Origin of the sequence: Paenibacillus mucilaginosus 3016 (genome assembly GCF_000250655.1) — a bacterium.
Classification (GTDB): domain Bacteria; phylum Bacillota; class Bacilli; order Paenibacillales; family NBRC-103111; genus Paenibacillus_G; species Paenibacillus_G mucilaginosus.
On the sequence record NC_016935.1, the window covers coordinates 5181283 to 5238808 of the forward strand.

Genomic DNA, 57526 nt, shown 5'->3' on the forward strand with positions numbered 1-57526 from the left:
GCAGCGACAGCGGGTGGCGCTGATCCGCTATGGGCCTCAGGTGGCCGTGGCCCGCGACCTGCAGCTCGAGCCGGAAGGTCTGCGTTACTCCTCCGGCGGCTGCGATCCGCGATCTGCAGCTCGAGCCGGAAGGTCTGCGTTACTCCTCCGGCGGCCGTGACCCGCGACCTGCAGCTCGAGCCGGAAGGTCTGCGGTTCCGACTCCGCCGATCGTTTCGGCGGCTTCGAGCGATCGCTTTAGAATAGCGGAACTCAGGTATCTTATTGAGGGTTTTCCCGGCATTTCCCGAAGAGTAGCGGAACTCAGATGCCTTATAAGGGGAAAACGGCCCGGAAACTGCGCCCATCCCGACCATAGCGCATCTGAGTTCCCTTGTTTCTGGCGGGTACCTTCCAAAAGTGGAAATAACGCACCGCACTTCCTCTATTTTTATAGACAGCTTGCGCGCCAGCAGATTCGAGCTCCGAAATTTCGGAACTTTGATAATGTAAAGAAAACCCGCTCCCAGCAGGGCACGGGCCTTCTCCGCTGCGCACCTCCTGCCGGCTCACTTCAGTCCGGTCAGCGAGATGCCGCGGATGATCTGCTTTTGGAACAGGAAAAACAGAAGAATCAGCGGAAGCACCGACACCGCCGCCCCGGTCATGATCATGACCCAGCCGCTGTTGTCCTTGAGCTCGCTCGAGAAGAACGCCGTACCGACGGGAATGGTGAAGTTCGCCTCCGTCTGGGTGATGATCAGCGGCCAGATGAAGGCGTTCCAGCTTCCCAGGAAGGAGAGAATGAACAAGGTCGCGAGCGCCGGGCGGACCAGCGGTACGGCGATCTTGAACAGGATGCCCCACTCGCTCATCCCGTCGATCCGCGCGGCATCGAGCAACTCCGAAGGTACGGACTCCATGAACTGCTTCATGAGGAAGATGCCGAAGGCCGAGATCAGGCCGGGAAACAGCAGCCCGGCGAACGTATCGACCCAGCCCAGCTTCACCGACAGCAGGTACCAGGGGATGATGAGCATCTCGGTCGGTACCATCAGGGTGCTGAGGATCGCGACGAAGATGACCTGCTTGCCGTAGAAGGAGAACTTGGCGAGCACATACCCAGTGATCGTGTCGAAGAAGATGACACTGGCCGTGGTGACCAGAGCGACGATGAAGCTGTTCGAGATCCACTTCGGGAACGAAGAGTCTCTGAACAATTCGGCGTAATTGGCCAAGGTAGCCTGCTGCGGAATCAGGCTGAGAGAGAACACTTCGCCGGGCGGCTTCAGCGAGGTGGCCACCATCCACAGGAACGGGAACACCATCGCGAGCACCCCGGCCGTAAGCAGAACATAGCTCGCAGCGCCGGTAAGGGAACGCGAGGCGGCGGCTCTCCGGGGGGCGGCAGCGGCAGACAGTGCGGTCAGACGGCGCATACCCTTTTCCCTCCTCTAGTCATCGGCCCTCTTGTTCAGCACCTTGAGCTGAAGCAGGGACAGCGCCAGGATCATCGCAAACAGCACGACGGTGGCCGCCGCCGCCTCGCCCATCTTAAAGTGCTTGAAGGCTAGATTGTAAATGTGCAGCACCAGCGACACGGTTGAATTCAGCGGCCCGCCCCCCGTCATGTTCAGCACCTCGGAGAACGACTGAAGGAAGCCGATGCTTCCGATGACGACCGAGAAGACCATCACGGGGTTGAGCAGCGGAAGCGTGATATGCAGGAACCGGCGCCACGAGCCGGCCCCGTCGATCGAAGCGGCATCGTAATACATGCGGGGAATGTTCTCGAGCCCCGTGAGGAAGATCAGCATCTGGAAGCCGACGCCCTGCCAGATCATCGCCGCAATGACAAGATAGATCGCCTGCGACGGGGAGCCGAGGAACAGCTGGGGCTCGAGGCCCAGTCCCAGCAGGATGCCGTTCGCGATGCCGTTCTTCATCAGAATCCAGCGGAACACCCAGCCGGCCGCCACGACGCTCGTCACATAAGGGATAAAGTAGACCGTACGGTACAAGCCCTTGAAACGGCCTATCCGGTGCAGCAGCAGCGCCACGATGAGCCCCGCGAGCAGCTGGCCGGGCACGCCGACGGCCACGTAGATCAGCGTATTGCGGAGCGACTGCAGGAAGATCGTGTCCTGCAGCAGGGCGGCGTAGTTGCCGAGCCCGACGAAGGGCTTCACCTCCGAGAGCAGGTCCCACTCCCGGAACGAGACATGGAACGAATACAGAATCGGCAGGATCCTTACACTCGCAAAGAACAGCAGGGGCAGCAGCAGGCAGCTGTAGATGAAGAGGTACCGCTGCCCCTTCACGCTCAGACCTCTCCTCAGCGGTGTCTGCCTGCCCCGGGCCTGCAGCTTGTCGGCAAGTTCCATAACGTCACATCCTTTCTTTCCGCCGGTTCCGTCTTATTTCTTGTCCTGCTTCGCCCAGTAGTCGTCATACAGCTTCTGCGTTTTCTTCACGAGCTCTTCGTACGCCTTCTCATACGGCACCGCATTTAGCACCACCTCATCCACCGCTTCGGTAAAATAATCCTTCTCGAGCTTCTCGTCCACGAAGAAATGCGCATTCGCATAGTCCAGCTGCCCGATGAACGGGCCAAGCTTCTCATCCTTCGTGTATTTGTCCTGCAGGGCCACTTCCTTCTTGGCCGGCAGCTCGCCGACCTTCTCGACCCACTGCTCCTGCACTTCCCTGCTTGTAAGGAACTTCAGGAACTCGGCGGCCGCTTCCAGCTTCTTGCCCTGCACATTCTTCGTGATCCCGTTCGCCCAGAACGACACCTGCGTAGCCTTCTCCTTGTAGGAAGGCAGCGGGGCGATCGCATAGTTCAGGTTCGGCGCATCCTTTTTGAGTCCGCCGAGCTGGAAGCTCCCGTCGATATTCATCGCCGCATGGCCTGTTTTGAACGCCGTAATGTCATCGGTATAGAAGTCCTTGGTGCCGATCTTATGTACGAGCGACAGATCGATCAGGTACTTGAACGCAACAAGTCCCGCCGGCGATTCCGCCCAGAGAATCCGGCGCCGGTCATCGCTGATATCCTTGCCCCCCGCTTGATATACCAGCGCATCCCGGTACCAGTGGTGCAGCTGCGCACCCGGCTGCCATGCGATCCCCTCGATGACGAACTGCCCCTTCGCATCCTTCTCGGTCAGCTTCTTGCCGGTTTCCACGAGTTCCGTCCAGGTAGCCGGCGGCTTCGAAGGGTCAAGCCCCGCCTTCTTGAACAGGTCCTTGTTGTAAAATAAGGCGAGCGTCCGTACGGCCGTAGGAATCGCGTAGTATTTGCCGTTAAACTTCGCGGTCTCGACGAACGGGAAGAACTCCTTCTTGACCGACTCCTCCGAGAAAACCGGCTCCGGCAGGGGCTGCAGATACCCCGAGGACACATATTTGGGCAGCCAGCCGTAATACAGGTTGATGATATCCGGTCCCTTGCCGGCCGGAACCAGCGTAGCCACCTTCTCGTTGTATTGGTCATACGGAAAATTCGTCTGCTTGACGGTGATATTCGGATGGAGCTTCTCGAAATCCGCGATCAGCTTCGTGATCAGCTCCACCTTGGCCGGGTATTGATACTGCCAATATTCGAGGGTGATCTTCTCCTCCCCGGCGGCGGCTGCACTCTCCCCCGCCTTGGGCTGACCGGAAGCTGCAGGTGCGGAGCCCTCAGACCCACCGCAGCCGGCCAGCAGCAGGGCGATGCTCAGTGCCGCAGCGCCTGCCGTCCGGCGGTTAAACCGAAGAACTTTGTGTTTGTGCATATGACGTACTCCCCTTCTCTGTAGTTGATATATTCAAGAGCCTTCTGGCGTTGTCCCCAAAGATGTTCTCGATGTCCTCTTCACGCATCCGCAGCTCCCGGCAGGAACGCACCTGATCCTGAAGATACCGGTAGACGAACCCCCGGGGGAACGCGCTGGAATCCGTGCCGAACAGCAGCCTCTCGGGGCCGATCAGCTCATAGCATTTGCGGAACAGGAGATCCAGGTTCAGCTCGTACGGCACCCAGCGCATCCACTGGTTCGAGCCCGACGTGTCGATGTACACATTCGGGCAGCTCCAGCAGAGATGGAGCAGCTCCTGGAAGTACCCGGCGCCAAAATGCGGCACGATGATCGGGATATCCGGATATTCGCGGGCCACATTGAAAATCGACAGCGGGTTGATGTTGAGGTGCGAGGCGATGCCGCCCGTATGGCCGAGGAGGCCAAAATGGATGAGCACCGGCAGCCGCCTCTCCGCGAGGAACTCCCAGACGGGCGTCAGCGACGGATCATGGAACGGCCGCTCCACCAGGGGGCCGAACAGCTTGTAGCCCCGCAGGCCGAGCTCGTCGACGGCTCTCTTCAGCTCGGCCGCCGCCCCCGGTTCCTCGATCCCCGTGATGGGCGAAGCCGGTGAACCGGCCGGGGTACCGGCCGATCTGCTCGGCCAGATCGTCGTTGCTCCAGGCCGTAAGGAAGTTGATGCCGCCGAGCCCGTAGCGCTCGAGCTCTTCCACCCACCGGTCGATGACCGGACGGGTGTCCTCCTCCACCTCGTTCCGGGAGGGCGGCGGCGGGAAATCCCATGTGAGCCGCATCCGCTGTCCCCGGAGCGCATTGGCGTCGGAGAAGACCGGATGGCGGGACATGAAGGGCACGGGATAGGGCAGATGGGCATGAAGATCAAATACCCGAAAATCAGGATTCGCGAAGAGCACTGGGGATCACCTTCCGTCTGGGATTTGTGGGGAAAGCCCGGATGCTAAGATAAACGGCTCGCTTTCTGATATATCGAAAAAGGAGATGAACGGTCTCTTCCCCAAAGGAAGAGCGATTCATCTCCGGCGGTCCGGTTCATGAGGAGTTAAGATTGATTCTGGGGGACGCCCCACCGGGCGATCGTGGTATCCACGTACTGCCGGGCGGTGCGGATGGCCTCCCGCCTCTCCTGCAGCCAAGCTTCGTCGCTCTCCTGCCGGAAGCGCTGATGCTGGAGCGCCCGCAGCACTTCCTCCGGGTTCGGGCCGCCGTGCAGCCTGCGGATCGCAACGAACCAGGACGGATCCAGCGATCGGCGGAGCTCCTCTTCATCCAAGGCCAGGTCCCGGCCGATGATCTCCCCCGCGGCCCGGTTCAGCGCCTCAAGCTCCAGCCCGGAAGCGGACAAGCCCCGGCTCACCGCCTCCTTCACCACCCGGGAGACGATCGTATGCGCGGTCCGGAAGGAGAGGCTTTCGGTGCGCACCAGCGTATCCGCCAGCTCGGTCACCGTGGCGAAGCTCGCCTCCGCCCTGGCACGCAGCCCTTCCTTGTTGATCTCCAGCGTCCCGATCACGCAGCCGAGCAGGCGGTAGACCGACTCCAGCGTGCGCAGGCTCTTCCAGGCGTAGGGCTGCAGATCGTCCTCCGTATCCACGATATCCCCGAAGGGCGTATTGTGGATCATCGTCAGCACGGTCTGCGCGTCTCCTGCGCAGCTCGAGAGAAGCGAACGCATATGCTCTATCGATACGGGGTTGCGCTTCTGCGGCATGATCGAGGAGATCTGCACATACGGCGGAGCCACGTGAAGCACGGCAAACTCCTGTGTCGACCACAGGAGCAGCTCCTGCACGAAGCGGCCCAGATTGATCGCCGCCAGCTGCACCGCCGCCGCAATCTCGCCGACATAGTCGGCTCCGCTGACCGCGTCATACGCGTTGTCAATGAGGCCGTCGAAGGCGAGCAGCTCGGCCATCCGCTCGCGCGAGACGGCAAAGCCGGAGGTTGTCAGGGCGGCGGCGCCCATGCTGCTGCGGTTGCAGTTCGCAAAGGCGGCCTTCAGCCGGCGGAGGTCACGCCCGAGCGAGTCGGAGACGGCGGCGATGTAGTGTGCCATCGTCGTGGGCTGCGCCTGCTGCGTGTGCGTATAGCCGAGCATGACCGTCTCCGTATGCTCCCCTGCAAAGGAGAGCAGCCGCTCATGCAGCAGGAGCGCGGAGCCGATGGTCTCCAGCAGCTTCTCCCGCAGGACGAGCCGGTAGATGGCGATGCCCATATCGTTGCGGCTGCGTGCCAGATGCAGATTGCCTGCGGCATCCCCCGCGTGCTCGAGCAGCCCGTGCTCCACCTGGAAGAACAAATCCTCGAACTGTCCGGTATACGCGCTCTGCTGCAGGGCGGCCAGATCCAGGGATTCCAGGGCGGCGGCGATGCGCTCCGCGTCCGAATCCGAGACCAGTCCCTGCTCCCGGAGCATAATCAGGTGCGCTCTGTTCACCGTCATCATGGGGAGCAGCAGCTCCGCCTTCGCTTGGTCGAATGCCGGAGCCAGAACCACCTCGGCATACGTGCGTCCGGGGAAAACGGCTCCTTCCTCCTTCAGCCAGTCCTGCTTCCCGATCGGCAAGAGAATCCCCCCCTGGTATCATTTTACTTTAATACCGATAAATCCTGTATGATTAATTAGATTACACCCAACCCTCCTATCCGTCAATACCAAAAAAGGTACATCCTTCCTGCATAGGGGTGTATAACAGAAAAAGCCGCTGTTAAGGCGGCTTTTTCTAACCAGGAGAATGGCTCCGCAGCAGGCTGTTCAGCCCCCATTGGATTTGACCGGCTCCTTCCGGTAAAAAGACATGAGCATCCCATCCTCCTTGGAGCAGCGAGTCCTTCGGCCGGTTCCCGCCCGCTTCCCGATCGTTCTGCCGGCTTGCGGATGAACCGCTGTTGTATGATGTCCGCAGCCCCCGGCTCAGTCTCCGCCCTCATACCACAGCTCGAGCGGCAGGCCGACCAGCGCTTTGCCGATCCACTCCCGGGCGATGTTGTTCGACGGCCCCATAACGACACCCGCGCGCGTGTCGCGGAACAGGCGCTCGAAGATGCCCTTCTTGTAGCCGTAGCCTCCGGTGACATCCAGCGCCGCCTTCGCCGCCTTGGCGGCTACCTCCGCCGCATGGATCTTGAACTCGACGAGCGGCAGCAGCAGCTCCACCTGCGGGCGTCCTGCCGCCTGCAGCTCATCGAGCTGCTTCGCAAGCGACACCTGCCAGGGCTTCAGGCTTTCGATCAGCACCTTCACTTCGGCAAGCTGCTGGCGGATGATCTGGTAATCCGAGAGCCGCTTGTTGAAGTCGCGGTGAATGGTGCCCTTGACGTAGTCCACGGCCGCTTCGAGCGCAGCCTGTGCGGCGCCGAGCCACGTGGAGCCGAGTCCGATCAGGTAGACCGGCGAGACGCCGCTCTCCAGAATCTCCCGGCCCTGCCCGTCGGTGCCGAGCTTATCCCGCGCTTCCACACGGACGCCTTCATAGGTGATCGGCCCGCTGTGGTTGCCCCGGACGCCGAGCGCGTCCCAGACGCCCGGCTTGATCCCGGGCAGGCCGCCGTCCACGATGAAGAAGCTGACGTCCGTCGGCGTCTGCGCCCCCGGTGTGCGCGTCTGGAACACATAGAAGTCGGCCTGGCCGGAGGAGGTCGTGAACGATTTTTCGGCGTTCAGGATATAATCTTCGCCATCCCGCGAGGCTTCGCTGAAGTTGAACCACCAGTGCCCGCCCGAGGCCTTCTCGCTGGTGGAATACGTGCCGATCGAACCGGCACTGACCGGTCTCAGCCACCGCTCCTTCTGGTCTTCATTGCCGTAGAGCGCTATCGTCTGCACCGCGCCTACGTGCATGACATAGACCAGTGACGTGGACGGGCATCCCCGGCCCACCTCCTCTGCGGCGATGGCAAACGCCACATGATCAAGTCCCCGTCCGCCGTAGCGCTCCGGGATCAGAACGCCGTTCCAGCCGGTCTCCGCCAGCACCTGCAGGTTCTCCCGCGGGAACCGTCCCTCACGGTCGGTCGTTTCGGCGTTCGGCCGGATGACCTCATCGACAATGCGGCGCACTTCGGCACGCAGGCTTTCATAGTCAGGCACGGCATTCGCTTTTTCCAGTTCCACACTCATCTTCATCGCTCCTTCGGAATGGTAGTTGCTGTGAATCGGATTAATTCGCGGGTACCGCGTTCAGCAGGGCTTCCTTCTCGCGCACCAGCGGGATCACCTTGTCGCCGAAAGCCTTGATCTCTTCATCGTAATGAAGGAAGCCGGTGAGAATGAGGTCGACGCCGATCTTCTTCAGCTCGATGATGCGGTCCGCGACCTGCTCCGGCGTACCGATGAGGCCCGTCTTGAAGCCGTCGTTGTACTGCACGAGATCCTCGAAATTCGAGTCCGCCCACATGCCCTCCCTCTCGGGCGACGCCTTGCCCGCGAACTGCACCTGACTGCGGAAGCCCTCAACGGCCTCCGGGTCGGCATGGCTGATGATCTCCCTCAGCACCTGACGCGCTTCTTCTTCCGTATCGCGGACGATCACGAACGCATTGACGCCGAAGCTCAAGCTGCGTCCCTCGACTGCCGCCAATGCTTTGACCTCCTCGATCTGCGCCCGGAAGCCCTCCAGGGTATTGCCGTTCATGAAATACCAGTCGGAGACGCGGGCGGCCATCGCCCGGGCTGCGGCGGAATTGCCGCCCTGGAACACGGGAGGCTGGACAAGGGGCTTCGGCTTGTGGGGAGCCTCGTTGATCCGGTAGAAGTCTCCGCGGAACGTGGTCGCCTCCTGGTTCCAAAGCTCTTTCAGGACGCGGATGAACTCCTCCGACCGGCGGTAGCGCTCGTTATGGTCCAGCCAGGGCTCGCCGAAGCCGTAGAACTCCCCCTTGAACCACCCGCTCACGATATTGACGGCCGCCCGGCCTCCGCTGATCTGATCGATTGTCGTGATCGCCTTCGCAATGGTTCCCGGGTGCCAGAGGCCGGGCAGGACGGCTGCGATCAGCTTGAGCTTCGTCGTTACGGCCGCCAGAGCGGACGCGAGGGAGATCGCTTCGAGCTGGTTCTCGGCGCCGTAGCTTGCGATGAAGCGGGTCTGCAGCAGTGCGAACTCGAACCCCGCCTCCTCCGCCAGCTTCGCATAGGCCGCGTTGTCCTCGAACGACCAGCCCGTTTTTTGCGGAATCTTCGAAATGACAAGGCCTCCGCTGACATTCGGCACCCAGTAAGCAAACTTCAATGACATGCTCATCACCTCTATCTTGGTTATAGGAATAGAACAAGGGAGACCCCTTGGGCTATACGAAAGAATCAAGAATGCTGGAATGCTGGAATGGTATAAAAAAAGGCACCCGCATCGGCGATCTTCAAGATCTGCAGGAGCCTTTAGTGAACTAATCGGCATGGGCTTAAATTTGAAATTGGGATGGTGCGGGAAGGAACGGAACAAGGAAATTCCATACGGCCTTAAGGGTCATTACGGATAGGTTACTGCGGCACCCGGCCCCTGCTCGTTTCCTTGAGCAGCTTCCATACCGGATCCGTCAGGGTGCTCTTGTCAAAAGAAAGATACTGGTTCGCCAGCCCCCGGACCGGATCGCCGGCATAGAAGCGCTCGTAGAGCTCATGTCTTGCCCCGAGCGGGCTGCCGATGAGATCCCAGGCGAGCTTCAGCAGCTGCACCTTCTTCTCCGCCGACACGCCGGCCCCCTCGTAGTACAGGTGCATGAGGCCAGAGATCGGGCCGTAGAAGTCCTCTACGCCGGAGGGCGCCTGGACGAAGCCGCCGCCCCCCACCTGCTGCAGAATCTCCACCGCCCTAGGGTACAGCTTCGTCCCGACGTTCCGGGCGGTCTCGATGAAGCCGAGATCGGGCACGAGCACACCGGACTCGTCCGGCATGGCCTTCGCTTCGGAGGCGATGACCAGCGCCCGGATCACCTGGATCTGCGTCAGCAGTTCCCCGAGCTTCTCCTGAATGTGCAGGAAGCCTGTCGTGCCGATGGATTCCGCCATCGCAAAAGCGACCCCCGTGATGAATTCCAGCTTGGCCACATAGCGCACGACGTTCTGGTGGAATGCGAGCCCGTTCGCCGTCCGGTTCGCCCGCAGCTTCAGGACATCCTCCGGACTGCCGTACAGCAGCACTCTCTCCCACGGCACCAGCACGTCGTCGAAGAAGAGAACCGCATCCATCTCGTCATACTGCGCGCTGAGCGGATGATTCTGCTCCTGGGCGCTGGCGAAGGACTCCCGGCACACGATATGCAGCCCCGGGGAATTCGCCGGCACAAGAAGCACATGGGCGTGCCTCCGGTCTTCGGAGCGGAAGGGCAGGAAGGACGAGATAATGAAATCATGCGTATAAGGCGCTCCGGTTGCGATCATCTTGGCCCCGCGGAGCACCAGTCCCTCCCCGGTTTCCCGCACGACATGCAGGAAACGCTCGGAGATCCGCTCATCGTCCAGGCCGCTGGAGCGGTCAATCTGCGGATCGATGATCGCCGTTGTCAGGAACAGGTCGTTATCCCGCGCCGCCTCGTAATAGGCGGTGATCTTGTCCCCGAACCCGGGGTCGAGCCCCGACAGCTGGTCCCGGGCGGCATACCAGCCGGTAACAAGGGAGCGGGCGTAATCCGACAGGCGGCTCATCATCCCGTGCGTGCTCTTGGACCAGACCGAGAACGACCTGCTCCTCTGCGCAAGCTGCTCCTGGGTGCAGGGCACAAGAAACGAGCTGTGGGCATACCGTCCGCCCGGAACAACGGGATACCCCACCTCGTCCTGCAGAGCCGGATCGTCCAGCATGTTGAAGAGCCTGGTAATGGTGGTCAGTGTGCCCTTGAAAGCCGGATGCTCCGGCAGGCCGCTGACGGCCGTTCCCCCGAGCCACACCGTGCGTCCGTCATTCAAGGACTCGAGAAAGCGTTCGCCCCGCAAGAAGAATCCTCCTTTCTGTCCGGAATAGGCAACCGGAATCTTTATTTCTTAAATTCCGATTGATTTGCTTTGTTATATCTACTATCATATCGGTAATCCCAGGATTTGCAAGACTCATTTTCGCTCCCGTTGACGCTTAAACAACAGCGATCGGGAATCTGTGGGGGAAGAAGAACATAAGCCACAGGAGCGGCAAAAGTGGCGGTCCGATGCCGCAGGGGATTCGCTTGGATTGCCGGGGACTGCCGGTTAGAACTGCAGCCTTTCTGTTGCTTTTCCAACACTTCATTCCATACCGTCGTTAAAAAAGGAGGAAGATCCTCATGCCGGTTACACGGCCACCCGACAGGCGGATTCAGCGCACAAGGCAGATGATTGCCGATGCTTTCCTCTCCCTGCTGCACCGCCGCCCCTACGAAGACATCAGCGTCCTGGATATCAGCGTGCAGGCGAATATTAACCGGTCGACCTTCTATGCCCACTATACGGACAAGGAGGATCTGCTCACGCGGATGCTCACCGAGCATCTCGGCAGGCTGGAGGAGCTGCTTGCCGGCGAACGATGCCGGCTGCCGTCCCCGCCCACGTTCCACGAGCCTGATCCGCTGTTCCTGGCCCTCTTCGAGCATCTCTCGGAGCACCAGCTCTTCTACGGGGCCATGCTTGCGTGCGACACCCCTGCGAATATCCAGGACCGGATGCAGAAGCTCCTGAGGGAGATCTTCTACCGGCGGCTCTCCGGCATCGGCATGGATCAGAAGGTCCAGGTTCCCCTCGATCTGCTGCTCGACTATGCCTCCTGCGCCGTGCAGGGCACGATTGCCAAATGGTTCGCCGACAACCGCGTCTACTCTCCGCATCATATGGCCCTGCAGCTTACCCGCCTCTCCCTGCTCGGGACTTATGAGGCGATGGGACTCCGGTAGCTTCCTATGCGCTCACATTCCCCTTCTTTTGCTCAGTCGAGAGCCCCGCTCTTCAGCCGCACCACAAACAGCCGCCGGCCCGTCAGGGCTCAGCGGCTGTTTCTTTATTGGAGGAATCATCCTGCTTGTTTGACTGCTTTCGTCGATGCCGAACGCGATTATGATATCGTGCCGCCGCCTGCTCATCCCTTGAGCGAGCCGGCCGTCATGCCGGCGACAAAGAACCGCTGCAGAAAAATAAAGAGCAGCGCCATCGGCAGCGAAGTGACCACAACACCGGTCAGCAGCATCGGATAATCGGTGACGTACTCTCCTCTGAACTGCAGCATGGCAAGCGGAAGGGTCAGCTTGCTTTTGCCGTTCAGCAGGAGCATCGGCAGCAGCAGGTCGTTCCATACCATAACGAACAGGAAGGCGGCCGCAGCGGCCAGCGAAGGCGCCGACAAGGGAAGGGCAAAACGCGTATACAGCGTCCATTCCCCCGCCCCGTCGATGCTGGCGGCTTCAAGAATTTCTTTGCTGAGCAGGCCCATGAAGCCGGTCAGCAGGAAGACGGTCAGGGGCAGCAGAAGGGCCGCTGTCACCAGGATCAGTCCCCCATGCTCGTCGGTCCATCCAAGACGGTGGACCAGCGCGTAGATCGGCAGCATGTTGACCTGCGAAGGCACGATGAGGCCGGCCAGGTACAGCAGGAACAGGCCCTTTCCAAGCTTGCCGCCGAGGCGGGCGATCGCATACGCGATCATGCTGCCGAGCAGCAGCTCCAGGAGCACCGTACCGAGCGTCACGCCTGCACTGTTCGCAAAGTAGCGCCACATCGGCTGGCTCTGGAACATGGTGGTGAAGTTTTCCACTGTGAAGGGCGACGGCCAGGATAACGGCTTCGCGAAGAACGTCCCCGGCGTCTTGAAGGCCGATACGAGAACGATATAGAGCGGTATGATAATGACGGCCGCATACAGGAGAAGCAGGGTACGGCGCAGGCTGTTGATCAGCATAGGGTTCACACCCTCTTCCATGGGTTAGTACCAGATTCGGGTTAATACGAAACGCGGTCCGCCCGCAGCGCCCTGAACTGAAGGGCCGTCAGCACGGACAGCAGGATAAGGAATAACATGGACCCGGCCGCCGCCGAACCGAATTTGTAGCTGCCGAACGCCTGGTGGTAAATGTAGGTCGTCAGGATCTCCGTCGCATAGTTCGGACCGCCGTCCGTCATCGTAAAGATGAGATCGAAGGCCTTGAACGACTGGATGGTCGTATAGGCGAGCACGATGGTGGCCGACGGAGCGAGCAGCGGCCACGTGACCTTGCGGAAGATCTGCCAGCGGCCTCCCCCGTCGATCCGGGCCGCCTCATACAGCTCCGCCGGGATGGAGTGAAGTCCGGCAATGAAGACGATCATCATCTGGCCGGCATGCGCCCACACCTGCACGGCGGCGATCGAATACAGCGCGAGACCAGCGTCCCCCGTCCAGCTCAGCGCGAGGCTCTCCAGCCCGGCCTTCTGCAGGCTCAGGTTGAGCAGCCCGATCGACGGATCATATACGAAGCTCCAGATCAGGCCCACCGAGACGGAAGACAGCACCGTGGGAAAGAAGTACAGCGCGCGCAGCAGCACGTGAATCCGGGAATTGCGGGCGAGCAGCATCGCCAGACCCAGAGAGAGCAGCGTCTGGAAAAGCACGACCACCAGCATGAATTTGACGTTGTTGATGAAGGCCTTGCGGAAGACGATGCTCTCCAGCGTTTCCTTGTAATTGGCGGCTCCGACCATCCGGTAGGACGGCGAGACGCCGTCCCAATCCGTGAAGGAGTAGAACATGCCCGACAGGGTCGGATAGATGAACAGCACGAGGTACAGCAGGGTGCCGGGCAGCAGAAACAACCAGAGAACGGGTGATCTCCGCATCGTTATTTCTTGATCTGCTGGTCCACGATCGCCTGGGCTTCCTTGGCCGCATCCTCCGGAGACTTGCCGCCGAGTACGGCTTGAATCGATCCGGTCACCGCCTTCTGGATCTCCCCGTTCGTGATCGTGAAGCGCGGCTGGAAGATCGTCTTCTTGCTCGACCACTCGCCCGCCGCCAGCAGCTCCTTCGAAGTGTACTGCACCTCTTTGACCGTCACATTCTGGCCGGTCTCATTGGCATACGTGCCCGCCGTTTCCTTGCGGCTCAGGAACTCGATGAATTTCTTGGCCTCCGCCGGATGCTTCGACTTGCTGTTCACCGCAAGCAGGAAGGTGCTGGTATGCACGCCCTCGTATTTCGCCTTGTCGGCCGCTACGGTGATCGGGGCCAGCAGCTTCTGCTCCAGGTTCGGGTTCTGCTTCTTGTTCTGCGCCAGCTGGTAGGAGCCGCTCGCGAGCATCGCCGCCTTCTCCTGGATGAACAGCGCCCCTGCAGCCGCATCCTTCGTCCCGAGCGCATTGGGCTGGAAGTAGCCTTTGTCGTTCAGCTCCTTGAACTGGCTCAGCGTCTTCACCCACCACTCGTCCGTGAGCTTCGCCTTCCCTTCGCCCACCTGTACGAAGGCATCGTCACTCGGCAGGTTGTTCATCACCATCGTGTTCATGAACTGCCCCGGACCGATGTCCGCTCCGGCGAAGGCGATCGGGATGACGCCGGCCTCCTTCAGCTTGGCGCACAGGGCGAGGAACCCTTCCCAATCCTTGGGCGGGGTCAATCCGTATTTTTCAAAAAGCTTGACGTTATAGATCGGATCGTTATAGACGAGCTGGAAAGGAACAGCGAGCTGCTTGCCGTCCTTCTTGCCGGGCCCGATCAGCGACTCGTTGAAGTTCGAGAGGAAGCTTTCGCCGGTCAAGTCGGTGAACAGCCCCGCCTTCGCGAGTGCTTCGAACTGGGCACCCGGGGAGGACGCGAACACGTCACCGCTGGAGCCGTCCGTAAGCTTCGCCTGAGCTCCCGACTGGTATTGGTCGGACGGCATGGTCTGCATCTCAACCCGGATGTTCGGGTTCTCCTGCTGGAACTTCTCGATGAGGCCGTTCAGCGATTTGACGTCCTCGCCCCGCCAGTGCAGGAAAGAGAGCGTGACCGGAGCGGAGGCTGCCTGCTTCCCGTCACCGGCCGAAGGAGCCGTCTGGCCTGCCGTGCCGCCTCCGCAGCCGGCAAGCAGCGAAACGGATAATACGGCTGCAGCCAGGAGCACCGGAGTGAATTTGGGTTGGATAGGCATGGGGGGTGACCCTCCTCTATGGTTTGGTTGAGCTGGTTTGGTTAAGCTCTGTTAGGTGGCTGCGACCTGCAGGGCAGACCACTTCTGATGGAACAACGGCAGGGCCGTGCGTCCGAAGATTTCGGCTTCCTCGAGATGCGGATAGCCGGACAGGATGAAGGTGCTTACGCCGAGCTGTGCGTATTCGACGAGCCGGTCTGCAACCTGCTCCGCGGTCCCTACGATCAGGATGGCGCCGCCGGAGCGGACCTGCGAGAGTCCTGTCCACAGGTTCGGCCCTGCTACGAAACGGTCCGCCCTCGAGCGCTCCCTGAGCTCATTTTGTCTGCGCTGGTTCGTCGCATCCGTCTGGGCGAAGGATTCCTGCGCCTTCGCAAGCAGCTCGGGAGATACCTTGGAGATCGTCTCCCAGGCGGCCGCCCAGGCTTCTTCCTCGGTATCGCGGACGAGCACCTGGGCCCGCATGCCGTATCGAAGCGGTTTGCGCTCGCCCTTCTCCTGCTCCAGCTGGTCGCGGATGCCCTCGATCTCGGCGATCTGCTCCCGGATCCACTCGTGCGGCTCGCCCCACATCAGGAAGGTGTGCGCGTGCTCCACCGCCACCCGCTTGGCGATCGGGGAGCTGCCGCCCAGATAGAACGGCGGATGCGGCTGCTGGACGGTCTGCGGCGTGGCCGCCGGTCTCGTCTGCTGATAATATTTGCCGCTGAACAGCCCCTCTTCCCCTGCGGATGCAGAGCCGCCCGTGCGAAACTCCGAGACCGCCATGCCCTGGGAGCCGGTCCATGACCGCTTCATGACCTCCATGTACTCGCTGGCCCTCTCATACCGCTCGTCATGGGCGTGGGCGAGCGGATCGCCGAGCTCCTCTAAGTCCTGGACGGAGCTCCCTGTCACGACATTGATCATCGCGCGGCCCTCCGACAGCACATCCAGCGCCGCCGCCATCCGCGCGGCGAGCACCGGTGCCACGAGTCCGGGGCGGACCGCCACCAGCGGCTTCAATGTCCGCGTATGGCTCATGACCGCCGAGCCGACGACCCAGGCGTCCAGGCAGGCGCCTCCTGTCGGAATCAGGACGAATTCGAACCCGGAGGCCTCTGCCGTCTGTGCGACCCGGATCATGTAGTCCAGGGTCGGTTCTCTCTCCGGCGCCACGCCCACGTAACGTCCGTCCCCTGCGGTCGGCAGGAACCATCCGAAACGGATGTCCTGCTCCTGATCCCCTCTGTACGCTTCTTTCGACTGATCTGTCATGCTTGTTTCCCCCTTCGCGGGCAATCCCTGTCTCCAGCTGCCCGGCAGACGATGTGATCTATGGTAAACCGCTTTACGTTTTCTTGCGCTGTTCTCCGGTGGACCGGTCGATATATTCCCAACCATACTGCTAGGAATAGTTTGCATAATGAATCTTAACAAGAGTTACATTCCAATGCAATGTCAATTCGTAGGGGGAATGATTTGTCATTTTGTGGGTTCCTTTGGACGCTCTCCCCTTGAATTCCAGCCGCGCGGGCTCTATGATGAATCCATATCCTATGGCAAAACGAGGTCCTGCGATGCGTGACAACCTGCGAGAAGACCACCACGAATTCCTGGAGATCTATCACTTCACCCCCTCGGAGTTTGAAAAATCCGGTCCCGCCTGGCCGATCCGGATCGGCTATAACGAGGCCAAAGCGAATTATCATATAGGCCCCCGCACCACGCCCTATCATTATCTGCTGGTGATCCTGGATGGACGGGGCACGTTCCACCAGGCCGGACAAACGTATTCCCTGCGGCCCGGGGACCTGTTCTGCCTCTTCCCCCAGGTTACCCATGAATACTACACGGCGGCGGATGAGCCGCTGCGCAAGATCTTCTTTGCCTTCGACGGTCCGGGGGCCCGAAGCCTTCTCGCACGTCTCGGGCTGCAGGAAGAGCAGCCCCATGCGGCTGGAGCGGCTGTCAAGGAGGCGGTGAAGCTGTTATGGACCTTCCTGGACCGGTCGGCCCGCGGCGCAGGCCAGTCCGGAGAACGGATGACCGATCTGGCCAGGCTCCACTATCTCCACGGCGTCTTCGATCTGCTGACGGCTTCTACGGCCGGCACACGGCAGAGCGGGCTCCGCGGGGAATCCGCCTGGCTTCAGCGGGGCAAAGAGTATCTCGAGATGCACTATGCCGACGGGATCACCGTCGAACGTGCGGCGGACTATGTCGGCGTCGAGCGGACCCACTTCTCCAAGCGGTTCCGCCATACTTACGGCCTGCCGCCCGTGCAGTACCTGCAGGAGCTGAAGATGAAGGAAGCCCGGCATCTGCTGGAGCATACGGGCTATACGCTGTCCGAGATCGCCCACTCGGTCGGATACCCGGACCTCTTCTCGTTCTCGAAGGCGTTCAAGAAGTGGACCGGTCAGCCGCCCAAGACGTACCGTATGGAGAGAATGGCGGCGGGCGGACAGGAGGCTGAGCAAAGAGGGACAAATGCGTCGGGGCATGAATGATGCGGGAGCGGGATGAAGCACTTGTGAGGAGGAGCATTTGCAGCGGGCTGGAGGAAGTATTGGCCGATCACGCACAGAAAGGAGCGGATTGGATGACATTCGAACCTGAAGAAGAAAGATCGACAGATAACGCAGCTATGTTATACAATATTCCATAATATCCAGATTTAAGGAACCGGTCTGGAAAGGATGGAGAATCGATATGAAGAAACGAATCCATGCGCCTGAAGATCGACCCCTACGGAACGGACCACTTCTAAGCAGCGACAGTCTGGGGTGGGAGCATATTTCACTGTCCAAGTGGCAGGGAGTGCCTCCCCAGGAAGCGTTCGAGTCCTCCTTGTCGAGGCATCTCATCGTCATACATACCACCCCGGGACCTGTACATGTTCATGAGCGGGGGGACGGCTTGAATGAAGAAGGCGTCGCCCGCCCAGGGAACATCAATGTTTTTTCCGCAGGAGAGATGAGCTACTGCAGGTGGGAGGAGGAGCTTTCTTTTCTCCGTCTGGAGCTGGATCCGGCTTTCGTCCAAGAGATTGCCGGGCATTCGGAGTTCGTGGCCTCCGGCGGTCGTATTGAGCTTAATCACAAGCTGCGGACGAGTGACCCGAAGCTCTTCCATCTAAGCCAATGGCTGCTCGATGAGCTTCAAAGCGAAGGAGCCGGCGGCAAGCTCTACACCGACTCGCTCGTCCGGCTCTTAACCGTTCATCTCCTGCAAAACTATACATCAACTCCCAGGAAGCAGCGTGCCCTGCCCCGTAAAATGAGCGCTCAGCAGGTTTCACGGGCCATCGAATATATGCATGCCCATATCGAGCGGGACATATCGCTGGAAGAATTAGCGGCGGTAGCCCATATGAGCCAATCGCATCTGAGCCGCCTGTTTAAACAAGCTACCGGGCTCAGCCCCCACCAGTACTTCATTGCCATCCGCGTCGAGAAAGCCAAATCCCTTATTCAAAGCCGCAGCTTGACGCTCGCCGAAATCGCCTCAACCCTCGGGTTTACGGACCAGAGCCATTTCCACCGGCATTTCAAGCGCATCACCGGTCTGTCGCCGAGGGAATTCCTCCTGACCCGTTAATACTGCATGTTCCCTGCTGACCACAGCACCTTCACGGTACTGTGGTTTTCTTGTTTTCACTATTATTTTCATCTCTATTGCTCAGAACGTACAAAAACATGCGCGTTTCGTTCAATATTTGAACGCCGAAGCTCTCTATACTAAAGCAGACAAGAACAAGGAAAGGAGGCCCGCATCATGAATGAACAGCAGAGCGAAGCGTGCTCCGGCATGTACGCGATTCCTCCTCCTGCACAGGCCTGTATTGAAAGCATCAGCAGGTTTCAGACCATTCCATATCTGGTGCACTTTTCGTTTTAGGGGATTCGAGGAGGATGACGCGTGAGGGACGATCAGAACGCAGTAGCGCTGGTCACAGGCGGCAACAGAGGAATCGGCCGTGCGCTCTGCAAGCAATTGGCTGAAGCGGGTATGCTGGTCCTGCTCGCCGGCCGCGATGCCGCAGGCGGTGAGGAAGCGGCTCGCTCGATGAAGAATCTCAAGGGCAGGGTAGATTTTCTCACAATGGATGTGACTGATCCTGAAAGCATCCGGGCCGCCGAAGAAGTTGTACGCCGCCAATACGGCAGGCTGGATGTATTAGTCAACAATGCGGCGCTTTATCTCGATGAAGGGAAGCGCTTGACGGAGATCGACCCTTCCCTTCTGGAGTTAATCCTAAAGACCAATACGCTGGGTCCCTACCATGTCATCCGCGCCTTCCTGCCGCTTATGCAGGCTCGTCAATACGGGCGGATCGTGAACATCTCCTCCGGCTATGGCGAAGCCGCGGCGATGGATCATCCGGGCACAGGCGCTTACAAGCTGTCCAAGCTTGCCTTGAACGCATTAACGAGACTGATTGCCTCGGAGATCACACCCGATATCAAAATCAATGCGGTTTGCCCCGGATGGGTGCGGACCGGGGATGGGCGGGCCTGCGGCTCCACGCAGCGCCGAGGAAGCCGCCGCTTCGATCATCTGGCTGACTCAGCTGGACGCGGATGGCCCAAGCGGAGGCTTCTTCCGGGATGGTCAGCGTATTGCCTGGTAGCCGCAACCTCTATCACATGAAGGACCCCATTGAGGAGGATGACCTATGAAAAAAGCAGGCTCGTTCAAAAAAATCAGCTTATCGGCAATCGCCGCCCTTCTGATTCTGGTGAGCAGCGGTTACGCTTATGCCGCTGTTTCAGCAAATGACCGTGCTGAAGGCGAACATTCCGCTGCTGCACGCAATACCGCCGAGGCCAATCGCATCATCGACGCGGCGAATCAGCTGTTTATTCAAACGGATGAACGGAACTGGCCGCAAGTGAAGCTGAGCTTTGCCGAGAAGGTTCTGTTCGATATGTCCTCCGCCGGAGGAGGAGAGCCGGCCATGGTTACTCCCCGGCACATAGTTGACGGTTGGGAAGCAGGACTTGCGCCGCTGAAGGCCATTCATCATCAAATCGGCAATTATCGGGTGGATGTGCGGGGAAATGAAGCCGACCTGTTCTGCTACGGAATCGCCTACCATTATCTGCCGAATGAATCCGGCAAAAACACCCGAACGTTCGTTGGCAGCTATAACCTGCACTTCATCAAAGTATCGGATAGCTGGAAGATTGACAAGTTCAAATTCAATCTGAAATTCATAGACGGCAATGCGGAGTTAGGCGTGGAGAAGCCGGCGCAGTAATTTCTGCGCGCAGTACTCCAGCGACGGGAACCACTTATTGACTCCGCTGAAGCTGACACCGCATTACCTCTCCAATCACATAGTCGATTTCGATACCGGCGCTCGGCCTGTCAGCCGAGTTTACTTCCAGGCGCTGCATGAAGTTCCGAATGACTATGGCAGCAGAGCAGCGTCCTAAAAGGAGTGATCATGACCATGAAAACCACCCTATCAAGCATTCGTAAGGCAGCGGGAGGGGCAGCCCTTAGAGCTTACGGGCGCTCGGCACCGATCCGGTTCAGCCTGCCCCTGATCCTATTGTCGGTTGTATTCATTGCAGGCTGCGCATTGCCTGGCCATCCATCCGGTGCGCAGCAATCGACGAAGCCGGGACAGAAGAATGAACTTGGGCTTGAAAGTCTTTCCGCAGCGGCAAAGAATGAACCGAAACAAGGGCAGCAGGATATTCCTCTATTTGTCCGCGCGGGACTCCCGGGTCCCGGGCATGAAGCACTGAAACCGCTGGAAGGTACCTGGCGCGTGGAGAAGACCATCTACGCGGTTCTCGGTACGCCCGACAACCCTACCGTCTCGAAGGACCTCGTCTCCCGCAAGACTTGGATGGCGGATGGGCGTTATCTGAAAGACGAGACCGAAGGAAAGATCGGCAGCGAGAAGTATTGGCGAATGGGACTGCTTGGATACAGCGACATCGATAAACGCTATGAATGGGTGACGGTCGATGCCCTGAATGCCAACATGATGATCTATCAGGGAGAAACGGGCATGGGGCCCCAGACCACGATCAGCATGTCCGGCTTCTTCACCGATCAAGGCCTGCTCGGCGAAGAGAATGCAGGCAAGCAGGCGGGCATGCGCACGGTGATCAAGATTGAGAGCGAAGACCGGCATACCATCGAGCTGTACTTTACCCCGTCCGGAGAAAAGGAGTTCCTGCTTGACCGGAGTATCTATACGCGGGAGAAACCGTAATTTCATGGGGAATCCCGGGGTTCCCCCCTGCGGGGCTTTTGCCTAAACTAAAAACCACGCCGTCACCTGCTCCATCAGCACCCGGCCCGCATAATCGAATGGTTCCCCCGCTATCTCGTCTTTGTTCGGGAATCTCCGGTATACCGCTCCCTTAGTCAGTCCGGTCGCTTAGCGTAACCTGCTCTATTCTCAGTCGTTAGCCCTCAGGTACAAAGGATGTATGACGTATAACAGGCATCTGCTTGCCGAAGCCCGATTCCTCGCTCCTGCACGCAGATGCCCGTATATGGGGGTTTTGGGTTCAACCCGATGAATCCCATGAATCCGATGAATGCCAATGAAAGAGCCTGCACCAGGCTATCCCTCTACCTCTGTATCCTCCGCGTTCCCCCATTCGTCCCAGGAGCCTTCATATGGCCTCACATCCTCATACCCGAGCAGACGAAGCACGAAGTAAGAATGCGCCCCCCGCTGATTGGACTGGCAGTGCGGCACGACCACCCGATCGCGGCGTACGCCGGCTTCCTCGAATTCCTGCAGCAGCTGACCGGCCGGCTTGAAGCGGACGACGCCGTTCTCGTCAGGAGGCAGAAGGGAATCCTTCCACTCCCGGTGTACGGCTCCGGGGATATGTCCGCCTTTGCGGTTCGTCCGGGTGTCCTCGCCGGTATATTCTTCGCGAGAACGCGTGTCAAGAATGACGGCGCCTTCCAGCCCGGCCTGGATCCGCTCCTTGGTCGTCACCCTGCGCTCGTCCAGGGTCAGAGCCGCGATCGAACCTGCTTCGACACTCGGCGTGTCGGTGGACACCGCTTTTCCCGCAGCCTTCCATGCGGCGAATCCGCCGTTCAGTACCTTGACCTTGTCCCGCCAGCCGAAGGCTTCGAGCACATAGAACACACGGGCCGCCGTCACGCCGCCGCCATCGTCGTAGACGACAACGGTGCGGCCGTCCCGGACGCCGCTTGCGGTGAGCGCTTCCCTTATGGCTTCAGCGGATGCGAGGTACGGCCGTCCGCGTCTTTCAGCCGTTTGACATCGAGCCACGACGCCCCCGGGATATGCCCTTCCCCATAGCCCTGGGCCCGGGCATCCAGCAGGACGACATCCGCAGACGCGGCATGCTCCTCCAGCCAATCCGGCTCTACCAGCAGCTGAGCATTCGGATAACCGGCACTCCGTTCGCCCCCGGCTTCTCGTGTTCCTGTTCCACCATGATTGGCTCTGCTATCCTGTGTCACGTTAACATCCTCCCTCTCACCATGGTCATTCGGCTTCGTTACACCTTCTCATTCCATTATACGCCTAAAGACCTTCCAGTCCCAGATTCTCCCGCAGCGTCCTGCCGGTATAACGGTCCGGGAACAAGCCCCGCCGCTGCAGCTCCGGCACCACCAGGCCCAGGAAGGCCTCCACACCGCCGAAGGCGAGCTGCGGCATCACGTTGAAGCCGTCCGCCGCACCTCCAAGGAACCAGGCCTCCATCACATCCGCCACCTGCTTGGGGGTGCCGGTGACCGCAAGCTGACCGCTGCCCGACCAGTGCTTGTGCACGAACTCCCGGATCGTCAGCCGTTCTTGGCTCGTGATCCCGCGGACCAGCGCATGGAACGAGTGATAGGCATTCACGTCTTGCGGCTCAGGCAGGGGCGGGAACGGATCATCGAGCGAGTAGGCTGAGAAATCCATGCCGAGCAGATTGGACAGCGACATGACGGAGCGCTCGACGGAGACGATCGCACGAAGCTCCGCCGCCTTCTGCTCCGCCTCCGCCTCGGTGGCGCCCACGTTGACAAGCAGCCCGGGCAGCACCTTGAGCCGCTCCGGGCTGCGGCCGGCCAAGGCCGTTCGCCGCTTGATGTCCCGGTAGAATGCCCGGGCCTCCTCCAGCGTCGGCTGTACCGTGAAGATCATCTCGGCGAAGCGGGCCGCCAGGTTCCGGCCCTCCTCCGAAGCGCCGGCCTGCACCAGCAGCGGCCTCCCCTGCGGGCAGCGGACCGCGTTCAGCGCACCGCGGACCGAAAAATGGACGCCTTCGTGACAGATCTCGTGCACCTTGGCCGGGTCGGCGTAGAGGCCCGCCGCCTGATCCTGCACCAGGGCGCCTTCCTCCCAGCTGTCCCACAGCTTCAGCACGACCTCCGTGAACTCGCTCGCCCGCTCATACCGCAGCGCATGCGGAGGCAGCCCGGCCAGCCCGAAGTTATACGCCGTCCGTTCCACGCCGGTCGTGACAATGTTCCAGCCGGCCCGGCCTCCGCTGATCGCATCCAGCGACGAGAAGAACCGGGCGGTGTGATACGGCTCGCCGAACGTGGTGGACGCGGTGGCGATCAGCCCGATGTGTTCGGTCACGGAGGCGATGGAAGACAGCAGCGTCAGCGGCTCGAAGCTGAGGATCGGCCCGTGCCGGACCGCTTCGACTTCGACCGACAGGCCGTCCGCCAGGAACAGCGAATCGATCCTAGCCTGCTCGGCCAGGCGGGCCAGCCGGTGGTAGTGGCGGATGTCGTGAAGCTCCTCCAGCCTCGTGTCCGGATGGCGCCAGGCACCTCGGTGGGACCCCGCCGGGCTCAGGAGCAGGTTCAGAATCATTCGGTTCTTCTTCGTCACGGTGTCACCCCCACACGCTCTGCCCCACGGGGGCCTTCGGCTCCCACACGCGGCTCGGCAGCTCACGCCGGAGCACAGGAGCCACTTCTTGTGCGAACCGGTGCAGCTGCTCCTGCTGCTCCGCCTCGCTGAGCCCATCCACACTGATGCTGAGCACACTGTGTCCGAAGGCGGCATGATACTCCATAATCTTCGCAATCACGCGCTCGGGGCTGCCTACCAGGATGGGACCGTTCTCCATCTGGTCCTCGAGGTCCTTGAACGGGGACTGGTTGTGCTGTGCCGAAGGGGTAGCTTGGATCGCATCATAATAAGGCCGGAACCGGCGGACCGCCTCCTCGCACGTATCCGCGAGATACAGACTGCCGGCGCCGGCACCGACCACTGCCTCCGCCGGGTCGCGTCCGTAATAAGCCCAGCGCTCCCTGTAGTGGTCGATCAGCGCCTTGTACTTGGCCATGGGGTGGAACGTGTTTGAGGAGAAAATCGGCTCGCCGTACTTCGCCGCAAGCTCGGTGGACAGCGGGCTCGAAGCGCTGCCGTGCCACACCGGAATCGGCCGCTGCAGGGGACGCGGCTGGGTGGTGACGCCGTGCAGGGGCGGCCGGTAGCGGCCCTCCCAGTGCACGTCTTCCTCATCCCACAGGCGGCGCAGCAGCGCATAGCGTTCGGCCAGCGAATCCCACTGCTCTTCCTCCGCGATCCCGAAGAGCGGGTAATGGCGCGGGTCATTGCCCTTGCCGATGATCATCTCGAGCCGCCCGCCGGACAAGTGGTCGAGCGTAGCGTAATCCTCCGCTGCGCGCACCGGATCGAGCACACTGAGAACGGTAACGGTCGTCAGCAGCCGGATGCGCGTGGTCCTTCCCGCGATGGCGGTCAGGAGCAGCGGCGGCGAGGAAGAGAGGAACGGAGCGCCGTGCCGCTCGCCCACGCCGTAGGCGTCGAAGCCCAGCCGTTCGGCGAGCTCCGCCTGCCGGATCACGTTCTCCAGCTTCTGTCCTGTGGTGAACGACTCCCCGGTGATGGCGTTCGGAAGATTCATCACAAGACTGAACAATGCGATCTTCATGGGGTTCCTGCTCCCTTCAGATGATGACGAGGCCATATGGCGTACTTCAAAGCGCCGCCGACAACAGGCTCAGCCCGCCCTCCAGCGGCAGCCGGTAAGCCTCCACAAGCGTCCGCTCGTCACCGCCGGGAAAATCAAATTCCGGCGCCCGTTCGAAACCGAGACGCCGGTACAAGCGGACCGCGGCCCGCATCTGCTGCGTCGTATGCAGCCCGAGGTACGGATCGCCGCCGCTCCTCGCCCGCTCGGCGCATTCCCGGATCAGCGCGGTGGCGATGCCTTGACCGCGGGCTGCGGGATCCACGGCGAGCAGACGGATCTCATGGTAAGGGATATTCGCCTGCAGTCTCTCGTACAGACGCTCTACCGGCGGGTACAGCAGAAGGCAGCCGAGCAGCCTTCCGTCCCGGACAGCGATAATTCGCCCGGCCGGGAGGTCTTCCCGGAACCAAAGGTCGCGCATGGACTGCTTGTAGCCTTCCCAGAACTCCCCGCTGTAGCTTTCCCGGTACTCGCTGTAGGCTGCAACGGACAACGAGACGGCTTCTTCCCGCTCCCGGGGATGCGCATCCCGGATCTGCAGCTCGGCGGTGATGGACATGAGCAAGACACCCTTTCTTGGCCAGTATGTAAGCTATATGAGCTATACTTCCTAATATTTCAAAAAGCGGAACGACTCTCGGGGGTCCCGTCCCTTCCTCCCATTATGCCGGCTCGTGCGCCTGCACGGCTCCCTTGCGGAAGCGGGACAGGAGGAACGGCTGCAGGTCGAAGCCGCAGCTGCCCTTCGTGATCAGATCGGCCAGAATTTCGCCGACCACGCTTGCGAACTTGAACCCATGACCCGAGAAGCCGGAAGCGAAATAAACGCCCGGCAGCACCGGAGCCCGGTCGATGATGAAATGCTCGTCGGGGCTGCGCTCGTACCGGCAGATGCCTCCGCGCAGCAGCGGGCCTGCAGCCGAAGGCAGATAGGCGGCCAGTGCGCTGCGCAGATCCCCCTCATCCTCCGGGTAAGCCCCGAAGGCCTCCGGCGCCTCGCCCTCCTCGATGAGGCGGCCGGTATCGTGCCGGCCGATCTTGAGGCCCGACCCGCCGAAGCTCGGGAAGCCGTAATAGCCGCCCATCGAGCCGCCGATGGTGAAGCCGGGGAAGTGCTCGGAGCCGAACAGGCGCTCCTCCGCCCGGAACCAGCCCACCGTCTTGCGGACGGCCTTGACGGGAAGCGGGAACCGCGGCATGCTGCCGGCCCCCGCCCCGGCGGTCAGGATCAGCTTCTCGGCGTGGAAGTCCCCGACCGGGGTCGAGACGGTCACACTCCGCGACAGCGGCGTGATCCCCGTGACCCGGGTATACGGCAGCAACAGCGCGCCGTGGGCGAGCGCGACCTCCCGGTAGGCCCGGACGCATTCCTCGCTGAGGAGAACTCCGGCGTCCTTCTCGTACAGGCCCACATAATGCTCGGGCGGCGTGATGCCGGGCCAGCGCTTGCCGATCTCCTCCGCACTGAGCCACTCCACGTTCAGATCAAAAGCTTTCGAGGCCTCGAGCTTGCCGAGCAGGCTCGGATGGCTCGCCGGCGTCATGTTGAGCACGCCGGTAGGCCGGAACAGCTCCCTGCCGGTAGCCGCCTCCAGCTCGTTCCACAGCTCGTGCGCCCGGAGCGCCATCCGTACATAGGTCGGGCCGCCGGTATAGGCGTGGCGGAGAAGCCTAGTCTCCCCATGATGGCTGGCCCCCGTATGCGGCGGGTCGAAGGCGTCGATGAGCAGCACGCGGCGTCCGCGCTGCGCCAGATGGGCGCCGGCGCTCATCCCCATAGAGCCCGCGCCGATGATAATCACATCGTAGGATGTATGCATAAACCTCCTCCTATTCCACTTGAACTAAGGGCGGCACCTCCTGCTCCAGCCGCTCCAGCGCTTCCAGCGCCGAAAGGGCGAACAATGCGGCCGCCGGGGCCAGCGCTTCTTCGCTGACCGTAAACTTCGGGTGGTGCCACTGCTCCGTACCGCCCGTACCGAGCCATATGAAGCCGCCGGGCACCTCGCGTTGATAATAAGCGAAGTCCTCCCCGCCGGAAGAGCGTTCGGCCTTCGTTATGGTGAGCGACAGCCGATTGGCCGCCGTCTTCACGATGTCCACGGCGCCCGGGTCGTTATCCACGAACGGGATCCCCGCGAACCAGGACACGCGGGCTTCCGCCCCGTACCCTGCGGCAATCCCCGCCGCGATGCGTTCGAGCAGCACGGGCATCCGGGAGCGGACCTCCGCATCGAAGGTGCGGATCGTTCCGTCGAGGACGGCTTCATCCGGGATGACGTTCCACGTCGTACCGGCCTGGAAGCGGCAGACGCTGAGCACCGCGCTGTGGTGCGGCGAGATGCTGCGCGATACCGCGGTCTGCAGCCCGCCGACGATGGCGCTGGCGGCCACGATCGGGTCGATGGCGGCGTCAGGAATCGCCGCATGGCCGCCCTTGCCGCTCACGCGGATCTTGAAGCCGTCGACGCTGGCCATCAGCGGGCCTTCCCTGAGCCCTATTGTGCCTACGGGCAGGTCGGGCTTGTTGTGCATGCCGAAGATGGCCTGCACGCCCTCCAGTGCCCCGGCACCGATCAGCGCCTTGGCCCCGGTGCCCTTCTCTTCCCCCGGCTGGAACAGCAGCCGGACCCTGCCGCGGAAGCTTCCGGCCCGCCGGTGCAGCAGCTTGGCCGCGCCCAGAATCGCCGCCGTGTGAAAATCGTGCCCGCAGGCATGCATGCGGCCCGGGATCTCGGAGGCGAAGGGCAGCCCCGTCTCTTCCGTGACCGGAAGCGCGTCGATGTCCGCACGCAGAGCGACCAGGGGACCGGGTTCGCCGCCGTCGATCTCCGCCAGCACCCCCACCGGCAGATCCAGCGGCAGCAGGCGGATGCCTTCCCGGGCCAGCTCCTCGCGGATGCGGCGGGTGGTCTCCACCTCCTCCATGGAGAGCTCAGGCCGTCGGTGCAGCTCCCGGCGGAAGGCCGTCAATTCCGGCAGCAGAGCCTCCGCCTCACGGCCCAGCGCTTCCGCCTCCTGGCGGCGGCTGTCCGCGCTCATGCCGTCCTGCCTTCCTGAAGCAGGGCGGCCGCTGCTTCGTCATCCGCTTGTTCCGTCTTCCCGGGAAGCTCCTTGGTCATAAAGACAAGCTTGTCGTCCGTCCCGAGGTCCCGCTCGTAGAAGGGCCGGTAGCCCCGGCGCTCGTACATAGGAAGCAGCCAGGGGTGCTTGCGCGAGGTCGCGAGCGTCACGGCGGAGGCCTGCAGCCCCTGGCGGACCACCGTGTCTTCCACGTGATCCAGCAGCCTGCGTCCCACGCCCCGGCCTTTGTGCTTCGGATCGACCGCGAACCAGTACAGAAACGGATGCGGCGTTACCTCCTCCAGGGATTTGAGGGAGATGGTAGCCGCGATCTCCCCATCCAGCTCCAACACATAGCAGGAGTGGTTCACAATGTTGCTGCGTACCAGGTCCAGATCGGCCTGGGCCGCGGTAAAAGCGATATTCAAATCCCGGATCGTTTGGTAAGCGCCCAGGATCAGAGCGAGCAGCTCTGCCGAATCGCCGGGCTCTGCCAGCCGGTATACCTCCGTCATATCCTTTCCCTCCTTGATGCTGCAGCCCTTACTGCTTAGATGGCGTAGCTCCATTCGGACGAGAAGCGGGCCAGGAACTGCTTCGTCCGCTCCTCCTGCGGCCGGGCGAACAGTTCGTCCGGCGGCCCCTGCTCGACGATGACGCCCCCGTCCATGAAGACCACATGGCTGGCCGCGTCCCGGGCAAAGGCCATCTCGTGGGTGACGATGATCATCGTCACCCCTTCCCTCGCAATGCGCCGGATGACGGCGAGCACCTCCCCCACGAGCTCGGGATCCAGCGCCGACGTCGGTTCGTCGAACAGGATCACCTCGGGGTTCAGCGCGAGCGCCCGCGCAATGCCGACGCGCTGCTGCTGGCCGCCGGAGAGCGCGCTCGGATAGGCATCCGTTTTGTGCGACAGTCCGACCTTCTCCAGCACTTCCAGACTGCGTTGCTTCGCCTCTTCCCTCGGCAGCTTCCGCACGACGGTGAGTCCCTCCATCACATTTTCGAGCACGGTCTTGTGCTTGAAGAGGTTGTAGTGCTGGAACACCATCGCCGTCCGGCGCCGCAGCTCCAGGATGTCTTTCTTCCCGGCCGCCCGGCAGTCTACGCCGAAGGAGCCGATCCGCACCGTTCCCACATCCGGCTTCTCGAGGAAATTGATGCAGCGCAGCAGCGTTGTTTTGCCGGAGCCGCTCGGTCCGAGAATAGCGACAACGTCTCCTTTTTGCACGGTCAGATCGATTCCCTGGAGCACCTGCTGGGCTCCGAAGGACTTGCGGATATTCGTCAGCTGGATCATGCGATCCCTCCCCGGTTGTACAGATTGAGGCGTCTCTCGAGCAGTGCCGTCAGGCCTTCCGCCAGCAGCGTCAGCCCCCAATAGATGAAGGCGGCCGCGATGAACGCTTCAAGAAACTTCAGATTGCTCGTGGCCACGATGTTCGCCCTGCCGTTCAGCTCCTCCAGCGAGATGGTAAAAGCAAGCGAAGAGCCGTGCAGCAGACCGACGAACTTGTGCAGCAGATTGGGCAGGCTCGCCATCAGCGCCTGGGGAAGCACGATGCGCCGCATCCCCTGCCAGCGCGTCATGCCGACTGAGTATGCCGCCTCCAGCTGGCCGCGGTCGACCGACAGAATGCCCGAGCGGATCGCCTCCGACATGTAAGCGCCCGAATTCACCGAGAAGGCGACCAGGACGAAGGTAATGAGCGGAATGGAGCTCGAACGGGCGCTCCATCCGTAGGAGGCGGCCAGCGTATCGAACAGCAGCGGCAGGCCGAAGTAGATGATCATGATATGCAGGAGCAGCGGGGTGCCCCGGATGAACGACACATAGAAAGAGGCCAGGTGATGCAGGCCGCGCACCTTGTAGATGCGGATCAGCGCGATGCCCGTGCCGATTACGAATCCGAACAGCAGCGGGACGATGGAGATCACCAGCGTAAGCGGCAGGGCCTTCAGGATGTCGAAGAAGGCTTCTGCGATGAAGAGCGGGTCAAGCTGAATCGGAATCCCCTCCTTCCGTTGACGGTCTGTCCGGTGCCCGAATTCCCGGGCTCGGAGCCCTCCCGGATTTCATGACGCTGCAGCCTGCGCTCCGCCAGAGCGAAGAGCTTCTCCAGCGAGAGACTGACCGCATAGTAGATAACCGCGAGCGCCATATAGATCTCCAGGTAATGGTTGGTCGTGCCGAGCGTCTCCGCGCGTCCGGACATATCCATCACACCCAGGGAAAAAGCGAGCGACGTATCCTTCAGCGAAGAGATGACGAGATTGCCGAAGTTCGGCATCGCGATCGTCAGCGCCTGGGGAAGAACGATGCGGAGAAACGCGTCCTTCGGCGTCATGCCGATGGAGTAGGCCGCTTCGACCTGTCCGCGGTCCACGCTGACGACCGCCGAGCGGACGATCTCCGAGAAGAAAGCCCCGATATGCAGGCCGTAGGTCAGGATCACGAAGACCAGGGCATGCACGCTGGACAGGTCGATCCCAACTCCGCGCAGCAGCTCCGGCAGTCCGTAATACACGAGGAAGAGCTGGATGATGATCGGCGTCCCCCGCATGAACGAAACGTAGACGACCGCGGCCCGGCTCAGCACGGGTACCCTGTAGAGCCGGACCAGGGCCAGAAGGGAGCCGAACACGACCCCCGCGATCAGGGAGAGGAGCAGAATGAACAGCGTCACATGCAGATAAGCCAGCAGCTTGGGCAGGAAGGTTCCCACCAGCGTGATATCAAAAGCTTTTCCCATAGCCCTGCCCGCTTTCTATTCGGATACGGTATAGTCTGCTCCGAGCCACTGGGTGCTCAGCTTGCCGAGGGTACCGTCCTTCTTGATCTCCTTCAGCGCCTCATCGATCTTGGTTTTGAGCTCGGTGCCATCCTTCTGGAGGATAAAGAATACCTTGGAATTCGAGATCGCCGGTCCCACCGTCTTCTGCTGGGCATCCGCCGTCTTGTTGCGCTGGTCGATGGCGAACTGGGTGGAGATCGTCGCGTCCACGCGGCCGGCCTTCAGCTGCGCGATCACATCGTTCGTGCCGCCGCTGCCCGAGTAGACGATCTGGATGGCGTTGTTGTTCTTCTTGTTGTATTCCTGCAGCAGTACCGCCGCATTGCTTGTCGCGCCGACGATGACTTTTTTGCCCTTGAGATCGTCGATTGATTGGATGTCATTACGGTCCTTATGAACGACCACCTTGTTCGGAAAAATGTTATACGCCTCGTCGTTGAACAGGAACTTGGCCTTCCGCTCCTCGTTGACCTCCATCTGGTGGGCGATGACGTCGATTTTCTTGGTCTCGAGACTCAGAAGCAGGTTGGAGAAATCCATCGTCTTGAATTCGAACTCGTAATCCGCCAGACGCTTGTCGATCTCCCTTACGAGCTCCACATCGTAGCCGGTCAGGTTGCCCTTGTCATCCAGGAAGCAGATATTCGGGAACTGGGTGCCGGTCCCGATGATGACCTTCTTGGGAGCCGCGGCGGCCGGCTTCTCCAGCTTCGTGCCGCCATCGGTATCCTTCGCTGCGGTCTCCTTGGCCGCCGGCGCCGTGCCGCAGCCGGCGAGGAGCAGCAGGGCCGTGAGCACTGCGGGGACAAGCTTGGTTGTTTTGTTGTTGATCATGACAGGAACCCCTCCATCTGTGTGTGTAATTCTCGAGGCTGTGAACGGCAAAAAGCCGCTGCCTGTTCGAACAGCGGCTTTTGGTTGGTCCAATCAGCCTTTAACTCATAAATCCTATATGTATGGTTGGATTTAAGATATACAGAGTGTAGCACCGCATTTCTTTCGCGTCAACCGTAGATTAACCTTTTCTATCCCTGCATTACGTTTTTCTATATAAGGATCTCTCTCTTTATAAAAGGGGCCATTCTATAAAAGGACCATGGTATCCGAGGGGCCGGGAGGGTCATGCCGCTGCAGCCCAGTTCCCGCTGCCTGCCGCATCATGCCGGCCCCTTCACCGTTCGTCAGCTCGAAGCGGCCGCCGTCTGTCCGAACGCCAGCCTGTTGCGCTCGATCTGGCCCAGATGCGTTCCGACATGCTTGGAGAAGCCCTCCAGCAGCTCCGCCAGCGTGACGGTCTTCCCCCTTGGATTGACGGCGGTCCGTGCCCACTCCTCCGGAGTGAGACGCTTCAGGAGGGGCAGATTCACCTCCAGCAGGGCCCTGTAGGTGTCCAGGAGCTCTTTGATCGGCACCTCGTTCGCCCGAATCCCGGCCACCCAGGCATCCTGATCGAAGGCAGGCACCTGCGGCACCTCTTCCGATACGATCTGACGGATGCGGAAGGCCGTGACGACCAGGTGGTCCGCCAGATGGGCCACCACTTCCTTAATGCTCCATTTGTCCGGCGCGGGCTTCCAGGTCAGCTGCTCTTCCGTCAATCCCTTCAGGCTTTCCTCGATCCGGGACAGATTGCCCGCGAATACGTTCAGATCAATGGCCGTTTGGCTCATGATATCAGCTCCTCCATATCGTATAAGTCTGGCTCCCCGCCCTTAGCGGGCGAAGGCCGCCAAGTCCGGTTTACAGTGGAAAATGGCATGCTGCCGCATGATCCGGTCCGATCTCGTGCCAAGGCGGCTCGGCTTCCCGGCAGAGCGGCTTCGCCGCCGGGCAGCGGGGATGGAAGCGGCAGCCGGAAGGCGGATTGGCCGGCGAGGGAATCTCCCCGGTCAAGGGGACGAGCCCGCCTCTGCGCCGGGGATCCCCCTGCGGAATGGAGGCCAGCAGCGCTGCCGTATATGGATGCGCCGGGCGGCGGAACAGCTCACCGCTTGGGGCTACCTCGACCAGACGGCCAAGGTACATGACGCCGATCCGGTCCGACATGTGGCGGACCACGCTGCAGGCCGTGGCCGATGAACAGGTAGGTCAGCCCCTCCTTCTGCTGCAGCTCCTGCAGCAGGTTCAGAATTTGGGCCTGCACGGACACATCGAGCGCCGACACCGCCTCATCGGCGAGGATGAATTTCGGCCGGAGGGCCATCGCCCGGGCGATGCCGATCCGCTGGCGCTGCCCGCCCGAGAACTCGTGGGGATAGCGGCCGCTCCACTCGGGACGCAGGCCCACCGCCGCCAGCAGCTCCGCGACGCGTTCGCTGCGCTCCGTACCGGATGCCAGCCCGTGAACGGCCAGCCCCTCCCCGACCAGCTCGCCAACCGTCCACCGGGGATTCAGCGACCCGTAAGGGTCCTGGAAGATCACCTGCATCGAGCGCCGGGCCTCCCGCAGGTCGGCGGGAGACAGCTTCGCCAGGTCCCTTCCCTCGAAGAGCACCTGCCCTTCCGTCGGCTTCTCGAGCCGCAGCAGCGTCCGGCCGAGCGTCGACTTGCCGCTGCCGGATTCGCCGACGAGCCCGAAGGTCTCGCCGGCCCGGACCGTCAGCGAGACGCCGTCGACGGCAAGAATCCGGCCCTTCGGCCGCCGCAGCAGGCCGCGCCGAAAGGATACGCTTTGCACAGGCCGCGGACCTCGAAGAGCAGCGGAGACCCGCCCGGCTCACCGGCTGCAGGCGCAGCGGCGCTCAAGGAGCGGATGGCCGCCTCCTTGGCGAAAACGCGGGTGCCGTGTCCGGCGTCCGGCAGTCCGGCCGCAGGCTGCGGGACACGTGCGGTGCCCGGCTCGCCGGCGGTCCCAGCGTCGTGGTGCCGGACCCCAGCGAACGCTGCTGCGGGCTCCAGTCGGCGGGAGCCCCGCCGGTCTGCGTCATCACCGCTGCGTTGGGCTGGGCTCTCCGCCTCCGCCTGCCATCCTCCTCCCGGGCTCTCCGGGTTCCCCGGCTCCTCCGCCAGCCAGCAGGCGGCCCGGCGCCCCCCTTCGTACCCAGCCAGCGGCGGCTCGCTCTGCGTGCACTGCGGCACGGCCTGCGGGCAGCGTGGATGGAACCGGCAGCCGGCCGGGGGAGCCGTCAGCGAAGGGATGCTTCCCTCGATGGACGGCAGCCGGGTTCCCCGGGGCAGGCCGGCCCGGGCCACGGAAGCGAGCAGCCCCCGGGTATACGGGTGCAGCGGCCGCTCGAACAGCTCCGCCGCCGGCGCTTCCTCGACGATCCGGCCGGCGTACATGACCGCCACCCGGTCCGCCATCTCGGCGGCAACGCCCAGGTCGTGGGTCACCAGCAGGATGGCCATCCCGTACTCTTCCTTAAGCTCCTGCAGCAGGTGCAGGATCTGGGCCTGTACGGTCACGTCCAGCGCAGTCGTCGGCTCGTCGGCGATGAGCAGTTCGGGGCTGCAGGAGAGCGCCATGGCGATCATCGCCCGCTGGAGCATGCCGCCGGACAGCTCGCCGGGGTACATCTTCATCCGCAGCTCCGGCTCCGGGATGCCGACCCGGCCGAGCAGATGAACGGCGTGCCGCCAGGCCTCCTTCGCGGTCTTCTCCCCATGCTGCAGGATCGCCTCGACGAGCTGCTGTCCTACCGTGAAGACCGGGTCGAAGGCCGACATCGGCTCCTGGAAGATCATCGCGGCCCGCCTGCCCCGGACCGTGCGCATCCGCTCCTGGCTCCAGGTCGAAATATCCTGCTCGCCAAGCCAGATGTTGCCTCTCGAGATCCGGCCGTTCTCGTACTCGACCAGCCTCATGGCCGTCTTGGAGGCCAGGGTCTTCCCGCTTCCCGACTCTCCGACCAGGCACAGGGTCTCGCCGGGAAACACCTGCAGCGACAGCTCGCTCAGTGCGGTGACCGGCCCCTCTTCCTTCAGGAAGTCTACAGTGATTCGTTCGAGTTCCAGCAGCGGTTTGGCCATGGGCTGGTCTCCTCCTTTTCACATCACAAGCTGGTGCGTTGGCTTCTCCTCTTCACGTCAGCCGCCCTTGGCCCCCGTCCCCCCGCTCAGCTTCGGATCCAGAATATCCCGCAGCCGGTCGCCGGCCAGGTTCACGGCCAGCACGAGTCCGGTGATCGCAAGGCCCGGGAACGTTGTTATCCACCAAGCTACGGTGAGATAACCCCTGCCCTGCGACAGCAGCGTGCCCCAGTCGGGCACCTCCTTCAGGACGCCGAGCCCAAGGAAGCTAAGCGCCGCGCCGGAGAGGATCGACGAGCCGACGCCGATGGTCGCCATGACGAGCAGCGGCGTCCAGGTATGCGGCAGGACGTGCCGCACGAAGATATGCCAGCCGCCCGCCCCGATCGACCGGGACGCGGCGATGAACGGCCTGCTCTTGATGCTGAGCACCTGGCTGCGAACCACCCTTGCATACCTCGGCACGGCGGCGATGCTCACCGCCAGCACGATATTGAACAGGCTCGGGCCGAGGGCCGCCGCCACCGCAAGGGAGAGCAGCAGGCCCGGCACGGTCATCAGCACGTCGATGAGCCGCATGAGCAGCGCGTCCACCGCCCCTCCGATATAACCCGACAGGCTGCCGATCAGCCCGCCGACCAGCCCTCCCAGCAGAACGGAGCCGATCCCGATCAGAAGGGAATCCCGGCTGCCGTGCACGACGAGACTGAAGACGTCCCGGCCGAAATAGTCGGTGCCGAACAGGTGTGCCGCCCCCGGCGGCTGCAGCAGCGAATCCGGGTTCATCTCCGTCGGGGAGTACGGGGCAATCCACTGCGGCACCACGGCGGAGACCGCAATCAGCAGGATAAGGAGCAGAGCCCCCTTGTACAGGAGATCGGACATCGTCACGCCGCTCTTCCTCCCCGGTGCCGGCTTCCCGGTTTCCTTGCGCTGCTCGGCAGCAGTGCCGGGGGCGGCGGCCGCACTTTTCATATCCTCTTCCTCCCTTCTTCACGGAACCTGGTTATTGTGTTCTTCTGACCCGGGGATCGATCAGCGTGTAAGACAGATCCACCAGCAGATTGACCGCGACATACACCATCGCCGTAAAAAAAATCACGCCCTGCACGACCGGCAGGTCCTTCGCCGTAATCGCCCCGGCAAGCAGGCGGCCGATCCCCTGACGGGAGAAGACCGTCTCGATCACGACGGCGCCCGCCAGCAGCTCCCCGATCTGGATGCCGATGATCGTCAGCGCGGGGATGAGCGCGCTGCGCAGGGCGTGCCGGTACATGACGAGCCGCTCAGGCAGCCCCTTGGCCCGGAGGGTCGTGATGAACGGCTCGTTCATCACCTCAAGCATCGAGTTTCGGACCATGCGCACGATGAAGCCCGAGCCGACCAGTCCCAGCGCCGCCGCCGGCAGCACCAGGGTCCGCCAGCCGTCCGATCCGAGCGCCGGGAACCAGTTCAGCTGCACGGAGAAGATCAGGATGAGCAGAATGCCCGACCAGAAGGTCGGCATGGAGATGCCGAGCAGCGATACCAGACGGGCCGCCAGATCGATGATGCCTCCCCGGTGCACGGCTGACAGGACGCCGAGCCAGATGCCGAAGACGACGGCGATCAGTGTCCCCGCGAGGGTCAGCGCCGCGGTGGCCGGGAACTGGGACAGGATCTTCGGCAGGACGGGGTCGTCGCTGACCAGCGACTTGCCGAAATCTCCCTGCAGCAGTCCGCCCGCGAACCGCAGGAACTGCTGCAGGGCGCTCTGGTCCAGTCCGAGCTGGTGCCGCAGGTTCGCCGCCGCCTCCGGCGTGAACGTCGTTCCGGCCAGCATCATCAGCACGGGGTCGCCCGGCAGCAGGTACAGGATGAAGAAGACCAGGAACGACGCCCCCGCAATCACGAGCAGGGACGACAGAAGTCGTTGAATGACAGCTCCGGCCACCGGCGCTCCTCCTTTCGTCAGGACCCTTTCAGCGATACGTCATAGAACAGCGGGTAGCCGAGCGAATCGAACTTGAACCCGCTGACGTTCTTCCCGGCCGCCACCGTGTAAGGGAACACATAGACCGGGAAGCCGTACGCATGATCGATCACGTATTTCTGTACCTTTTTGTATACCTCTTCCCGCTTGGCAGGGTCCTGCTCCTTCAGTCCTTCTTCGAGCCAGGCGTCGAGCTGCGGATCGGATTTGTGGGTATGGTTGTGCCCCCACTTGTTCGCGTTCGGGATGGCATTCGTATGGAAAAAGCTCCGCAGAATATCCGGGTCGCCGGACACGTTGCTGACGCCGGCCAGGTCATTCGTGCCTTTGACCATGAGCGCCGTGGAGGTATCCGAGGTGATCTCCACTTCAACGGCAATGCCTGCTTTCTTGAGCTGCTGCTGAATCATGGCTGCAATGTCGTTGCGCTTCTCCCGGTTCGGCGAGCCGTCCACGTAATGAATCGTCAGCTTCTTCCCGTTCTTCTCGCGGATGCCGTCCGCCCCGCGCACCCAGCCAAGCCCGTCGAGCAGGGCATTCGCCTTGTCGAGGTCGGGCTTCACCGCCCCTTCGAGCTCCTTGTTGTAGCCGGCGACGGACGGGGTAAGCGGCGACCAGGCTCTCGGATAGGTGCCCAGATACAGCGTCTTGACGATGGCATCGAAGTCGATCGCCAGCTGTACGGCCTTCCTCGCGTCCAGTTCATTCCACGGTGCATGATCCTGGTTCAGCATCAGCGTGTAGGGAATGCCGGTCGCTTCCGCCTGAAGAAGCTGGACGTTCGGGTCGCTCTTCAGCGAGATCAAATTTTGCGGCGGCACCGTCTCGGCCGCTGACACCTGGGCGCTCTGCACGCTGCCGATCCGCGTGGCCTCCTCCGGAATGATTTTGAAGACAAGCTTCTCCAGATAAGGCGCGCCTTTGTTCTCCGCCAAGGCCGGAGCCCATTGGTAGGCCGGATTGCGCTCGAGAGTAATCGCCGCATTCTCCGTCCAGCTCACGAACTTGAAGGGACCCGTGCCGACCGGATTCTTGACGAGCTGGTCCTTGTACTTCTCGGCAGCCGCCGGCGAGACGATGCCGAGGAACGCCTGGCCGAGGGAGCTCAGGAAGGCGCTGTACGGCGACTTCAGGTTCACCTTCACCGTGTAATCGTCGATCACCTCCGAGGATTCGTAAGGACCGATCAGCGTAATGGCAAAACGGGACTTCGTCGCCGGGTTCACGATGCGGTCAAAGTTGTACTTGACCGCCGCCGCATTGAACGGCGTCCCGTCATGGAACGTGACGTCCTTGCGCAGCTTGAACGTATACGTTCTGCCGTCGGGGGATACGGTCCACTCCTCGGCCAGCCAGGGCTTGATGGACTTGTCGGGCAGCTGCACGACGAGGCTGTCATACAGCGACCGCATGACCCGGTAATCCGCAGCGCCGGGGACGACGTTCGGATCGAGTCCGCTCGGGGAGCCCGCGAGGGCATAGGTGAAGGTTCCGCCTTGAACAGGGGCGGATGCTGCAGGTGCGGCACCCTGTGCGGGCTTCGGCTCGGTCGCAGGCGGTGCTCCGCAGCCGGCCAGCAGGACGAAGAGAGACAGGGCTGCAGCAGGGAATGCGCGGAAGGATCTGATCATGAGGTTTTTCTCTCCTATCGGTTGTGGATCTTAGGGTGCGGGAACGGTCTCCGGCTGCTCGGGCAGCACCTGCGCTTCCGCCGCTTTCCTTCTCGCCGCCGTATACCGATTCTCCGGTACGGGCAGACCGAGATTCCCGCGGAGGGTGTCCGCTTCGTACTCCTCACGGAAGAGTCCGCGCTCCTGCAGCACAGGCACCACGAGCTCCACGAAATCCCGCAGGCCGTTCGGCACGGTAGACCCGATCATGAAGCCGTCGGCCGCCCCCTGCTCGAACCACGCCTGAATCTTGTCGGCCACCTGCTCTGGCGTGCCGATAAAGCTCGTCTTTGGCGTAGCCACCTGCAGCGCGGTCTGCCGCAGGGTAAGCCCTTCTTCCTTCGCCTTCCGCTTGATGCGGTCGGTGGTGCTGCGGAAGCTGTTCGCTCCGATGTCCCCGAGGTCCGGGAACGGCTCATCCAGCCCATAGACCGAGAAGTCGTGGTGGTCGAAGAACCGGCCGAGATAGAGCAGCGCCTCTTCGACCTTCACGAGATCCGCGACCTCCTGGTATTTGCGTTCGGCTTCTTCTGCCGTCCGCCCGACGATCGGGCCGATGCCCGGGAAGATGAGGATCTCGTCCGGGCTGCGTCCGAAGGCAGCCGCCCTCTCCTTCACATTGCGGTAGAACTGCTGCGCCTCTTCGATCGTCTCATGACCGGTGAACACCGCATCGGCGGTACGGGCGGCAAGCGATCTGCCGCTGTCCGACGAACCGGCCTGGAAGACGACCGGATGCCCCTGCTTCGAGCGGGCAATGTTCAGCGGGCCTTCCACGGAGAAGTGCTTGCCCTGGTGGTTCAGCCGGTGCATTTTGTCCGGGTCGAAGAAGACGCCGGTCTCCTTGTTCCGCACGAACGCGTCGTCTTCCCACGAATCCCAGAGCCCGCGGACGACCTCAAGGTACTCCTCGGCAATCTCATAACGGAGCTCGTGCTCGGGGTGCTCCTTGCGGCTGAAGTTCTTCGCTGACCCCTCGAGGGGGGAAGTCACGACATTCCACCCGGCCCGGCCGCCTGTAATATGATCGATCGATGCAAACTGCCGGGCCACGGTGAACGGTTCGCTGTAGGAGGTCGACAGGGTGCCTACCACTCCGATACGGGAAGTGACCGAGCCGATGGCCGAGAGAATCGTGACCGGCTCGAACCGGTTCAGGAAGTGCGGGATGGATTTCTCGTTGATATACAGTCCATCGGCGATGAACACAAGGTCCAGCTTGCCTTCCTCGGCAATCCGGGCCTGCTCTTTAATGTAGTCGATCGAGATGCTGGCATCGGAGGGCAGCTCCGGATGCCTCCAGGTGGACATGCTGCTGCCGACGCCGTGCAGCATCGCACCCAGTTTCAATTTGCGTTTCGGCTGATTCACAGGATGGCTCATCTTCTTTCCGCCTTTCATTTCTATATACAGTTGCAGTACTGCCGCAATTCTACAGGGTCAGCGATTCGGTCAAATCGCCGGCCTGCTCCGCCAGAGCAGCCTGCAGGAGCTCTATCGTCCGCAGCCGCTGTTCGAAGGTCCGGTTGTAGGCCGTGATGATGATCTCTTCAATCCCGTACCGCTGCGTAGTCTCCAGCAGCTTATCTCGTACCGTCGCCGGCGAACCGTGAATGATCTGTGCCTGCCTGATGTCGATCTCGAAGCTCTCACCGGACTGCCGGCCGAAGTCCTCCGCGCTCTCCAGGGTCTTCACGGTCACCTTCCTTCCGCTCTCCAGCAGGACCTTGATGACCTTCGCCTCCGCGGCCAGCTTCGCCGCCTCCTCATCCGTATCCGCGACGATGACCGACGAGGCCAGCAGCGGCCGGAGGTCCGTTCTCGCTCCAAGCTGCTCCCGGTAAGCCGCGAAGGAAGCCGCCGCCCCTTCCGGATCGCCGCTGATGAACTCGGCATACACGTAAGGAATGCCGAGCCGGCCGGCCAGGGCCGCGCTGTCCGTCCCCGCCCCGAGCAGGAAGAGCTCCGCCGGCTTCTCCGCGACCGGCACCGCCCGGACGCCGTGCAGCTCGTCACCGGGCTCCGTATGGCCCAGCAGATAAGCCTGCAGGGCTTCGAGCTTCGCATCCAGCGGCACCTGTCCTCCGGCGGCGCCGGACTGCAGCGCCTTCGTCGACTGGGGCAGCCCGCCCGGTGCCCGGCCGATGCCGAGGTCTACGCGCCCCGGCGCCAGGGATGCCAGCACGCCGAAGTTCTCGGCCACCTTGTAAGGGCTGTAATGCTGGAGCATTACCCCGCCCGACCCGATCCGGATCCGGTCCGTCTTGGCCAGCAGGTAGGAGATCAGCACCTCCGGCGAGGAGCCTGCCAGCTCCTTGGAGTCATGGTGCTCCGACACCCAGAACCGGTGATATCCGAGCGCTTCCGCTCTCCGGGCCAGCTCCAGCGTGTGGCGGAACGCCTCTTCGGGTGTGCCCCCTTCGCCGATCGGACTTTGATCCAACAAGCTTAACCGCAGCCCCATTCTCATGTCCCCTTTACTCTCCCAATGTCTTGAACATAACGCTTACTTTATTCCAATATGTATAGTCGGAATAATGTTTCGCTTACTGTATCATTCCTGCCCGGTCCGCTTCAATGATGGATTGAATACTTCTATAGTTCCATCGATTGTTTCTATTCAAAACTTTATTCAAAACTTTATTCAAGCCTCTATTCAACCCTCTATTCAACCCTCTATTCAACCCTCTATTCAACCCTCTATTCGACCCTCTACTCAAATCTGTTCACCCCTTATCCCGGAGACGCCTGCGGCCTCCCGGCCGTAAGATCCATGCCCCGGATGACCTCCCCGAACAGCTGCCCGAGCTCCGTCCCCTGCCCCTTCAGCGACAGAAGGTGGGTGCGCAGCGAGATCCCGGAGAGCTGCGGCATCTCCAGGGGCAGCAGCACCCCCTCCCGGATTTCCTTGCGTACCGAGAGCTCCGGAAGGAAGGAGATGCCCATGCCGCCAACCACCAGCTTTTTGGCCGTCTCCAGGTTGTCGATCTGCATCTCGATCCGCGGAGGAACGTCAAGTGTCTGGAACAGACGGTGGATCCGGTTCCAGTCAAGCGAGCCGCATTCGAAGAACACGATCGGCTCCCGGCCCACCTCCTCCATGCTGAGGCTGATCTTGCGGGCAAACGGATGGCTGCGGTGGACGAACAGCCGGATCGGGTCCTCATAGAGCTGTTCGGATTCGACATCCGGGTGCGACATGCTGCGGGTCAGCCCGACATCGAGCTCCTTGGCCAGCACCTTCTCCAGGATGGTCTCGCTCGGCGCCGTCAGCAGCTTGATCCGGATATGCCTGTGCTTCCGCTTGAACACCGGCAGCACCTCGGGCAGAATGTAATTGGCTCCGGACAGCGTGCAGCCGATCCGCAGCTCGTCGGACTGCTTCTCCGCCACCTGCAGCTGCTGCCGTCCGGCCTTGTACGTCTTCAGGATGTTCTGCGCATACGGCAGGAACTGCTTGCCCTTCTCCGTCAGGGTGAAATGCCGGCCTTCACGCTCGAACAGCCTGACACTCAGCTCGCGTTCCAGCGACTGGATGCGCGCGGAGATGGACGGCTGGGACACGTAGAGCGCCTCCGCCGCTTTGTTGAAGCTGTTGAAATGCACGATATAGACGAAGGCTTCGATATTTTCTATATTCAAGAACCCTTCCCCCCTTATTCCCGAATGCCAAAAAAGGAGACGACGCCTCTCTCCGGTCTGGAAAGAGCGTGTCTCCGGTTAGCCGGTGGACCTCTCTAAGCTAATTATTATTCCAATTGGAATAGTATGATATAAAATATAGCACCGCTCACTCCAGGTGTCAAAGCCTTTTTGAACGATCCGAAAGATCGACTCGCACTGCTCGTTCTTAAGTCACGAATGCAGTTATTGTTCCAGCACCTTTTCGAACTTGCCGAACCCATTCCCCCAGCCATACCTGGCGCCTTCGAGTCCTTGAGTATGGGAGAATCCGGTTATCGCTGGTTCTTACAGTTTGCGGCTCTTCGGACGCAGCGCCCAAGAGGCGAGAGCCAGGACTGCAAAACTAAGGGTGGTGAAGATGTGGTACGCATAAGCCCCGTAGTCCCCCGCGAAGGCATGGGATGCAGCTGCGCCCGTCAGGCCAAAGAAAATGCCTGCGTATGCCCATTCTTTAAGCCGCGGAAAACCCGGCACGAGGATAGCGATCGCCCCCAGCACTTTCCAGGTCCCGAGAATGGTCAGAAAATACAGCGGATAGCCTAATATCTTCACCGACTCGAGTGTCCCCCATTGGCGGGTCAGCTGACCGATCCCCCCGCTCCCGACAACGAATGCAAGCAGCGCCGTTGTAATCCAATAAGCGATAACTTTTCCTCGGGGCAGGGGTTGTACTTTGGCGTTTGGTTCCGTGCCGATGCTCGTACTCATTGGTTTCCTCCTCATCATTATTGATATGCCGCAAAAAATGCAAATTCCAAAACCGACTCATCGGACACTATATGGTGTCGTATTCATTATATGACACCAAATGGTGTCTCGTCAATCACATGTTTAAGCATCCCATGAAATCCGTCCACAGCAAACTAGGCCAGCGTTGGATTTTCCAGCTGATGGCCCTCTCAGGCTGCACGCCAAAAAACCTCGGCGCGAACATGCCGAGGCTTGTTTCTCGTGACTCCATAGGGCTGGCGCCCCTTCAGAACATCCCATGTTCATTGGGACTGCTTTCGGGTATGGGCTGCCCCACATCCCAGAACTCGGCGATCCGTCCGTTATCGAAGCGGAAGATATGAACCACCGCCCCGCCAAGGTCATCCTGATTCTGCTTCACATGAGAGTGTACGGTAACAAACTCCCCCTCTTGTATGGCAAGCTTGACCTCCAGCGACTTGTCGGGATTCTTGGCGGTACTCTCCTGCATCGCAGCCAGAAGTGAATCCGCATCACCGCGGAAATAGGGATTATGGTGGCGGAACGCCTGACCTACGTATTCCTGATATGCCTCATGTACTTTACCGGAAGCCACCATCTGCAAAAACGACACGGCCTTCTCTTTCAGGGAAGTGTTCATTGTCGAATCATCCTTTCCATGCCACTGCGGATATCCCATATCTTACCATGAAATTCAACGGGATGTCAGCCTTACGCCGGCCCGGTGCGCAGCTGCAAGCCCCTCCCTTCCGAACAGGGCTGCAGCGCCTCTCCCGCGGTATCACCGTTCGGCAGTACAGTTCAACCACCCGTCTGGCATGCATAGAAAAAAGACAGCACCCCCTTCGGATAGGGGAATGCCGTCCATCATCTCACACATCCGCAGCGCAGCGGAAGCCCATATGACCGGTTGAGCTGTCCGGCGTGTTCGAGGTGCGCGCCGCAACCCGGTACCGGTTGCAATAGGAGCTGTGGCAGAGGTAGGATCCGCCCTTCAGCGTCTTCGTCTGCCCCTGCGGGGGGCCGGCCGGATTCAGGCTCGGCGTCGTCCGGTGGTAAGCGGGACTGAACCAATCCGCGCACCATTCCCACACATTGCCGGCCATATGGTAGAACCCGAAGCCGTTCGGCGGGAAGGACCGCGCCGGCGCCGTACCGGCGTAGCCGTCCAAGGCTTCATTCACCTGCGGGAAGGTGCCCTGCCAGATGTTGCACCGGTGCTGACCGTCCGGCAGCAGGGTATCCCCCCAGGCATACCGCCTGCCCTCCAAGCCCCCGCGTGCCGCATACTCCCACTCGGCCTCCGTCGGGAGCCGCTTGCCGGCCCAGCGGGCGTACGCCTGCGCATCGTTCCACGAGACATGGACAACCGGATGATCCATCCGTTCCCCGATCCCGGTTCCCGGCCCTTCCGGGGCGTGCCATGAAGCGCCGTCCACCTTCCACCACCAGGGGGCGCTCTGGACGACGGCATCCACGGAAGACCGCAGCCGTTCCGGAACGAACAGATGGAACACGAACGACCATCCGTAGAGCTCCGCTTCCGTCTTATAACCCGTGTCACGGACGAAGGCGAGGAACTGTTCATTCGTAACAGCGCAGGCGTCGAGATAGAAGGAATCCAGCGTCACAAGACGCGAGGGCCCTTCCCCGTCCTGCGGGAAGCCTTCCCGGTCATCGGTGCCCATGCGGAAGGTGCCGCCGGGCAGGCGGATCATGCCGGCATGACTGCCGGATTCCGTCTCCGCCGTATCGGCCTCCGCCCCGGCTGCGCTCCGCCATGCCGACGGTTCCGCTGACGCCTGGGCAGCCGTGTCCCTGGCGGTCAACGCCATGCGCGAGCCGCCGGCGCGGTCGGCTTCCACGGCCTTGCCCCTGCCCGGCCCGGCTGCAGACACAGCCGGCTGCAGGGCACCGGCTTCCCGCTCGGCTCTCTCTGCCGCAGCTTCCGCGGCGCCGTCCTGCTGATCTGTGCTCCCTCCAGCCGAAGCAGAGGCCGCCTCTTCAGGCAGCCGCTGCCGTTCGAGAGAGGAAGCGGAGCGGCTGACGGAGCACCCGCAGCCGCAGGTGGAGTGAATCATGATCATCCCTTCCAGCTCCCTTCCTGCTTTCCCTTCTGAATTCCGTCTGAGCTCAGCTTACAGCGGCGTCTACTCCGTGGCAAGCTCCAGCTCGGCGGCCGCCTTCGCGTCCCATTCCGGCTTCGCGGTCACGTAGACCACCTTCTTCAGCTCACCGCCGAAGCGGAAGGGCACCTGATACTGCGGCACGACCGGCGTCAGGCCGTTCTCGCCGATGTTGAACTGGCCGAAGGCAAAGCCGATCGCAGCACTGCCCTGCAGCTTCCCTTCGCCCAGATGACGGTCCCCCAGGTACAGCCTGCCGGTGCCCTCGTTCTCTCCCTCCGGCGTGTAGACGAACCGGAGCTTCAATTCACCGGCCGGCAGCTCTTCAGCCGATTCGATATACTGGTACCGCACGCCCTCGATGTTATTGCCGAAGACGAGGCGGTTGTCCTGGATATACCAGGCGTACCCGCCGGCCCGGCCGCCGGAGGCGACGAGGACGCCTTCGGCCGAGATGTCGTCCCTGTAGATCTCCGCCGTGATCTCGAAGGCTTTGCCCCGGATGTCCGGCGACTTCGACATCGGCAGTCCGAGCTCCGAGCGGTAGAAGACGCGCTCTCCGGGGGGCTGAGGTCCTTTTCGGGCCCCGAGGTTCTGCAGGATAGCTCTCATCGAGCGGCGCTCCAGCGGAAGGAAGCCGTACTTCTCCGCTTCGGACCACCACAGCTGAACGAGCTCCTCCAGCTTCTCCGGATACTCGGCCGCCACATCGCGCACTTCGCTGAAATCCTCCGTCAAGCGGTACAGCTCCCACACGTCCTCCTCAAAATCGGTATCCGGCCGGTGAACCGCCACCGCCTTCCATCCCTCGTGGTAGATCGCCCGGTTGCCGACCATCTCGTAGATCTGTGTCGTCTTGCGGGTCGGCTCATCCCCGTCCTCGAAGGTGTAGGCGAGCGAGGTGCCGTGAATCGGCTGCTGCGGTACGCCTTTGTACTCCGCCGGTGCACTCAGGCCGGTCAGCTCCAGCACGGTCGGCACGATATCCGTCACGTGGTGATACTGTCCGCGGATGCCTCCGCCATCCTGTATCCGCTGCGGATAATGAATGATGAGCGGATCCTTCACTCCGCCGGCATGAACGAACGACTTGTACCACCGCAGCGGCGTATTGCCGACCTGCGCCCAGCCCTTCGGATAATGGTTGTCGGCCAAGGGCGTTCCGATCTCGTCGATCCGGCTCAGCTTGGATTCGAGGGGTTCGGCCCCGTGCATATCTCCCCAGTTGTTGACTGTCCCGTGATCGCCGCCCATCGAGCATGCCCCGTTGTCGGAGAGCAGGATGAAGAGCGTGTTGTCCAGCTGGCCGAAGTCCTTCAGGGCCTGCACAAGGCGGCCGACATGATGGTCCGTATGCTCCAGGAACCCGGCGAACGCTTCCTGCAGACGCGCATACAGCCGCTTCTGCTCCTCCGAAAGCTCCTCCCAAGGCAGTACGTCCGGGCTTCTCGGCGGCAGCTCCGCGTCCTGCGGAATGATCCCAAGCGCCTGCTGGCGGGCAAAATACTGCTCCCTCGCCAAGTCCCAGCCCTGGTCGAACCGGCCTTTGTACTTGTCGATATACTCCTTCGGCGCATGATGCGGCGCATGCGTCGCCCCGTACGCGAGGTAGCAGAAAAACGGCTTATCCGGAGCGGCGGTCTGCTGCTCGCGGATGTAATCGATCGCCTTGTCGGTCAGATCCTCTGTCAAATGGTAGCCGTCTTCGGCGCGTGCCGGCTGTTTCACCCGCTTGTTATCCTCGACCAGATCGGGGTTCCACTGCGAGGTGGCCCCGCCGAGGAAGCCGTAGAAGTGCTCGAAGCCGCGCCCGAGCGGCCAATTGTCGAACGGTCCGCTGAACGACTGCTCCTGGCTCGTATTCAGATGCCACTTGCCGACCGCAAAGGTGTTGTAGCCGTTCTCGACGAGAATCTCGCTGAGCAGGGCGGCGCTTTTGCTGACGCGGCCCCGGGCGTTCGGGAACCCGCTGTCGGCCATGAGCACGCTGCGCAGACCGACTGAGTGCGGATTGCGCCCGCTGAGCAGCGCCGCCCGGGTCGGGGAGCACAGCGCGGTCGTGTGGAAGTTATTATACCGCAGACCGCCCGCCGCGAGCGCATCAATGTTCGGCGTGGCGATGTCCGAGCCGTAGCAGCCAAGCTGGGCGAAGCCCAGGTCGTCGAGCAGGATGATGACGACGTTCGGGGCTCCGGGAGCGGCCCTGCCGCCCCGCTCCGTCCAGGAGGGTACGGACTCCTCGGTCGTCCGTCCGATGGTTCCTTCGAATGTTTCCTTTTCCCAATAGGCCATAGCGATCATTCCTCCGGATTTGAATTCGTCTTGAGTCGATGCGTATTCATGCATGTTCATCTGCCGGGACAGCTGCCGACGGGTGATGCCGGCCGGTTATCTCAGCCTGCCGCGGAACGCCGTGCCTCCTGCAATCCCGTAGCGGGCCAGCACAGTGGAGCCGAACCAGTTCAGCAGCCGGTCGGTGAAGTAGCCCATGAGGCCGAGCGCGAAGAGGCCGACGAAGATCCAGTCCATTTTGAAATACAGACGCGCATTCCAGATCATGAAGCCGACGCCCTTATCGGCCGCAATCATCTCGGCTCCGATGATCGCCATGTACGAGGTGCTCATGGCAAGACGCACGCCGGTGAACATGTACGGCACGGTGGCCGGGATGATCACATGAAGCATCGTCTGCCACTCGGTGGCGCCCATGCTGCGGGCCGAGCGAATCTTGTCCTCCTCGATGGACAGCACGCCAGTCATCGTATTGAGAATGACGATGAATAAGGTCGAGTACAGGATCAGGATGATCTTCGACTGCTCCCCGATGCCGAACCACAGCATGAACAGGGTGATGAAGGCCAGGGGCGGGATGAAGCGGATGAAATTCAGGAACGGCTCCGTGAGCCTGCGGATCACGGTCACCCTCCCCATGATGAGCCCGACCGGAATGGCGATCAGACTGCCAAGGGACCAGCCGACGGCCACCCGGAACAGACTGGCGCCCATATACTGCCACAGCGATCCGTCCTTCGACAGCTCGATGGCGCCTAGAAGCGTCTGATAAGGTCCCGGGAGGAAGTCGGGGCTTGAAGCCAGGGAAAGCAGCTGCCATACGATCAAGCCGATGATCCAGGTCAGGATTCCCGTGTTGATGATTCGGTTCACTGCGCGCATGCTGTGCCGCCTCCTATTCGTCAAAGTGTCTCTGTATCGTCTCGTACAGCTCATGGAATCTCGGATCCGACAGCTCGCGCGGATAGGAGAGCGGGACCTCGTGGATATCCGAGATGCGGGAGGCCGGACCTACCGACATGACCCCGATCCGCTGGCCGAGCAGCAGCGCTTCCTGCAGATCGTGCGTGACGAAGATGACGGTCTTGCCGGTCTGCTGCCAGATGCGGATGAGCTCCTTCTGCATCGTCCGGCGGGTCATGGCGTCCAGTGCCCCGAACGGCTCATCCATAAGCAGGATCGAGGAGTTCAGGGCGAGCACCCGGGCCAGCTGGACCCGCTGCTTCATGCCGCCGGAGAGCTCGCGGGGGAATTTGTTCTCGTGCCCCTTGAGGCCTACGAGCCCGATGTAATGGTCGGATACTTCCCGGCGCTCCGCCTTCGGCGTCTTCTTCATCTTCAGTCCGAACTCGACGTTCTCCCGGACGGTCAGCCACGGGAACAGCGACGCGTCCGCCTGCTGGAAGACCATCGCCCGGTCCCGCCCGGGGCGGGAGATCTCCTCCCCGTCGATCGTCAGCTTGCCCTCCGTCTTCGCCACGAATCCGGCGATGATATTGAGCAGCGTTGATTTGCCGCAGCCGCTCGGGCCCAGGAGGACGAAGAACTCGCCGCCTTTGACTACCAGGTCGACTCCCTTAATAATGTAATGGGGCTCGGTGCCGGCTTGCCCGGTATAGCTTTTGTGCAGCTGGTTGATCTGTATGGTCTTGGCTGCGGCTGCGGCCGATATCGTTGACATTCGAGATTTCCTCCTTCTTCTATGGGGCGCTCCGGTACTTCCTTTCGTTAAGGCTTGTAAGTGACACTCTCCGGCAGCGCCTTTTTCAGCGGCTCCACGTTGATTTTGCTCTTGAGATCATAGCTGCCCTTGAGAATGCCCTGGTCCTGCAGCCACTTCTGCATCTCGCTCAAATGCTCGTAATCCTCCTGGGTGAAGCCCACCACATAGGATGCGGCCTCCAGGTCCTTCAGCACGCCCGCCTGCGGCAGCTTGATCTTGTCGAAGAGCAGCTGCGCCGTTTCCTGCTTGTGGCCGCCGATATAATCGGTCGCCTCCTTCAGCGCCTTGAGCGTACCCGCCGCCGCATCCGGATGCTGCTCCACGAAGGAACGCCGGGCTACAAGGAACGCCTTGACATATACTCCGGTCTTCGAGCTGTCCACGAGCTCCTTGACGCCCTCCACTTCCTTCAGCTTCTCTCGCACGGCGCCGCTCGCCCAGATCGCATCCATCTGCCCCCGCTTCAAGGCCACCAGCGCTTCGTCCGGCGAAGAGTAGTTCACATACGTTACCTTGTCTTTGGGGATGCCGAGCTTCTCGAGGTATTTGGCCCATACGTATTCGAAGACGGTTCCTCTGGCGACGCCAAGCTTCTTGCCGGCGAGGTCCTGCTCGCTGTTGATCCCGCTTCTCACGAGCAGCACACTGTTCTTCGCCGAGACCTCATTGGCCCTGGAGAGTGTCCCAAGGATCACCATATCCCCCTTGCCGAGCGAATTCAGCAGCGCGTAGTCCGCCGCCGAGCCCACATCCGCCCGGTCAACCAGCAGGGCGTTCAGCGTGTCGATGCCATAAGGGAAATCGAAGGTCTTGGCCTGCACCCCGTTCTTCCCGAAGTAGCCCTGCTCCACCGCCACCCGGGACTGCGGCGACCCTGTAGCCGCCGTATCCAGCGCGAATTGGACGTCAACCTGCTTGACGGCCGCCGCTGCCGCGCTCTTCTCCTGACCCGCTGCGGCTCCCGTCTCCTTCACTCCGGCATTCCCGCCGCAGCCCGCCGTAATGGCGAGCAGCACCGCTGCCGCCGTCAAACCGAATACCGAACTCTTTTTTCTTTTGGTGACCTTCATGACCCACTTCTCCCTATCGTCGTTGATTTCGTTAACGTGCGGTTGACTCTCGCTCTCCATGAGCCTCTGTCACGTCTTCAAAGCCCTCCAGCTTCACGGCCAGATCGGTCCGCATCGTCTCCGCATACCATTCCAGATTGCGGTACAGCTTCGTGCTCAGCTTCAGCAGCCACTCCAGCTCTTCTTCCGTGAAGTCCCGGAACAAGTGCTTCAGATGCATGCCCGGCTGCCCGGACTGCCTCAGCGTTTCGAGCAGCCGGAGCCCTTTCCCGGTGATCGACAGAACTACCGTCCTGCGGTCCTCTTCCGGCCTGCGCCTCTCGATCATTCCCCCGGCGACCAGCTTGTCGCAGAGCGCGGTCATCGCCCCCGGGGAGAAGTCCAGCTCCTCGGCGAGCTGCCCGGCCTTGAGCGGACCTTCAACGGACAGCTTGCGCAGCACCTCCAGCTGGGGGAGCGTCATCCCGTTCAGGAAGACAACCTTATCCCGCTCCACCACAAACCGGCGGATCATCCGGCGCAGCTGCGTGTCGGCTTCGCTGCCCAGCCCTTTCTGTTGGCTCATCCTGCTGTGCTCCTCTCCCTCTCCGATGCAAATAAAAAGGCCCCCATAGTCCCTGCTCGCGGTCGAGTCAAGGGATGGAGGCCGCTGGTGGTTCCAGTAGGCTTGCCGATTTATTACGGCATCGAATATTTTGCTGTAAAAATAATCTATCATTATAATTCCGATGCGTCAAGTAGGTGTTTGAGATTTATGGTTATGGTGAGGTCCGCACTCGCTTGCGTTCCCTGTCAATAAAAAAAACCCGACACAAGCTGGCGCTTGAACGGGTTATGGAAGACAGTCACGTGATGATGTTCACGGCATTGAGGATGGAGATGATCAGAAGTGCGATGAGAAACGCATTTCTTTTTTATAACGGAACCAGGTGTTCGAACGGAATCTTACCCATTGGATGATCAGCGCATAAACAGCCAAACCTGCATTCAGTCCAATAACCCAAAGGACCATGGGATCAGCTCCTCACCCTTTCATTATACAGCAAAAGCCCGACTGAAAGCAGTCGGGCAGTCGGGTTTCTTGATTAGGGCTTCGGCGTCTCCCTACTCCCCCAGCGCCTCATACCCGTGCCGGTCGTAAAAGAACGGGCCGCGTGACCAGGCGGCGGCCAGATGCATCAGGAGGTCGGCCGTCATCCGCTCCCGGATGGCAGCGTGGCGTTCATCGCCGTACAGGTTGCGCCACTCGTTCGGGTCTTCCGCCAGGTGATACAGCTCGCCCTGGTACGCATCCACATGGCTGACGGCTTCGCTAATCGCATGCGGCAGGTAGAGAATCAGCTTCCACTCCTTCTTCCGCCACATGAGCGAGGGGGCCGAGTGGCGCGCAGGGGCTCCCTTGCCGTGGAACTCGCAGAAGGTGCCGAGGCGCTGCCGCTCCCCGAGCAGGTCCAGCCCCGGCAGCAGCGGATTGCGGGGCAGCCCGGCCGCCTGCGACAGCGTCGGCACGAGGTCGACCAGCTCCGCCGGCCGGTCGTCGACCGTACCCCGCAGCGCCGGGGGCACATAGGTGCCGGAGAGGATCAGCGGCACCCGTACGCTGCTGTCATAGAGGCAGTACTTGGTGAAGCGGTAGCGGCGCTCCCCCAGCATCTCGCCATGGTCGGAACAGAAGACGATCAGGGCGTTGTCCAGCCGTCCGCGCTCCCGCAGCTCGTCCAGGACGCGGCCAAAGTAGTGGTCGAGCCATGAGCAGTTGGCCCAGTACCTGAGCGTCGTGCGGCGGCGTTCGAGCGGCGTCATCGCTTCCCACACCCGCCGTTTCTCTAAGTAAGCGGCGGCTGAATGCGCATTCAAAGCATCCGAAGCCGCCAGATGGGTGCCGGCTTCCTCCTCCCACGGCGGCTGAGGCAGGTCCGGAATGTCCTCGATCCGGTACAGCCGCTCGAACGCCTCGGGCACATTGAAGCCGGCATGCGGCTTCAGGAAGGACAAGTACAGGAAGAGCGGCCGCTCCTTATCCAACCCTTCCCGCACGAACTGCAGGCACTGCTCCGCGACCCATCCGTCGCGGTGATGCTCCATCGGGACCCGGCTGGTGCAGCCGATATACCCGTTCGCATTCTCTTCGCCGCCGCCGAAGTCCCGGGTCTCCTCGTAGTAGGCGGCCAGCCCCTCCGGCTCGGCATCGCCCATCATCACGGCGCCCTGCTCATAGTGGCCGCTGTCCCGGGCCAGGCCGACCGCACGCACCTCGAACCCGCGTGTCGGCGGCTCGGGGTTGTGCAGGCCGTGGTTCCAGTGCGTCTTGCCGAAGCCGGCGGTCTGGTAGCCGGCGCTGCGCATCAGCTCCGGCAGCGGAACGGACGGCAGCTTCTCTTCGTCGTAGAGGCCTCCGTGGTTTGTGCGCACCCCGAGCTGGGACGGGTACAGCCCCAGCATCATGGAGCTGCGGCTCGGCACGCACATCGGCGCCTGGCACACGGCCTGGCTGTAGACGATGCCTTCCTCCGCCAGCCGGTCAATGGCCGGCGTCTTGATCTGCTCGTTGAACTTCCCGATGCAGTCCCAGCGCTGCTGGTCGGTCATCAGGAAGATGATATCCGGTTGGTCTGTCGGATTGGACATGGCTGCTGACTTCCCTTCTCCTCAAGCTGACTTGTTGGGTACATCCCGTTACGACTTCACCGACCCCACCAGCGCCCCCTTGGCAAAATGCTTCTGCAGGAACGGGTACACAAGCAGGATCGGCACGGTCGCGATCATGACGGCGGCCATCTTCAGCATCTCCGTCGGGGGCGCCTGCACGTACTCGCCCGGCGTGCCGAGATCCGTCGTCGAGGCGCTGAGCAGCATGTTCTGCAGCAGCACCTGGATCGGCCACTGCTTCGGATCGTTCAGATACAGCAGCGCCGAGAAGAACTGGTTCCAGTAGCCCACAGCATGGAACAGGCCGAAGGCCGCCAGAGCGGGCAGCGACAGCGGAAGAATGATGCGCAGCCACGTGCGCACCTCCCCGCAGCCGTCGATCGCCGCAGACTCCGAGAGCTCCGCCGGCAGGCTGTCGAAGAAGCCCTTCATGAGCAGCACGTTCCAGCCGCTCGCCAGCGACGGGATGATCAGGGCCCACAGGCTGCCCATCAGGCCGAGCTGGCGGACCAGCATATAGGCCGGAATGACGCCCGGGCTGAAGAGGATCGTGAGCAGGATCAGGCCCATGAGGAGCCTGCGTCCGGCCATCCTGCGCTGGGAGAGCGCATACGCGAGCGACGACGAGACGGCGAGAGAGCACAGCGTGCCCACGGAGGCAAGGAAGGCGCTGTTGGCTACCGACCGCGGGAACGCCTCCGTGGAGAGCAGATAGGCATAAGACTGGAAGGACCAGGTATCCGGCCACAGCACGATTCTTTTCTGAAGGAACTCCGCCGGCTCGGTCAGCGAGACGATGAACACATAGTACAGCGGAAAAAAAGTCACCAGCGCCAGCACCCCCAGCGCGGTGTAGTTGACGGTCTGAAAGGCGATGTCGCCTGGTCTTCGTTTCATGGGACAAACCCTCCTTTCTCTCGGATGAAGAGAAGCATACGCTGCGCGCTCATGCTTATTTATCCTCTTCATTCCTTTGTGTTTTAAAGATCGGTAAAAACCAAGCGCAGCTTGCGGATCATGACTGGAAAAGAGGCAGCGTTCGCCTTTGTTTTCGGATTCCCTCCTCTACTGAGTCCATTCCTTAGAATCCGAAGACAACAGCGGTTGGAAGCATGATCCGCATGCGCAGCGTCCGTATTCACAGTCCCCTAAAACACCCCATCCTCCCCGAACTTCTTGGCGGCGCGGTTGGCGAGCAGCACCAGTACGAGGCCGACGAGCGACTTGAACAGGCCGGCGGCCGTGCTGTAGCTGAATTCGCCCTGCTGGATGCCCGTGCGGTACACGTACGTATCGAACACCTCGGCTACATGAGACACGGCGCCGTTGTACATGAGGAAGATCTGCTCGAAGCCGACATCCATGATGTCCCCGAGCCGCAGGATGAGCAGGATCACGAAGACGCTGCGGATCGCAGGAAGCGTCACGTGCCACATCTGCCGGAAGCGTCCCGCCCCGTCCATTCTCGCCGCCTCGTAGACCTGCGGGTCGGCGCCCGCCATGGCGGCGAGGAAGATGATCGTGCCCCAGCCCGCTTCCTTCCACATCGACTGCAGGGTGATCATCAGCCAGAACGTATCCGGGTTCGTCAGGACATCAAGCTTCGGCCTGCCAGCCGCTTCGAGCAGCAGGTTCACCAGCCCCTCCGCCTTGCCGAAGAGCAGGAAGGTGAGACCTGCGATGATCACCCAGGACAGGAAGTGAGGCATGTAGATGACCGACTGCACCAGCCGCTTATAGGCCGTGTGCCTCACTTCGTTCAGGAGGAGGGACAGGAGCAGCGGCAGCGGGAAAAAGAATATCAGGCTGAGCAGGTTAATCCCGAGTGTATTACGGAACAGCAGCAGGAAGTCCGGATTCGAGAAGAACCTCCGGAAGTGGTCGAGTCCCACCCACGGACTGTCCAGCATGCCCGTATAAGGCGAATAATTCTGGAAGGCGATCAGCACGCCCCACATCGGTACGTACTTGAACAAGAGGAAGAACAGCACACCCGGAAGTGCGAGCAGGTACAGCCCGCTGCTCCGGCGCAGATTCGACCTCCACCGTCCGGACCTCACCCGGCTGCGGAGCCGGTCCCCGCCGGCCCCGGGAGGCGGGAAGCTCTCCCGCTCCCCTCCCCTCACCCGCTGACGGGGGTCTTCCACCTCGGCGGCGACCGGTCTCATGGCGTCCCCGTGCGCTTCTTATACGCTTCGGTCATTTCCTTCGTGGTCTGGATGACGTCCGGATTCGCCTTCAGCTCTGCCACGAACGTGTCCCACGCGCTGATCGGTTCTCGGCCGAGGATGATTTTCGACTTGATATCCTGTATCCTCTTATCGAGTTCGGGCAGGATCTTCTGGCCGGTCGGCGAATACAGGCCGGCGCTGACATCCGGTACGCTCACCTTCGCCCGCTCCCCTTCCACCTTCCGGAACAGCTCGGTAGCTTCCGCTTCCTCCGGCGTGGGAGACGACTCCCACACGGCATCCACGATGTTCACGATGTGGTTGAAGTCCGAGGCGTTGTCCTTCTTGAGCTTCTCGGGATCGGTGATCTTCTTGCCGTTCTCCACCTTGTGGTGCACGCCCTCCAGACCGTACTTCTGGATCGCGCTCACCTCCGGCGTCATCCAGGTATCGATGACCTTCAGGATGGCCTTCACCTTCGCTTCCGGCACGGATTTGGGGATGGCGAACATGCCGTTGAAGCCCGAGCCCTTCGGCACATAGCCGTTCAAGGTCGTCAGCGGGTAAAAGTCCTTGTACTTGAAGTCCGGCGCCGCCTTCTTCAGCTCGTCCGCATGCAGCTTCAGCGTGCCGGTCTTATCAACGATAATCCCCGCCTTATTTCCCTTGAACAGATCCCGGGTCTGCGTCAGCTTCAGCGACAGCAGATCCTCCGGCATCCACTTCTGCTTATACGCTTCCGTCAGGTATTCCAGCGACTTGCGCGTTTCGGGCAGGAGCGCCGTGTAGACGAGCCCCTTCGAAGCTTCATCCCACTTCCAGTGCCCGTGCGCACCGGTGAAGGAGCTTTCGATTGCCCCCAGCACCGGCCCGATGTTGCCGCCCCAGCCGAGATCCGCGGGATTCACGTAGGCGGCCAGCGGCGTCGTGTCCTTTTTGCCGTTGCCGTCCGGATCGTTCTCCGCGAAAGCCTTCATGACCGCCTGCAGCTCTTCCGTGGTTGCAGGCACCTGCAGTCCGAGCTTGTCGAGCCAATCCTTGCGGATAATGAAGAACGACTCGCTGTCCTCCGGCCGGGGTCTCGGGATGCCGTAATTGCGCCCGTCCGCCATCTTGGTCGTCTCCCAAGCGGTTTTCGAAATGCCTTTCGAGATATTGGGATATTGGGCAATGAACGGCGTCAAATCCCAGAAGGCCCCCTGCTGAACCATCGTGCGGAAGGTGCTGCTGAACGGGTTGTTGATCATGATGTAGTCGGGCAGGTTGCCCGAGGCGAGCGTGATGTTCAGCTTCTCCGCATAGATGTTGTTCGACACCCACTGGACGTTCAGCTTCGCATTCACCGCCTTCTCGATCGCCAGCTTGATCGGCCCGTCGTCCGCCGCCGGCGGGGTGCTCGGGGTGATGGTCATCACGCTGAACTCGACCGGTCCGGCCGCCGCCGGGGCCGCTCCCGCCGCCTCGCCCGCCGGCTTCGCACCGCCCGAGCAGGCTGCAAGCAGCAGAGGCAGCAGCAGAAGGGAGGCAGCGGCTCCAGGTCCCCTTGGCTTCCTGTAAGTTGTGGAATGCGACATGTTCTCTTTGCTGTTCATCGGTCTCTCTCCTTTGTTCTCTTAGGGCTGCTGGACTTCCAGTCGGATCGCATCATACATCTGGCTTGTATAGAGATCGCCGGTGCGCTGGCCGTTCGCGTCATAGATGTTCTTGGCATGCGTGAGCTGCAGCACGTTCTCCCCCTGCTTCAGCAGAGAAGCATCGAACTCGACGGTGAATTCCCGGTAAAAGGCGTGCACCGCACTGCGCGGCATGCCCGAATCGCTCTTCGGTCCCGGCAGCGAGGCCAGGTTCGCAATCTCCGTGCCGTTCAGGTTCAGCCGAAGCGAACCGTTGCGGGAGGACGCGATGCCGAAGGTCAGCGTCGCTTTGGTGCCTGCAGGGTATACCGCATCGCTGTCAAAGCGGATCTTCCACGGCGTCAGCTCGGGGTTGAACGGCACCTTGAGCTGTGCCGGTTCGCCTGGCGTTGCCGTCACCGGGTGGGCGTAGTTCCAGTCCGTCCGCTCACTGCTCTCCCCCATTCGGAAATCGACCCCATTCGGGAAGTCCAGCGGGTAATCGAGCCACAATCCCCAGTGATGATAGTCGTCTCCATGCCGGTATTCGCCCGCCGTCCGGTCCGGCGTGCCCAGCGTCCAGAGTGTGGTGCCATGGGTCTCGGGAGTCCATACCAGAGCGGGCAGCTTCGTTTCCTTGGATGCCTGCACCGTGATGCCGTCCTTGCGGAATTCACCGAAGTACCCTTTGACGAAGCTGTACAGGGTGTACGTGCCTTCCCGCACATCCGGAATGGTGAAGCGGCCTTGGCTGTCGGTGCGGATATAGTAGTTATAGCCGAGGTTCTGGTCCTGCCAGTCCGGGCTCGGATCGGCCAGAATCACCCAGGCATCGGCCGCCGGCCTGCCGTCCGCGATGGTCAGCTGTCCCTTCACGCTGCCTCTGCGGTCCGCCGCATACCGCGGATCGTCCAGCCAGCGGTACGGCCACTTGCGCTGCTCCGCCTCCGCCCGGCGGTTCGCGTCCTTCCAGAGCTTGTCGGCATTCCCGCCCTGATTCACATAGAGGAAGGACGGCCCGTAGATCTTCTTCCAGCCCGGCGAAGGCACCACATTGCCGCGCCCGTAATGGGATTCATGCTCATGCCACAGCAGGATCGGCGTGGTGTTCGTCTGGTGGACGGAGTTGCGCTGCTGGGTCGGACCGCCGTCGACGAACTCGTTGCTGCCCCGGATCAGCCAGATCCCGAGATCCTTCCCATACAGT

At 61.6% G+C, this 57526-nt stretch carries 54 protein-coding genes and 1 pseudogene (2 of these 55 running past the window's edge); 8 read left to right on the forward strand and 47 right to left on the reverse strand.

Annotation, left to right across the window (positions count from 1 at the left end; all coding sequences use genetic code 11):
• Positions 1–160: the 3' portion of a hypothetical protein gene (locus PM3016_RS36795; protein ID WP_164923393.1), read on the forward strand. Its footprint begins 38 nt before the window's first position; 160 of the gene's 198 nt are visible here — the last part of the coding sequence; its start codon lies off the left edge, out of view; its stop codon occupies positions 158–160.
• A 388-nt stretch (positions 161–548) separates the two neighbouring features.
• Here the strand turns inward: PM3016_RS36795 and PM3016_RS21450 are convergent, their stop codons facing one another.
• The 8 genes and pseudogenes from PM3016_RS21450 to PM3016_RS21485 form a co-directional block, all read right to left on the reverse strand.
• Complete coding sequence (locus PM3016_RS21450; protein ID WP_013918626.1) at positions 549–1418, reverse strand: carbohydrate ABC transporter permease; 870 nt, start codon at positions 1416–1418, stop codon at positions 549–551.
• 15 nt (positions 1419–1433) lie between these two features.
• On the reverse strand, positions 1434–2363 hold the full coding sequence (locus PM3016_RS21455; protein WP_014370904.1) for a carbohydrate ABC transporter permease: 930 nt from the start codon (positions 2361–2363) through the stop codon (positions 1434–1436).
• A gap of 33 nt (positions 2364–2396) precedes the next feature.
• On the reverse strand, positions 2397–3758 hold the full coding sequence (locus tag PM3016_RS21460) for an extracellular solute-binding protein (RefSeq protein ID WP_014370905.1): 1362 nt from the start codon (positions 3756–3758) through the stop codon (positions 2397–2399).
• Positions 3730–4699: pseudogene (locus PM3016_RS21465) on the reverse strand (amidohydrolase family protein). The gene PM3016_RS21460 and the pseudogene PM3016_RS21465 overlap by 29 nt, the downstream one beginning before the upstream one ends.
• A 146-nt stretch (positions 4700–4845) precedes the next feature.
• On the reverse strand, positions 4846–6369 hold the full coding sequence (gene argH / locus PM3016_RS21470; protein ID WP_014370907.1) for an argininosuccinate lyase: 1524 nt from the start codon (positions 6367–6369) through the stop codon (positions 4846–4848).
• Positions 6370–6717: 348 nt separating this feature from the next.
• Positions 6718–7923, reverse strand: coding sequence for an acyl-CoA dehydrogenase family protein (locus PM3016_RS21475; protein WP_014370908.1), 1206 nt, complete (start codon positions 7921–7923; stop codon positions 6718–6720).
• 40 nt (positions 7924–7963) lie between these two features.
• Positions 7964–9040, reverse strand: coding sequence for a dimethylsulfone monooxygenase SfnG (gene sfnG / locus PM3016_RS21480; protein ID WP_014370909.1), 1077 nt, complete (start codon positions 9038–9040; stop codon positions 7964–7966).
• A 242-nt stretch (positions 9041–9282) separates the two neighbouring features.
• Positions 9283–10734 carry a 4-hydroxyphenylacetate 3-hydroxylase family protein gene (locus PM3016_RS21485; RefSeq protein WP_013918633.1) on the reverse strand — a complete coding sequence of 484 codons (1452 nt, stop codon included), beginning with the start codon at positions 10732–10734 and terminating at the stop codon, positions 9283–9285.
• A gap of 323 nt (positions 10735–11057) precedes the next feature.
• Between PM3016_RS21485 and PM3016_RS21490 the strand changes: the two genes are divergently transcribed.
• Positions 11058–11660 (forward strand): TetR/AcrR family transcriptional regulator, encoded by a 603-nt coding sequence (locus PM3016_RS21490; protein ID WP_013918634.1) that lies wholly within the window; start codon positions 11058–11060, stop codon positions 11658–11660.
• A gap of 182 nt (positions 11661–11842) precedes the next feature.
• On the opposite strand, the gene PM3016_RS21495 is transcribed toward PM3016_RS21490, so the two are convergent.
• Genes PM3016_RS21495 through PM3016_RS21510 form a run of 4 tightly spaced genes read right to left on the reverse strand, consistent with a single transcriptional unit; the run spans position 11843 to position 16121 of the window.
• A complete protein-coding gene (locus PM3016_RS21495; RefSeq protein ID WP_013918635.1) occupies positions 11843–12658 on the reverse strand; it encodes a carbohydrate ABC transporter permease in 816 nt (271 codons plus the stop codon).
• A gap of 41 nt (positions 12659–12699) precedes the next feature.
• Positions 12700–13572, reverse strand: a complete 873-nt coding sequence (locus PM3016_RS21500) for a carbohydrate ABC transporter permease (RefSeq protein ID WP_014370910.1) — start codon at positions 13570–13572, stop codon at positions 12700–12702.
• Between the two features lie 2 nt (positions 13573–13574).
• Positions 13575–14864: an ABC transporter substrate-binding protein gene (locus tag PM3016_RS21505; protein ID WP_014370911.1), complete on the reverse strand. Its 1290-nt coding sequence runs from the start codon at positions 14862–14864 to the stop codon at positions 13575–13577.
• A 51-nt stretch (positions 14865–14915) separates the two neighbouring features.
• Entirely contained in the window at positions 14916–16121 is a 1206-nt protein-coding gene (locus tag PM3016_RS21510) for an LLM class flavin-dependent oxidoreductase (protein ID WP_014370912.1), read from the reverse strand.
• Positions 16122–16423: 302 nt separating this feature from the next.
• Between PM3016_RS21510 and PM3016_RS21515 the strand changes: the two genes are divergently transcribed.
• The 6 genes from PM3016_RS21515 to PM3016_RS21535 all read left to right on the forward strand — a co-directional run bounded on the left by PM3016_RS21515 (position 16424) and on the right by PM3016_RS21535 (position 21081).
• On the forward strand, positions 16424–17356 hold the full coding sequence (locus tag PM3016_RS21515; RefSeq protein WP_014370913.1) for an AraC family transcriptional regulator: 933 nt from the start codon (positions 16424–16426) through the stop codon (positions 17354–17356).
• 202 nt (positions 17357–17558) lie between these two features.
• Complete coding sequence (locus tag PM3016_RS21520; RefSeq protein ID WP_014370914.1) at positions 17559–18446, forward strand: AraC family transcriptional regulator; 888 nt, start codon at positions 17559–17561, stop codon at positions 18444–18446.
• 177 nt (positions 18447–18623) lie between these two features.
• Complete coding sequence (locus tag PM3016_RS40870; RefSeq protein ID WP_013918643.1) at positions 18624–18746, forward strand: hypothetical protein; 123 nt, start codon at positions 18624–18626, stop codon at positions 18744–18746.
• A gap of 21 nt (positions 18747–18767) precedes the next feature.
• Complete coding sequence (locus PM3016_RS21525; RefSeq protein ID WP_014370915.1) at positions 18768–19499, forward strand: SDR family NAD(P)-dependent oxidoreductase; 732 nt, start codon at positions 18768–18770, stop codon at positions 19497–19499.
• 25 nt (positions 19500–19524) lie between these two features.
• Positions 19525–20109 (forward strand): nuclear transport factor 2 family protein, encoded by a 585-nt coding sequence (locus PM3016_RS21530; RefSeq protein ID WP_013918645.1) that lies wholly within the window; start codon positions 19525–19527, stop codon positions 20107–20109.
• 195 nt (positions 20110–20304) lie between these two features.
• Complete coding sequence (locus PM3016_RS21535) at positions 20305–21081, forward strand: DUF1579 family protein (protein WP_238540277.1); 777 nt, start codon at positions 20305–20307, stop codon at positions 21079–21081.
• 357 nt (positions 21082–21438) lie between these two features.
• Here the strand turns inward: PM3016_RS21535 and PM3016_RS21540 are convergent, their stop codons facing one another.
• The 35 genes from PM3016_RS21540 to PM3016_RS21700 all read right to left on the reverse strand — a co-directional run.
• Positions 21439–22128, reverse strand: coding sequence for a sulfurtransferase (locus PM3016_RS21540; RefSeq protein WP_238540278.1), 690 nt, complete (start codon positions 22126–22128; stop codon positions 21439–21441).
• Positions 22065–22322, reverse strand: coding sequence for a rhodanese-like domain-containing protein (locus PM3016_RS40020; RefSeq protein ID WP_238540279.1), 258 nt, complete (start codon positions 22320–22322; stop codon positions 22065–22067). Before PM3016_RS40020 ends, PM3016_RS21540 begins: the two co-directional genes overlap by 64 nt.
• A gap of 64 nt (positions 22323–22386) precedes the next feature.
• A complete protein-coding gene (locus PM3016_RS21545; protein WP_014370917.1) occupies positions 22387–23694 on the reverse strand; it encodes an LLM class flavin-dependent oxidoreductase in 1308 nt (435 codons plus the stop codon).
• Positions 23695–23698: 4 nt separating this feature from the next.
• Entirely contained in the window at positions 23699–24766 is a 1068-nt protein-coding gene (locus tag PM3016_RS21550) for an LLM class flavin-dependent oxidoreductase (protein ID WP_014370918.1), read from the reverse strand.
• Between the two features lie 46 nt (positions 24767–24812).
• Complete coding sequence (locus PM3016_RS21555) at positions 24813–25367, reverse strand: GNAT family N-acetyltransferase (RefSeq protein ID WP_013918651.1); 555 nt, start codon at positions 25365–25367, stop codon at positions 24813–24815.
• A 103-nt stretch (positions 25368–25470) separates the two neighbouring features.
• Positions 25471–26628, reverse strand: coding sequence for an N-methyl-L-tryptophan oxidase (gene solA / locus PM3016_RS21560; RefSeq protein WP_014370919.1), 1158 nt, complete (start codon positions 26626–26628; stop codon positions 25471–25473).
• A gap of 10 nt (positions 26629–26638) precedes the next feature.
• On the reverse strand, positions 26639–27850 hold the full coding sequence (locus tag PM3016_RS21565; RefSeq protein ID WP_014370920.1) for an amidohydrolase: 1212 nt from the start codon (positions 27848–27850) through the stop codon (positions 26639–26641).
• Positions 27847–28386 (reverse strand): GNAT family N-acetyltransferase, encoded by a 540-nt coding sequence (locus PM3016_RS21570; RefSeq protein WP_014370921.1) that lies wholly within the window; start codon positions 28384–28386, stop codon positions 27847–27849. The genes PM3016_RS21565 and PM3016_RS21570 overlap by 4 nt, the downstream gene beginning before the upstream one ends.
• Positions 28387–28421: 35 nt before the next feature.
• A complete protein-coding gene (locus PM3016_RS21575; protein WP_013918655.1) occupies positions 28422–29174 on the reverse strand; it encodes an amino acid ABC transporter ATP-binding protein in 753 nt (250 codons plus the stop codon).
• Positions 29171–29881 (reverse strand): ABC transporter permease subunit, encoded by a 711-nt coding sequence (locus tag PM3016_RS21580; protein ID WP_041618438.1) that lies wholly within the window; start codon positions 29879–29881, stop codon positions 29171–29173. The genes PM3016_RS21575 and PM3016_RS21580 overlap by 4 nt, the downstream gene beginning before the upstream one ends.
• Positions 29833–30627, reverse strand: coding sequence for an amino acid ABC transporter permease (locus PM3016_RS21585; RefSeq protein ID WP_013918657.1), 795 nt, complete (start codon positions 30625–30627; stop codon positions 29833–29835). The genes PM3016_RS21580 and PM3016_RS21585 overlap by 49 nt, the downstream gene beginning before the upstream one ends.
• 15 nt (positions 30628–30642) lie before the next feature.
• Entirely contained in the window at positions 30643–31503 is an 861-nt protein-coding gene (locus PM3016_RS21590) for a transporter substrate-binding domain-containing protein (protein ID WP_014370923.1), read from the reverse strand.
• A gap of 347 nt (positions 31504–31850) precedes the next feature.
• Entirely contained in the window at positions 31851–32339 is a 489-nt protein-coding gene (locus PM3016_RS21595; protein WP_014370924.1) for a DinB family protein, read from the reverse strand.
• A gap of 70 nt (positions 32340–32409) precedes the next feature.
• Positions 32410–32715: an oligopeptide/dipeptide ABC transporter ATP-binding protein gene (locus tag PM3016_RS41460; protein WP_420798946.1), complete on the reverse strand. Its 306-nt coding sequence runs from the start codon at positions 32713–32715 to the stop codon at positions 32410–32412.
• The gene (locus tag PM3016_RS21600) at positions 32654–33346 is read right to left on the reverse strand and encodes an ATP-binding cassette domain-containing protein (protein WP_420798947.1); all 693 of its coding nucleotides are present in this window, start codon (positions 33344–33346) and stop codon (positions 32654–32656) included. Before PM3016_RS21600 ends, PM3016_RS41460 begins: the two co-directional genes overlap by 62 nt.
• Positions 33268–34638, reverse strand: coding sequence for an ABC transporter ATP-binding protein (locus tag PM3016_RS21605; RefSeq protein ID WP_014370926.1), 1371 nt, complete (start codon positions 34636–34638; stop codon positions 33268–33270). Before PM3016_RS21605 ends, PM3016_RS21600 begins: the two co-directional genes overlap by 79 nt.
• A gap of 57 nt (positions 34639–34695) precedes the next feature.
• Positions 34696–35613, reverse strand: a complete 918-nt coding sequence (locus tag PM3016_RS21610; RefSeq protein WP_013918663.1) for an ABC transporter permease — start codon at positions 35611–35613, stop codon at positions 34696–34698.
• A gap of 31 nt (positions 35614–35644) precedes the next feature.
• Positions 35645–36571 (reverse strand): ABC transporter permease, encoded by a 927-nt coding sequence (locus PM3016_RS21615; RefSeq protein WP_013918664.1) that lies wholly within the window; start codon positions 36569–36571, stop codon positions 35645–35647.
• Between the two features lie 17 nt (positions 36572–36588).
• Positions 36589–38241, reverse strand: coding sequence for an ABC transporter substrate-binding protein (locus PM3016_RS21620; RefSeq protein ID WP_013918665.1), 1653 nt, complete (start codon positions 38239–38241; stop codon positions 36589–36591).
• Between the two features lie 30 nt (positions 38242–38271).
• The gene (locus tag PM3016_RS21625; RefSeq protein WP_013918666.1) at positions 38272–39663 is read right to left on the reverse strand and encodes an LLM class flavin-dependent oxidoreductase; all 1392 of its coding nucleotides are present in this window, start codon (positions 39661–39663) and stop codon (positions 38272–38274) included.
• Positions 39664–39712: 49 nt separating this feature from the next.
• A complete protein-coding gene (locus PM3016_RS21630) occupies positions 39713–40750 on the reverse strand; it encodes an LLM class flavin-dependent oxidoreductase (protein ID WP_013918667.1) in 1038 nt (345 codons plus the stop codon).
• A gap of 263 nt (positions 40751–41013) precedes the next feature.
• Complete coding sequence (locus tag PM3016_RS21635; protein ID WP_013918668.1) at positions 41014–41922, reverse strand: LysR family transcriptional regulator; 909 nt, start codon at positions 41920–41922, stop codon at positions 41014–41016.
• Between the two features lie 327 nt (positions 41923–42249).
• The gene (locus PM3016_RS21640; RefSeq protein WP_013918669.1) at positions 42250–42672 is read right to left on the reverse strand and encodes a DoxX family protein; all 423 of its coding nucleotides are present in this window, start codon (positions 42670–42672) and stop codon (positions 42250–42252) included.
• Positions 42673–42940: 268 nt separating this feature from the next.
• Complete coding sequence (locus PM3016_RS21645; RefSeq protein ID WP_013918670.1) at positions 42941–43315, reverse strand: nuclear transport factor 2 family protein; 375 nt, start codon at positions 43313–43315, stop codon at positions 42941–42943.
• A gap of 232 nt (positions 43316–43547) precedes the next feature.
• Positions 43548–44762, reverse strand: coding sequence for a formylglycine-generating enzyme family protein (locus PM3016_RS21650; RefSeq protein WP_014370928.1), 1215 nt, complete (start codon positions 44760–44762; stop codon positions 43548–43550).
• Positions 44763–44825: 63 nt separating this feature from the next.
• Positions 44826–47093, reverse strand: coding sequence for an arylsulfatase (locus PM3016_RS21655; protein ID WP_014370929.1), 2268 nt, complete (start codon positions 47091–47093; stop codon positions 44826–44828).
• Positions 47094–47189: 96 nt separating this feature from the next.
• A complete protein-coding gene (locus PM3016_RS21660) occupies positions 47190–47975 on the reverse strand; it encodes an ABC transporter permease (protein ID WP_014370930.1) in 786 nt (261 codons plus the stop codon).
• Positions 47976–47988: 13 nt separating this feature from the next.
• The gene (locus PM3016_RS21665; protein ID WP_014370931.1) at positions 47989–48774 is read right to left on the reverse strand and encodes an ABC transporter ATP-binding protein; all 786 of its coding nucleotides are present in this window, start codon (positions 48772–48774) and stop codon (positions 47989–47991) included.
• A 47-nt stretch (positions 48775–48821) separates the two neighbouring features.
• Entirely contained in the window at positions 48822–49886 is a 1065-nt protein-coding gene (locus PM3016_RS21670) for an ABC transporter substrate-binding protein (RefSeq protein WP_014370932.1), read from the reverse strand.
• 31 nt (positions 49887–49917) lie between these two features.
• The gene (locus tag PM3016_RS21675; RefSeq protein ID WP_013918676.1) at positions 49918–50451 is read right to left on the reverse strand and encodes a MarR family winged helix-turn-helix transcriptional regulator; all 534 of its coding nucleotides are present in this window, start codon (positions 50449–50451) and stop codon (positions 49918–49920) included.
• A 539-nt stretch (positions 50452–50990) separates the two neighbouring features.
• Entirely contained in the window at positions 50991–52514 is a 1524-nt protein-coding gene (locus tag PM3016_RS21680; protein WP_014370934.1) for a sulfatase family protein, read from the reverse strand.
• Between the two features lie 48 nt (positions 52515–52562).
• Positions 52563–53432, reverse strand: coding sequence for a carbohydrate ABC transporter permease (locus tag PM3016_RS21685; RefSeq protein ID WP_014370935.1), 870 nt, complete (start codon positions 53430–53432; stop codon positions 52563–52565).
• A gap of 251 nt (positions 53433–53683) precedes the next feature.
• Positions 53684–54703, reverse strand: coding sequence for an ABC transporter permease (locus tag PM3016_RS21690; protein WP_014370936.1), 1020 nt, complete (start codon positions 54701–54703; stop codon positions 53684–53686).
• A complete protein-coding gene (locus PM3016_RS21695) occupies positions 54700–56298 on the reverse strand; it encodes an extracellular solute-binding protein (RefSeq protein ID WP_013918682.1) in 1599 nt (532 codons plus the stop codon). The genes PM3016_RS21690 and PM3016_RS21695 overlap by 4 nt, the downstream gene beginning before the upstream one ends.
• Positions 56299–56319: 21 nt before the next feature.
• Positions 56320–57526: the 3' portion of a polysaccharide lyase family protein gene (locus PM3016_RS21700; RefSeq protein ID WP_014370937.1), read on the reverse strand. 788 nt of this gene lie beyond the right edge of the window; 1207 of the gene's 1995 nt are visible here — the last part of the coding sequence; its start codon lies beyond the right edge, outside the window; it ends in the stop codon at positions 56320–56322.

What these genes read in the sequence shown, in the direction of transcription:
- PM3016_RS21520 (WP_014370914.1), top strand. Translation starts at nt 17,559, where the DNA reads ATGAAGAAACGAATCCATGCGCCTGAAGATCGACCCCTACGGAACGGA.
- PM3016_RS41460 (WP_420798946.1), bottom strand. Translation starts at nt 32,715, where the DNA reads ATGTCGGACCGGATCGGCGTCATGTACCTTGGCCGTCTGGTCGAGGTA.
- PM3016_RS21695 (WP_013918682.1), bottom strand. Translation starts at nt 56,298, where the DNA reads ATGAACAGCAAAGAGAACATGTCGCATTCCACAACTTACAGGAAGCCA.
- PM3016_RS21605 (WP_014370926.1), bottom strand. Translation starts at nt 34,638, where the DNA reads ATGGCCAAACCGCTGCTGGAACTCGAACGAATCACTGTAGACTTCCTG.
- PM3016_RS21620 (WP_013918665.1), bottom strand. Translation starts at nt 38,241, where the DNA reads ATGATCAGATCCTTCCGCGCATTCCCTGCTGCAGCCCTGTCTCTCTTC.
- PM3016_RS21450 (WP_013918626.1), bottom strand. Translation starts at nt 1,418, where the DNA reads ATGCGCCGTCTGACCGCACTGTCTGCCGCTGCCGCCCCCCGGAGAGCC.
- PM3016_RS21460 (WP_014370905.1), bottom strand. Translation starts at nt 3,758, where the DNA reads ATGCACAAACACAAAGTTCTTCGGTTTAACCGCCGGACGGCAGGCGCT.
- PM3016_RS21680 (WP_014370934.1), bottom strand. Translation starts at nt 52,514, where the DNA reads ATGTCCAATCCGACAGACCAACCGGATATCATCTTCCTGATGACCGAC.
- PM3016_RS40870 (WP_013918643.1), top strand. Translation starts at nt 18,624, where the DNA reads ATGAATGAACAGCAGAGCGAAGCGTGCTCCGGCATGTACGCGATTCCT.
- PM3016_RS21550 (WP_014370918.1), bottom strand. Translation starts at nt 24,766, where the DNA reads ATGAAGATCGCATTGTTCAGTCTTGTGATGAATCTTCCGAACGCCATC.
- PM3016_RS21625 (WP_013918666.1), bottom strand. Translation starts at nt 39,663, where the DNA reads ATGAGCCATCCTGTGAATCAGCCGAAACGCAAATTGAAACTGGGTGCG.
- PM3016_RS21690 (WP_014370936.1), bottom strand. Translation starts at nt 54,703, where the DNA reads ATGAGACCGGTCGCCGCCGAGGTGGAAGACCCCCGTCAGCGGGTGAGG.
- PM3016_RS21575 (WP_013918655.1), bottom strand. Translation starts at nt 29,174, where the DNA reads ATGATCCAGCTGACGAATATCCGCAAGTCCTTCGGAGCCCAGCAGGTG.
- PM3016_RS21475 (WP_014370908.1), bottom strand. Translation starts at nt 7,923, where the DNA reads ATGAGTGTGGAACTGGAAAAAGCGAATGCCGTGCCTGACTATGAAAGC.
- PM3016_RS21570 (WP_014370921.1), bottom strand. Translation starts at nt 28,386, where the DNA reads ATGACGGAGGTATACCGGCTGGCAGAGCCCGGCGATTCGGCAGAGCTG.
- solA (WP_014370919.1), bottom strand. Translation starts at nt 26,628, where the DNA reads ATGCATACATCCTACGATGTGATTATCATCGGCGCGGGCTCTATGGGG.
- PM3016_RS21565 (WP_014370920.1), bottom strand. Translation starts at nt 27,850, where the DNA reads ATGAGCGCGGACAGCCGCCGCCAGGAGGCGGAAGCGCTGGGCCGTGAG.
- PM3016_RS21555 (WP_013918651.1), bottom strand. Translation starts at nt 25,367, where the DNA reads ATGTCCATCACCGCCGAGCTGCAGATCCGGGATGCGCATCCCCGGGAG.
- PM3016_RS21650 (WP_014370928.1), bottom strand. Translation starts at nt 44,762, where the DNA reads ATGATCATGATTCACTCCACCTGCGGCTGCGGGTGCTCCGTCAGCCGC.
- PM3016_RS21665 (WP_014370931.1), bottom strand. Translation starts at nt 48,774, where the DNA reads ATGTCAACGATATCGGCCGCAGCCGCAGCCAAGACCATACAGATCAAC.
- PM3016_RS21535 (WP_238540277.1), top strand. Translation starts at nt 20,305, where the DNA reads ATGAAAACCACCCTATCAAGCATTCGTAAGGCAGCGGGAGGGGCAGCC.
- PM3016_RS21675 (WP_013918676.1), bottom strand. Translation starts at nt 50,451, where the DNA reads ATGAGCCAACAGAAAGGGCTGGGCAGCGAAGCCGACACGCAGCTGCGC.
- PM3016_RS21630 (WP_013918667.1), bottom strand. Translation starts at nt 40,750, where the DNA reads ATGAGAATGGGGCTGCGGTTAAGCTTGTTGGATCAAAGTCCGATCGGC.
- sfnG (WP_014370909.1), bottom strand. Translation starts at nt 9,040, where the DNA reads ATGTCATTGAAGTTTGCTTACTGGGTGCCGAATGTCAGCGGAGGCCTT.
- PM3016_RS21530 (WP_013918645.1), top strand. Translation starts at nt 19,525, where the DNA reads ATGAAAAAAGCAGGCTCGTTCAAAAAAATCAGCTTATCGGCAATCGCC.
- PM3016_RS21500 (WP_014370910.1), bottom strand. Translation starts at nt 13,572, where the DNA reads ATGCGGAGATCACCCGTTCTCTGGTTGTTTCTGCTGCCCGGCACCCTG.
- PM3016_RS21610 (WP_013918663.1), bottom strand. Translation starts at nt 35,613, where the DNA reads ATGAAAAGTGCGGCCGCCGCCCCCGGCACTGCTGCCGAGCAGCGCAAG.
- PM3016_RS21490 (WP_013918634.1), top strand. Translation starts at nt 11,058, where the DNA reads ATGCCGGTTACACGGCCACCCGACAGGCGGATTCAGCGCACAAGGCAG.
- PM3016_RS21655 (WP_014370929.1), bottom strand. Translation starts at nt 47,093, where the DNA reads ATGGCCTATTGGGAAAAGGAAACATTCGAAGGAACCATCGGACGGACG.
- PM3016_RS21595 (WP_014370924.1), bottom strand. Translation starts at nt 32,339, where the DNA reads ATGAGCCAAACGGCCATTGATCTGAACGTATTCGCGGGCAATCTGTCC.
- PM3016_RS21515 (WP_014370913.1), top strand. Translation starts at nt 16,424, where the DNA reads ATGCGTGACAACCTGCGAGAAGACCACCACGAATTCCTGGAGATCTAT.
- PM3016_RS21455 (WP_014370904.1), bottom strand. Translation starts at nt 2,363, where the DNA reads ATGGAACTTGCCGACAAGCTGCAGGCCCGGGGCAGGCAGACACCGCTG.
- PM3016_RS21640 (WP_013918669.1), bottom strand. Translation starts at nt 42,672, where the DNA reads ATGAGTACGAGCATCGGCACGGAACCAAACGCCAAAGTACAACCCCTG.
- PM3016_RS21660 (WP_014370930.1), bottom strand. Translation starts at nt 47,975, where the DNA reads ATGCGCGCAGTGAACCGAATCATCAACACGGGAATCCTGACCTGGATC.
- PM3016_RS21590 (WP_014370923.1), bottom strand. Translation starts at nt 31,503, where the DNA reads ATGATCAACAACAAAACAACCAAGCTTGTCCCCGCAGTGCTCACGGCC.
- PM3016_RS21645 (WP_013918670.1), bottom strand. Translation starts at nt 43,315, where the DNA reads ATGAACACTTCCCTGAAAGAGAAGGCCGTGTCGTTTTTGCAGATGGTG.
- PM3016_RS21585 (WP_013918657.1), bottom strand. Translation starts at nt 30,627, where the DNA reads ATGGGAAAAGCTTTTGATATCACGCTGGTGGGAACCTTCCTGCCCAAG.
- PM3016_RS21495 (WP_013918635.1), bottom strand. Translation starts at nt 12,658, where the DNA reads ATGCTGATCAACAGCCTGCGCCGTACCCTGCTTCTCCTGTATGCGGCC.
- PM3016_RS21505 (WP_014370911.1), bottom strand. Translation starts at nt 14,864, where the DNA reads ATGCCTATCCAACCCAAATTCACTCCGGTGCTCCTGGCTGCAGCCGTA.
- PM3016_RS21670 (WP_014370932.1), bottom strand. Translation starts at nt 49,886, where the DNA reads ATGAAGGTCACCAAAAGAAAAAAGAGTTCGGTATTCGGTTTGACGGCG.
- PM3016_RS21510 (WP_014370912.1), bottom strand. Translation starts at nt 16,121, where the DNA reads ATGACAGATCAGTCGAAAGAAGCGTACAGAGGGGATCAGGAGCAGGAC.
- PM3016_RS21685 (WP_014370935.1), bottom strand. Translation starts at nt 53,432, where the DNA reads ATGAAACGAAGACCAGGCGACATCGCCTTTCAGACCGTCAACTACACC.